The organism is Streptomyces sp. NBC_00316 (assembly GCF_036158715.1).
Lineage (GTDB): Bacteria > Actinomycetota > Actinomycetes > Streptomycetales > Streptomycetaceae > Streptomyces.
Window position 1 is genome coordinate 3,504,061 of sequence record NZ_CP108023.1, and the last position, 56,624, is coordinate 3,560,684.

Sequence of the window (56,624 nt, forward strand, 5' to 3'; positions counted from 1 at the left end):
CGCGAACTCCTCGAACTCGCCGTGCCGCGCCGCCCCGGTCCGCATCCCCAGCGCCACCCGCCGCGACGGTGCGGGCTCCGCGAAGTACCCGGTGGTCAGCGCGTCGTTGCGGGCGGTCTCCACGGTGACGGCGGTGCGCGGCAGCAGTGTCACCCCGAGCCCGCCGGCCACCAGCTGCACCAGTGTGGAGAGCCCGGCCGCTGTCGTGGTGACCGGCGCCCCCTCCGTACGCCCCGCCTCCCGGCAGATGTCCAGTGCCTGGTCGCGCAGGCAGTGCCCCTCGTCGAGCAGCAGCAACGGCAGCTCGCGCAGCGCCTCGCGCGGAATGTCGACGCGCCCGCCCAGCCAGTGGCTGCGTTCCATGACGAGCACGAAGTCCTCGTCGAAGAGCGGAAGTTCGGTCACCTGCGGCATCCCGAGCGGCACGGCGAGCAATAGCAGGTCCAGCCGGCCGGCGGCCAGCCCCTCCAGCAGCGACGAGGTCTGCTCCTCGTGCACCTGGAGGTCGAGATCCGGGTAGCGCTCATGGGCCAGCCGCAGCACGGTCGGCAGCAGATACGGGGCAACGGTGGGGATCACTCCGAGCCTGAGGACACCGGTGAACGGAGCCCGGACCGCCTCGGCCTCCTCCATCAGCTCACCGACGGCCTCCAGCACCACCCGGGCCCGCACCGCCAGCCGCTCCCCGGCCGGCGAGAGCAGCACCTTGCGCGTCGTACGCTCGATGAGCTGGACACCGAGTGTCTCCTCCAGCGCGGACACGGCCCCGGAGAGCGCGGGCTGGCTCATCCCGATTGCTGCCGCCGCATCCCTGAAGTGCAGATGTTCGGCCACGGCCGCGAAGGCACGCAGCTGCGACAGGCTGGGCTGTTTGGGCCGGTTGCCCGGGTTGCTCTGCGCCACTGATAGGCACCTCCGATCATCACGACCGAGTGTAGCTATTTCTTTGATCAATGCACCCTGTGTCAAGGTGGACGTCGTCCAACCCTCAGGAAATCCCGCAAAAGGGAATTCCTACGCTGCAAGGAGAGCGCGTGCTCACTGTCGGTGACAAGTTCCCCCCGTTCGACCTGACTGCTTGCGTTTCGCTGGAGAGCGGCAAGGAGTTCGAGCAGATCAACCACAAGACCTACGAGGGTCAGTGGAAGGTCGTCTTCGCATGGCCGAAGGACTTCACCTTCGTGTGCCCCACCGAGATCGCCGCTTTCGGCAAGCTGAACGACGAGTTCGCCGACCGTGACGCCCAGATCCTCGGCTTCTCCGGCGACTCCGAGTTCGTGCACCACGCCTGGCGCAAGGACCACCCGGACCTGACCGACCTGCCCTTCCCGATGATGGCCGACTCGAAGCACGAGCTCATGCGTGACCTCGGCATCGAGGGCGAGGACGGCTTCGCGCAGCGCGCCGTCTTCATCGTCGACCCGAACAACGAGATCCAGTTCACGATGGTGACCGCCGGTTCCGTGGGCCGTAACCCCAAGGAGGTCCTGCGGGTCCTCGACGCCCTGCAGACCGACGAGCTGTGCCCGTGCAACTGGACCAAGGGCGAGAACACGCTGGACCCGGTCGCGCTCCTCTCGGGCGAGTGAGCTGACACCGACATGGCACTCGACGAACTGAAGGCCGCCGTCCCGGACTTCGCCAAGGACCTGAAGCTGAACCTCGGTTCGGTCATCGGGAACAGCGAGCTTCCGCAGCAGCAGCTCTGGGGCACCGTCCTCGCCTGCGCGATCGCCTCGCGCTCGCCGAAGGTGCTGCGCGAGCTGGAGCCGGAGGCCAAGGCCAACCTCTCTGCCGAGGCGTACACCGCGGCGAAGTCGGCCGCCGCCATCATGGCGATGAACAACGTCTTCTACCGGACCCGGCATCTGCTGTCGGACCCGGAGTACGGGACGCTCCGTGCGGGCCTGCGGATGAACGTCATCGGCAGGCCGGGCGTGGAGAAGGTCGACTTCGAGCTGTGGTCGCTCGCCGTCTCCGCGATCAACGGATGCGGCCAGTGCCTGGACTCCCACGAGCAGGTGCTGCGCAAGGCCGGCGTGGACCGTGAGACCATTCAGGAAGCCGTCAGGATCGCCTCGGTGATCCAGGCGGTCGGCGTGACCCTCGATGCCGAGGCCGTGCTCGCCGAGCAGTAACAGCACCACCCCTGTACGAGAAGGGCCCCGAGGACGACCGACCGTCCACGGGGCCCTTCTTTTCCATCGCTCCGGTCTATTGCGCCGGCGGCTGTTCCCCGTCCTCCCCGTCCTCCTCGCCCTTCTCGGACGGTGCCCCCGGCGCCGGGGGCAGGGGCGGGGCAGGGGGCGGCGCCGGAGCCGGGGTCGGGGCGACGCCGATCGCCGTGGCGCCGCGCGGCTGCGGTGCGTAGCGCAGGGCGGCCTCCTGCCCGTACGCCCGCAGATAGCCGACCACCGTGTTGGTGACCGCGACCAGGGGCACCGCGACGACCGCACCGCCGATGCCCGCCACCATGCCGCCCGCGGCGACCGACAGGACGACGGCGAGCGGGTGGACCCGTACCGCACGGCCGAGGATGAAGGGCTGCAGCACATGGCCCTCGATCTGCTGCACGGCCAGCACCACGACCAGCACCATCAGCGCCGTGAACACGCCTTCGGTGACCAGCGCGACGACGACCGCGAGCGCTCCGGAGACCACCGCACCGACCAGCGGGATGAAGGCGAAGAGGAAGATGAAGACGGCGAGCGGTACCGCCATCGGCACGTCGAGGAACCAGATCCCGAGCCCGATGAAGATCGCATCGATCAGGGCGACCAGTACCGTGCCCCGCACATAGGCGGTCAGTGTCCGCCAGGCGCGCGGCCCGGCGCCCGCGACACCCGGCCGGGCCTGGGCGGGCACCAGCTTGAGCACCCACTGCCAGATGCGCTTCCCGTCGTACAGCAGGAAGAGCGTCGAGAACATCGCCAGCAGTATCCCGGTGAGGACCTCGACCATCACGGTGACGCCCTGGAGTCCGGCGGAGGTGATCTCTTCGGTGTTGGTGCCGATCGTGTCGCTGAGGTTCTTCGCGACGTCGTTGATCTGCTGCTCGGTGACGTGGAAGGGGCTGTCCAGCAGCCATCGCTTCAGCTCGTCGATACCGTCCCGCACCTTGTCGGAGAGGGTGTCGAGGTTGTCCATGACCTGCCAGACCACGAACCAGCCCACGAGGCCCATGATGACGAAGCCGAGGATCGCCGTGACGGCGGTGGCCAGGCCGCGCGGCAGTCCGTGCCGCCTGAGCCGGGTGACGGTGGGCTGCAGCATCGCGGTGACGAGCAGCGCGGCGACGAACGCCAGCACCACCAGCTGTACGGCGCTGATGATCCTCATCAGCACCCAGAGCGTGCCGGCGAGGACGAGGAGCCGCCAGCCGGCCTCGGCCGCGACCCGCATCCCCCAGGGGATCGCCACGACCGGATCGGGCCGCGCGGCGACGAACGGGGCGTACGAAGGCGGCGCGGGCACCCGGCCAGGGGCGGTGGAGGGGTCGTCGGGGGTGGCCACTGCGACCGGCACCGGTACCGGCAATCCGGCCCGGGCGTCCTGGTCCCCCTCGGCCTCCTCTTCGGCCTCGGCCGCGGCGCGGCGTTCCTCCAGGCGCTCGCCCAGCTCGGTCAGTTCGGCGCCCAGTCGGCCGAGCCACCCTGGCAGTTTCGACATATAGGTCCCTCTTCCCCCGAGTTCTCTCCCCACCGCTCCCCCCGGAGTCGTCCGGACGACGGTACACGCGCGAAGCCCCCCACCGTAGGACGGCGGGGGGCTTCGCAAGGTTGAGAACAGGACCCCGGAGGGTGCCGTTTTCTAGTACCAGTGGTTCGCCTGCCAGAAGGACCACGCACCGCACGGGCTGTCGTAGCGGCCGTTCATGTAGCTGAGGCCCCACTTGATCTGGGTGGCCGGGTTGGTCTGCCAGTCGGCTCCGGCGGATGCCATCTTCGAACCGGGCAGCGCCTGGACCAGGCCGTAGGCACCGGAAGACGGGTTGCTCGCACGGTAGTTCCAGCTGGACTCGTGGTCCACGATGTTGCTGAAGCACTGGAACTGGTCTGCGGGCATCATCTGACGTGCCATCGCCTGGACTTCGGCCACGGTGTACGAGCTCTGCGTGGCGAACGCGGAGGCGCTGCGGACCTCGTCACGGCTGGCGCGCTCGGCCTCCTTGGCCTGACGCTCCTTCTCCAGCTTGTCCTCGGCCGCCTGCTTCTTCGACTTGGCGTCCTTGGCTGCCTGGATGCGGGCCGCTTCCTCGGCGGACTTCTTCGCCGCGGCATCGGCTGCGGACGCCTGGGCGTCCGCCTGCTGCGTCAGCGAGGCGGTCTGCACCTGGGCCTGCTGGCCGGCGGGGATGTCGGCGAGAAGCGTCGTGTCGGCTGCGGTCGCCTCGAAGTTGTTGTCGTCGACAGCGGGAGTGCTGCCCGAAGCAACGCCTACGACGGCGCCGACGGTGGTGACCGCGGTGGCTGACGCCACGGCGAACCCCCGGACCGAGATCCGGCTCACACGGTGTCCTTCCAGCATCGCCCGCTTAGGTGACCTCGCGGACGCAATCGTGCCCCTGACACTGGCCTCCCTACTGCATGGGTCACGGGAGGCACGGGCCCGGTGGGCGACTCCCCTGGAGGAGTGCCGCGTGGTACTCGCGGGCGGCATACGGACGGCGTTTGTTGAGTTGTGTGGTGCGTGGCACCTCTGGAGGTGCGGGTGTGCCGTATGCGGGGCCTGACGGAAGCAAGACTCTGCCGGAACGGGCCGTCGTGAAGCAATTCCCGGTTACGTGTGAAAGGTCACACCCCGTTTGGCCCAGGTGTTTCACGGAAATAGCGCCGCAGCATGATGCCGCCCGGCTAAGATCTTTGGCTCGCCGGACGGCATCAATGGTCGCAACCCGTGTCAGATCTGGCCTTCCTCCAGCATTTCGGTCACCAGTGCGGCGATCTGCGAACGCTCGGAACGGGTGAGCGTGACGTGGGCGAAGAGCGGATGACCCTTCAGCTTCTCGACCACGGCGACCACACCGTCGTACCTGCCGACCCTGAGGTTGTCCCGCTGGGCCACGTCATGCGTGAGCACCACCCGGGAATTGGCCCCGATGCGGGACAACACGGTCAACAGGACGTTCCGTTCGAGCGACTGCGCCTCGTCGACGATCACGAAGGCGTCGTGGAGGGAACGGCCCCGGATATGGGTGAGCGGCAGGACCTCCAGCATGCCGCGCCCCAGGACCTCCTCGATCACCTCGCGCCCGGCGACGGCCGACAGCGTGTCGAAGACGGCCTGCGCCCAGGGGCTCATCTTCTCGGCCTCGGTGCCGGGGAGATAGCCGAGCTCCTGCCCGCCGACCGCGTACAGCGGCCGGAAGACCATCACCTTCTGGTGCTGCCTGCGCTCCAGCACGGCTTCGAGACCGGCGCAGAGCGCCAGCGCCGACTTTCCGGTACCGGCCCGGCCGCCCAGCGACACGATGCCGACCTCCTGGTCGAGCAGCAGATCGAGAGCGATGCGCTGCTCGGCGCTGCGGCCATGGATCCCGAACGCCTCCCGGTCGCCGCGGACGAGGCGGACGTTGCCTTCGGCGGTGACCCGGCCGAGCGCCTTGCCGCGCTCGGACTGGAGGACCAGTCCGGTGTGCACGGGGAGTTCGGCGACCTCGGGGACGTACAGCGTCTCCTCACCGAAGAGCAGATCCACCTGCTCTGCGGTGAGCGGGAGTTCGGCCATCCCCGTCCAGCCGGAGTCGGTGATGGCGAGCTCGGCGCGGTACTCCTCCGCGAGGAGCCCGACCGAGGATGCCTTGATGCGCAGCGGCAGGTCCTTGGAGACGACCGTGACGTCGTACCCCTCGGCCTGGAGATTGCGCGCGACCGCGAGAATCCGTGAGTCGTTGTCCCCCAACCGGTAGCCGGCGGGCAGTACGCCGGGGTCGGAATGGTTGAGTTCGACGCGCAGCGTTCCGCCGAGGTCCCCGAGCGGGATCGGGGCATCCAGCCGGCCGTACCGGACCCGGAAGTCGTCCAGCAGGCGCAGGGCCTGCCGGGCGAAGTAGCCGAGCTCCGGATGGTGCCGTTTGGCCTCCAGCTCCGTGACCACGACGATCGGAAGCACGACTTCGTGCTCGTCGAACCGGGCCATGGCGTTCGGATCGGCCAGCAGGACGCTGGTGTCGAGAACATAGGTGCGCCTGTCGGGCATGCGGCGCTTTGTACTGGTCACCACGGAAGGACGTACCCCCTCGGACGAGGTTGGGGTGCGACGGCGTCGCGGAGCATCCCAAAGGGAGAGGACGGACCGGGCTGCGGCCACCTTGCGCGGGCCGAGCGCCGGCCCTCGTCGGCCGCACTGTATGTACGGTCCTTCGTGTGCAACGGGCCTCCCGGGCGAGCGGACTCGATGCCACTCACTTGGACACGACGTCCGCCTGGTTTTTGACCGGACGTCGACCTGAGAGGGGTATTCCCTCGAACACGCGAAGCCATGCAGCCCCGTGCGGGCTGAGCTGGGATTGTGCCCTCGGGCACGTGAGTCCGCGGCACGCCTGCCGTGGCGCCGCCGCGGGCGGAAGTGGTGCCCGGGCCGCACGGGCACGCGCCTCCGGCCCGGGTTGCGGCGTCCCGGGGGCGGGGGCCGGGCATGCGCGTCGCCCCGCGAGGGAGGGGACCCGCGGTGTCAGCCGCCGAAGCGGCGGCCTCGTGCGGCGTAGTCACGCAGCGCGCGCAGGAAGTCGACCTTGCGGAAGGCCGGCCAGAAGACCTCGCAGAAGTAGTACTCGGAGTGCGCACTCTGCCAGAGCATGAACCCGGACAGCCGCTGCTCCCCGCTGGTGCGGATCACCAGGTCCGGATCCGGCTGCCCCCGCGTGTACAGGTGCTCGGAGATCAGGTCCGTGGAGACGATCTCCGCGAGGTCCTCGAAGGACGTCCCCTTCGACGAGTGGTCGAGCAGCAGCGACCGCACCGCGTCCGCGATCTCCTGGCGGCCGCCGTAGCCCACGGCGACATTGACCAGTATTCCGTCGACGCCGACCGTGGCCTGTTCGGCCTCCTTGAGGACGGTCTGGGTGTGCGCGGGCAGCAGGTCCAGCGTGCCGACGTGGTGGACGCGCCACCGGCCGTCCGCCGCCAGGTCGCGCACGGTGTTCTCGATGATGCCGAGGAGCGGGGTCAGCTCGGACACCGGCCGGTCGAAGTTGTCCGTGGAGAGCAGCCAGAGGGTGACGACCTCGACGTCGGTCTCACTGCACCAGCCGAGCAGCTCCTGGATCTTGTCCGCACCTGCCTGGTGCCCCTGCGCGGTGGTGCCGCCGGACGCCTTCGCCCAGCGCCGGTTGCCGTCGAGGATGACACCGATGTGCTTGGGCACCTGGGTGTGATCGAGGCGGGCCTCCACCCGGCGCGCGTAGAGCCCGTACACCAGGTCGCGCAAGTTCACTGAGTTCACCTCTCGGTTCTGTGCGGGCCCGCCCGCCCCATTGCCCGGGGTCCGGGGTCGTCCCCCTGGGGATCACCGCACAAGTCCGCAGAGTCCATCGCTCCGCCGTGCCGTGGCAGTCCCCGACGCCGCCACATTACTGCGCAGTCGCCGCACCGGCCCAACCTGGTCTGTCACAAGTACGTGATAAGGAAGGAAACGTGACTGATTCTTCTTCCTCCTACCGGGCCGCCGGTTCGCGCTACGACTCCATGGAGTACCGCCGCACCGGCCGTAGCGGTCTCAAGCTTCCGGCCGTCTCGCTCGGCCTCTGGCACAACTTCGGTGACGACCGCACGCTGGACTCCCAGCGGGCGATTCTGCGCCGCGCCTTCGACCTGGGTGTGACCCACTTCGACCTGGCGAACAACTACGGGCCGCCGCCCGGCTCCGCCGAGCTCAACTTCGGGAAGCTCTTCCACCAGGACTTCGCCCCGTACCGGGACGAACTGATCATTTCGACCAAGGCCGGCTATGAGATGCACCCCGGCCCGTACGGCGAGTGGGGTTCCCGCAAGTATCTGCTGTCGTCGCTCGACGCCTCGCTGAAGCGGATGCAGCTGGATTACGTCGACATCTTCTACTCGCACCGCTTCGACCCGGACACCCCGCTCGAGGAGACGATGGGGGCGCTGGCCTCCGCCGTGCAGCAGGGCAAGGCGCTGTACGCGGGTGTCTCCTCATACAACGCGGAGCAGACCCGCGAGGCCGCGCGGCTGCTCAGGGACATGGGTGTGCCCGCCCTGATCCACCAGCCGTCCTACTCGATGATCAACCGCTGGACGGAGGACGACGGGCTGCTCGACACACTGGAGACGGTCGGCATGGGCTGCATCTCCTTCGTCCCGCTCGCCCAGGGGCTGCTGACCAACAAGTACCTCAAGGGCATCCCGGAGGGTTCACGCGCCACCCAGGGCAAGTCCCTCGACCCGGACCTGCTCTCCGACGAGGTGGTCCGCCGGCTTAACGGGCTGAACGACATCGCCCGGCGGCGCGGCCAGTCACTCGCCCAGCTGGCACTGAACTGGGTGCTGCGGGACAGCCGTATGACGTCGGCACTGATCGGCGCGTCGAGCGTGCAGCAGCTGGAGGAGAACGTCGCGGCGCTCGCCGGACCGGCACTGACCGCGGAGGAGCTGAAGGAGATCGACACCTTCGCCGTGGACACCGCAGGCACCAACATCTGGGCCGGCCGGGGCTGATTCGTCCGGTCTTCACGGGTCCCACTCGGGGCCCGCACACCCGGCCCACAAAAAACGGGCCGGTCCGTGGGGGGGGATACGGACCGGCCCGAGGGGGGGTTTCCACCATAACCCTTCGTAAGTGATGCTGCGTGCCACGCCACTCCATAATTACTCTCCGGATTCACCGGACTGCGTTCCGAGCACGGATTCCGGGGGCGGGAGAGGCCACGGAGGGAGCAGGGAGAAGACGGACGGCCGAAGGCGTCGCCTTGACGCCGGATCGGCCAAAGGGGTCAGGTGGCCGCTTCCGCGCCGCGGTGGCCGCGGGTGTAGCGGATCGCGACGGTGTCCCCGCCGACGACCACGAATCTCCCGCCCTCGCACCGGATGACGGCCTCGTGCACCTCGCCGCGCTCGTCCCGGCGCTCCTCCGTACGGCTGACCGTCCACCCACCGGCGGGCGGTTCCGGCAGGTGGGGCAGGGCGGCGAACTCCCATTGACCCGCGGGTACGCACCAGTCGGGCAGACGCGGCCAGGTGCCGGGGCCGATGTGCAGGGTCCCGTCGGAGGCGCAGGTCAAGAGCACCGACTGACCGTCGGCCAGCAGGAACTCGACGGCCTCCGGCTCCCCCATCCGCCCCTCCGGCCGGTAGAAGAGGCCGAGGACGCCGACGATCCGTGCCCCTCTGAGCCATTCGGCGTTCCCCTGCCGTGCGCTGCGGAAGGCATCTTCGCCGTCATCGACCCTCATGGCCCTCTCCCTCCCCATGCGTTCACCGCCCAGGGTCGCATCCTTTGGGCGTGCACCGGTGAAGGAGCGTGATGCCGTCGCGTACTACGGCGGCCTGGGGGCCTGCGTACGCGGGCGGTCTCCGCCCACCATGTGTCGGCCCATGGTCGCAGCCGGGCGGCGTCCCTGTCCGGTCGCTGCGCTCCCTCTGCCGGGTACTCGGCGTCGGCGCGCCGGCCGTGATCGGCACCGAGGCCGCCGGTGGGGCCGGGGTGTGACGGACGTCAGGCGCTGACGGCGCCGAACAGGATCCCGAGCAACGCGCCCGCGATCATGAACGGGCCGAACGGGATGCCCGTCTTGCGTCCCGCCCGACGCAGGACCATCAGTCCGAACCCGTACACCGCCCCCAGCACGAAACCCGCAAAGCCTCCGGCGAAGACCACCGCCCACCCGTACCAGCCGAGCGCCACACCCAGCGACAGGGCGAGCTTGACGTCGCCGAAGCCCATCCCGTTCGGGTTGACCAGGAAGAGCAGGAAGTAGAAGCCGCCGAGGGCGAGTCCGCCGAGCAGTGCGGACGGCCACGATCCGCCGTGCTCCGGAAGCAGCGCCGCGCCACCGAGAAGCGCGGCGGCGGCGCCGGCGAGCGGCAGCGTCAACTGGTCGGGCAGCCGGTGGACGCGGCGGTCGATGGTCGCGAGGAGCACGGCCACGGGGGCGAGCAGCAGCCAGACGACGAGCTCGGGGCGGAGCCCGGTGGCCGCGGCGAGGGCGGCGCAGCCGAGGGTGGTGACGACGGGGGCGAGGACGGCGGGGGCGTAACGCGCACCCGTCTCCACGGGACCGCCCGCCGTGCCGGCACTCTCGCCCCGGCCGCTCTCCCCCGGCCCGGCAGGTTCGGCGGCCGGCACCGGACCGGTCGCCGCCTTCGTCTGCGGAGCCGGACGCACCCCTGCGCCCCCGGCACACGCGGAGCACCGGGTGGAGCCGAGCCAGCCGCGGGCCACCCCGCTGAAGGGATGGCCCGCGGGGCAGGTGTCCCGCCATGCGTCCTCCGGCTCGACCGAGAACCGGTAGGCGGCGCGCGGGACCAGCAGTCCGGCCGCGGCGCCCCAGAGCGCGGCGATCGCTATCAGCATGGCGTACACGGAACCGACCCTAGGCGGGCGGCGCGCACGGGTCATGGGCCCGGGGACCCACTGCGTGACGTTCCGGGCCCAGAGACCGTCACCGGCCGCTACCGTCGTGGCCATGGGTCAATGGCGCAATGGCAAGGGGACGTTGACGGTCACCGATCGGGACGGGGGACCGGAGCTCGATGTGCCCGTGCGGATCGCCGCCTCGTACCGGGCGCGGTCCAAAGGGCTTCTCGGGCAGGACGGGGTCGACGGGGCGTTGATGATCACGCCGTGCGGGAGCGTGCACACGTTCCGGATGCGGTTCGCGATCGATGTGGCGTACCTGGACCGGAAGTTCAACGTCGTGGCCGTCCACACGATGAAGCCGGGCCGGCTCGGGATGGTGCGGTTCCGGTCCCGGCACGTGATCGAGGCGGAGGCCGGGGCGATGGAGAAGTGGGGGCTGCGGCCCGGCGCACAGGTGCGGGTCGTTCAGCAGGAGTGAGCGTGCGCGGCCGGGGCGGTCACGGAAGTTTGGCCGTCTGGGCGATGAGCAGTTCCGGCGGGAGCTCCGGAGTCGCCTCGTCCAGGAAGCCGGCCACGTAGAACGTGACGACCGTCGAGCCTCTCCGGACCAGCTGGAAGACCAGCGGCACCTTGTCGCCCTCGATGTTCCCCGTCACCTGGTAGGCGATGCTCTCGTCGCCCACCTTCACCGCGTCCAGCTGCTCGACCTTGCTGTACGTGGACGGGCCGTCGGCGCTCGCCGTCCTGAAGCCGCCGACGCACGCCTGCACCGCGTCCCGGACGTCGCGCAGTACCTGCTGGGCGGCGCCCTTCGGGTGCGAGCCGAGAATTTCGGTCACGACGGTCTGGTCGTCCCGGCCCTCTTCCGACTTGTCCATGACGGTCCGGAAGACCGTCGCGGTGGCAGCCGGCTCGGGTGCGCCGTTGATCACGGCGGCCAGTGGTCGGCAGGCCAGGTCCTCGGACTTCTCGCTGCCGGTCTCCTCGCCGCCCTGCATCGGGGTGACCTCGTAGTCGGCCACCTCGCCCGTCGTCAGCGCGGCCGCGGCCAGCTCGGCCGCGGTGAGGACCCTGCCCGTGCCTGCGGGCAGCGGGGAGGGGGACGGCAGCGCGGACGGGGACCCGGACGGAGTGCCGGTGCGGGACGGATGGGTGGCCGGGTTGCCCTTGTCCTTGCCGCCGGACGCGTCGTCGCCGGACGGGCCGCAGGCGACCGCCGCGAAGCAGAGTGCTGCTGCCGTCGCCACCATGACCGTCCTGCGCGCCTTCATCGGTACCCCGTTCCTGACCATGCCCGGCACGCTAACAACACCGACGCTGCAGGTGCGTGGGCCCACGGACCCAACTCGGGCGCCCCTTCCGGGAATTGGCATTCGGGAACGGCTCGTCGGGCATCGCGTCCCGAGGCCGCGCCCCGGGTCCGCCATTGGGTCCGCAGGCCCAAGACACCGGCATGTCGGGACTTTTAGTGTCGAGACCATGTCTCAGCTGGGGGAGTTGCGTCGCCGGGTCCGGCGGTGGTCACGGGGTTCCGTGCCGCGTACGGATGTCCGGCTGGTGGGTCTGCGTCGCCGTCGACGTGATCGGGGGCAGGGCGCGCTGGAGTATCTCGGCCTCGTTCTCGTGGTCGGGGCGATCGTCGGCGCGCTCGTCGCGACCGGTATCGGTGCGGAGCTCACCGAGAAGATCGGGGTGCAGGTCTGCCGCATCGGGGGCGGCGGGAACTGTGGCGGCGACAGCAACTCAGCGGCTGGGCAGGACGATTCGGGCAGACCCGGCTCCGGAGACCCGGCCTCGGACCGCAACGAGGACGGTACGCCGAAGACGCCCGAGCAGATCGATTACGACAAGGCGCTGAAGGAGCTCCAGGACGCCCGGACGGAGGAGAAGTCCAACACCGACAAGGCGAAGGAAGCCGCGAAGGAACTCGCGAAGATCCTCGCCGACGAACTCGGGATCACCGACGCCCTGGACTGCATCACCAAGGGCGACATGGGCGCCTGCACCGAGACCCTCATCAATGTGCTGCTGAGCCTGATCGGCGGTGCGGTGGGGAAGCTCGGCGCGAAGTACGGGGCCCCGTGGAAGTGGAAGAAGGCGTACAAGCTCATCAAGAGCTTGAAGAAGCACGGCGGCGACCTCTACGACGCGCTCAAGGGCCTCGTCAAGAACCGCAAGAAGGTCAAGGAAGCCGAGAAGAGGCTCGAGGACGCCGGAAAGAAGCTCGACGGCGCGAAGAAGGACCCTCCGAAAAAGGAGGACAAGCCCGACGAGAAGAAGCCGACGACCTGCCCGGTGCTCCACAGCTTCCTCGCCGGCACTCCGGTCCTGCTCGCCGACGGCCGCCGCATCCCGATCGAGAAGGTCTCCGCCGGCGACCGGGTGATCGCCACCGACCCGGTGAGCGGCGCGACCGGTGCCCGTCGCGTGGAGCGGACCCTCATCACGTACGACGACAAGCACTTCACCCGCCTTGCGGTGACGGAGGGCGGCGTACCGGCCCGGCTGACGGCGACGGACACGCATCCCTTCTGGCTGAGCGGCGACCGCCGCTGGGCGGACGCGGGTGACATCGGCCGCGGCGATGAGTTGCGCACGGAGTCCGGCGCCACGCTGACGGTCACCGGCGTCTCCCGGTACACCCGGCGGCAGACCACGTACGACCTGACGGTCGAGGGCATCCACACGTATTACGTGGGCATCGGCACATCGAACGCGCTGGTCCACAACAACGACTGCGAGATGTCGCCCGAGGATGTCGAGGCGGCCAGGAAGCCCGAAGTGGGCGAGGGCGATCCCAAGAAGTTCAAGGACCACTTCCTGCGTCACAAGAAGCTGATCGAGGACGCGCTGGGCACCAAGTACAAGAAGCTGAAGGAGGACGGGCCGCGGTTCCGGGAGGACATCGCGAAGGCCGTCAAGGACGGCACGTTCGAGCTGATCGGCAAGGGCACGTTGAAGAAGGGTGAGCCCGAGGGGCTGATCTATCGTGGCAAGGGCGTGACGATCGTGCTGCGGGAGAACGGCGACTTCTGGACCGCGCTCAAGAGCGGTGAAGGCCTGGACACCGGCATCGAGATCACCAAGAGGGTGCCGAAGAAGTAGTCGCAGAAGCCGGTGCCGGAACCGAAGACGAAGGGGTGGGCGGGGCATGAGCGGGTGGCGGACGGCCGAAGAGGTGCTGCGTGACCACCGCGTCCGCGATGTCCTGGTCCCGGGCTGGATCGACAGGGACGACGACCTGCCCGAGTTCCGGCCGCAGCCGGTGGTCGTATGGCTGCGGCTGGACGGCGGGCAGGGGCTGCTGCGGTTCGCGTCGCAGGGCCAGTACGCGCGGCTGGGCGTCTCGCTCGTGCCGGGCGTCGACTGGGCCGATGTCGAGCTGCTGGCGGAGGCCGAGGACGAGGTGATCGTCGCCTCGTGCGGCGAACAGCTCTTCGGCGACGGCCGTGACGAACTGCGGTGCACACGGCTGCGCGCCTACCGGACGTCCGCCGGCACCGACTGCACCTGTCTGGCCCTCGACTTCGAGGACGGCCGTACGTTGTTCCTCGACCCGACCTGGCCGTTCGGCATCAAGGTCGGCAACGAGGCGGACGAACAGCGCTGGCTGAAGCGGTACGGGAGCGGCGACGCGACCGGCAGCGGCATCGGCGTCGATTCGTCCGTGCTGTAGGGAAGTCGGCCCGGCACCACCGCCCGATCGGCGCCCGGGCCCCCCGGGCCCCCATTCCCCCGTAGTTGGGCCCGACTTTGGGGCCAAGGGCCCAGGTCACCCGGCGCGCCCGGTCGTACGCTCACGCCACACCCCAGGGTTCGTGCAGCGGGGCGCAGGCAGAGCGAGTCAGTGGCGGAGGGGAAGAACCGTGAGCAGAGGCGGCTGGGGAAGTGGAAGCGGGGGCCACATACCGCGTGGGCGCGGCGGGGGTACGTTCTTCCCTCTGACGCGCAGTTGGGCGGTCGGCGCCCTCGTGTACATCTTCGCCGGGATCCTGGTGACCCGTGGGCTCGTCGAGACGCTCGCCACCGACGAGCGTCTCCAGGACTTCGTCTGGCGGCTGGCCCTGCTGCACGTGCCCAGTGTCATCACCACGCTCCTCACCGTCCTGGCCGCCGCACGCGTCCTGCCCGACGAGCAGCGTGAGTCCCGTCCGCTGTATCTGTCCGCCGCCCTGGGTGTCCCCGTCGTCGGGCTTGCGTTCGGCCTCTTCGTCTCCCGCCATGTCGTGGGCGTCGAGGGCGTGTTGATGCCGATCGCGGTCATGGTCACCGGCTCGGCCGTCGGGCTGGCCGTCGACCGGCTGATGGAGGAGGACGAGCCGAAGCCCGCCGCGCCGAACCCGTACACCTGGCGCGACAGCGGCGCCACCGCCATGGAGTACCTGGGGGTGATCGTCGTCGTCGTCACGCTGATCGGCGCGATGGCGATGGCCGGTGTCGGCGGGCAGATCGGCGACCGGATCCGGTGCGCCATCAGCTCGATGGGCGGCGGCAGCGCGGGGTGTTCGACGGGCGGCGGGGATCCGACGGCGAAGCCGAAGACCGATGCCGACTACGAGCCGAAGCTCTGCCAGATCTCCAGCGTCTCCGACACCGTCGGCGACAAGGTGAAGATCGGCTGGTTCGAGTGGGGCAACGAGTACGGCTTCCAGCAGAAGGTCAGCCAGGCCAAGACGGATGTGAACGGGGACGGCAAGGTCGACGAGAACGACAAGCTGGTCTACATGACGTTCACGGACGCGGCCTCCGTGGGCGCCACCGCCAGCACTCCCGGTGTGAAGCTCGGGAAGCTGGGCAAGGCGGATGTCGACGTCGGCGGCGGCGTCAAGATCACCAACGGTGACACCTGGGTCTTCAAGAGCGAGGAGGACGCCAAGAAGATGCGGGACGACATCGAGGAAATGAAGATGTGGGAGACCTCGACGAAGTACAGCGGCGGCTACGGCGGCGGCTGGTACTCGGGCATGAAGTGGGCCGAGAAGAAGGAGGACGTCGAGAAGAAGATCGGCGACAAGAAGATCTCCTACTCGACCATCGGCCTCAACGTGTACGCCGACGGCGGTCTCTCCATCAGCGCGGCCGACGAGGCGCAGCTCGGTGCCAAGCTGGGCGGCAAGGCCAAGTTCTCCCCCGATGTGACCGTCACCAAGGACGACGTGAACGGCAACGAGTCGTACACGTACACCGCCAAGCTCGAGCTGGAGGGCAAGGTCAGCGGTACGGCGGGCCCGCTCACCGGCACGGCCGGCGCGAAGGACACCCGCACCGGGGCGATCACCGTCACCCGTGACCAGAAGACCGGCAAGATCATCCGGATCGACATGACGAAGACGGTCGAGACGGGCTCGACGTCCGACAAGGGCGAGGCCAAGGGCGACAACGGCAAGAAGGACGGCGACAAGCGCGGCGGCAAGGGCAGCGTGACCGACTCGTCCGGCGAGACCGGTATCGAGGTCCAGACGAACTCGATCGTCTTCGGCAAGGACACCGACAAGGCCACCGAGGACAGGCGGGCCATCGCCGAGAAGTGGCTCGACGGCAGCGGCAACAACACGGCACCGTTCGAGTACATGTTCGGCGACAAGTCACTGCAGCAGAAGCCCGACGGGACCGACCCCTTCGACCAGATGATGTTCCAGGACGGACTGTCGAGCACCATGCAGTACCACGGCGAGTCGGACGCCCAGGAGTTCGGCTTCGAGGTCTCGCTCGGCATGAGTCTCGGGTTCTCGATCTCGGACGAGCACAAGAAGGAGACACTCACGGACGCGCAGTTCCTCGGCGCTCCGCAGGGCGACAAGCGCAGCTTCCTCCCGTACAGCTACTGCGCGAACTGAGTGCCCGGTGCGGGGCGTCACGGCGCCCCGCACCGGCCGGCAGCACCCCGCGGCACCCCCGCAGCCTCCGCGCGGCACGACGAAAGGCAATGAACCGCAGTGAACAAGCCCCGGACCCAGCCCCGTACGCTCGGCGCGGCTGTTGCCGCCGCCCTCGCTCTCACCCTGCTCACCGGCTGCGGCGCCACGGACACCGGCGCCGTCCCGGACGGCTGGGGCACGCTCGACACGAAGAGCCTGTCCGTCGGCTACCCGAAGGACAAGGGATACAAGGAGCAGTCCGCGGCCGAGCGCAGCAAGAGCAACGCGGCCGTCGCGCTCAAGGTGGAAAACGGGCTGCGCACCGGCATGGTCTCGGTCCAGCTCGACTTCGCCACGGGTGTCGACGACGCGGGCGAGGCGGCCGCCGCGGCAGGCGCGGGCATCGGCCTCGGCGCGACCCGCAAGGCCACGACCGATGTGCGGCTGGCGGGCGAGGAGAGCGCGCGGGACGCCCGGCGGATCGACTACGAGTTCACCTCGTCCGGCAAGGAGCAGACCCCGGCGAGCGGCACCCGGATGACGGGGGTCGTGGTGGCGGGGGTCGACTCGAAGGACGTACCGTTCGCCATCCGGATCAATGCGGTGAAGGGCTCGCTGAGCGCGAAGGATCTCGACGCGTTCGTCGGCTCGATCACCGTGAAGTAGCGCGCGGAGGACTGGCGTTCATGAATGTTCTGCCCGGCGGCACGGCCACCTTCCTGTTGCTGTTCGGCCTGTTCCTCGGCGCCTTCGCCGTGCGCTCGGCGCTGCGGCTGAGCAGGGTGCTGCGCCTGGTCCGGCACGGGGTGCAGGTCGAGGGCCGGTGTGCGGAGCGCCGGGTCGTCGACCGGGGGGCGGACCGGGAGCGCGGCTACGCGACGGAGTACGTGTTCGCGTTCCGCACCCTCGACGGCCGCGAGGTCGAGTTCGTCGACCATGCGCCGGGCCCGTTCGGCCTCGAGGTCGGGGCACCGGTCCGGGTCACGTACGACCCTGCGGCCCCGGACAAGCACGCCACGGTGGCCGGACCACGGGCCTGGGGTCCGGTGCTGATGCCCGCGGTGTTCGCTGCCGGTCTGACGGTGTTCTCGCTGGGGCTGCTGTACGGGTTCGTGGCGATGCGGGGCTGGGTCTGAGGGCTGGGGTGAGGCACGTGGTCAGCGTGCGGGTCGGGAAGGAACCACCTTCACGCTCCCGTTCCTCTCGCGAATCCACTGCTCGAGGTCGGCACCGCCCAGTTCCTCGGTGCCTTCTTCGGTAAGAACGTCGACCGGGCCGAAGACCGTTCCTGAGAAGCCGTCCAGGACGGTGTTCTCGTCGATCTTGACCTTGAAGGAGTTCTCGTCCGCCACCGCATTCGTCAGATCGGCCCCACAGAGGTTCACGTCCAACAGGGATGCACCCATCAGTCGCGTACCGCGGAAACTCGCCCCCGAGGCATCGACGCCGTAGAGCGAAGCCTTGACGAGATCGGCCCCGTCAAGCGTTGCGCCCCGGAGCGTCGCATTGTCGAAGTTCGCCCGTACCAGCGAGGCGTCGGTCAGGTCAGCTCCGGAGAGATCGGCTCCCTCGAGATCTGCACGGTAGAAATCCGCTCCGGTCAGGCCCGTACCGACCAACCCGGCCTCGGTGAACCACGATTCGGAGAAGTCTCCGCCCGACAGGTCTGCGGCGCTGAAGTCGAGCCCCACGGCGTCGAGCCCTTTGCCGTCCGATTCCTGCAGCCATTCACGCAGTCGTTCGGCGGCGGCTCGGTCGGCAGGGAATGCGCGCGGCGCCCAGCCCCTACGGGTATCAGATGACATCATCTTTTCGTGCTCCCCGTTGCGTTCACGGTGTGACGCATCTCAGGCCATGGCGGGGACGTACGTGACCACGTGCTCTCCCGCAGGGGTCAGGTAGGGAATTCGCCGAGCCAGCTGCGCTGCAGGAGATGCTTGGGCAGATAGGCGGACTCCACTGCCAGCGGGATCTCGCCGTCGTGGGCGAGGCAGGCCAGGGCAAGAGGTCCCAGAGCGATACGGCCATCAGGATCCTTGGCCCGGTCCTCGTCGGCGGTCCAGTACGCCTTGTGCAGTTCGAGCGCCTCCACCAGAGCCTGGCTGAAGCCCTCCTCGTCCTTCCGCACGAAGCGGTGGAACAGGTTGATCGGCGGATACAGCACCCCTTGGAGCAGATCCCGGGGAGTGGCCGAGACTGCTTCGGGATAGGACCCTTCGATCGCGGCCGTCAGCTTCTCCACCAGGCCGGGCCGCTGCAGCCAGTAAGTCTGCAGAGCATCCACCCAGTGGTAGATGTACTCGTCGTACTCCCCCTCGGGCGACCGCAGCCGTTCCAGCGGAATCTGACACAGCTGCGTCATCCTCTTCTGGTCACGGCACACGATCGCCAGCCAGAACGCCGTGAGCCAGTTCCCCGCGTCGGCGAACGAACGCGGTCCGACGGCCGGGAGAGCCCGCGTCTCACGGTTGATGCGGCACTCGACGGTCCCTTCGGTCGCCCCTGTCACCGCGAACAGCGCCGACCCGACCTGCATGGCAGAGACCACCGCCTCCCAGGTCTCCAGCTCCGCGGCCTCCGGATCGACCGTGCAACGCGCCTCCACGTGGAGAAGTGCGGTACGGAACGTGGAGTCGATCATGGTCGGCGACGATTCGAGGCGGGCGACGGAGCCGGCCAGGCTCTCGCCGAGAGCCTCGGCCCAGCGTGCGGAGTTGGGTCCTGCCTCACCATGCCGGGGAACAACAATCGTCACGGTGTGCTCCGTTCAGCGATATCGAACTGCCTCATCTGATAGCCAGCATACGTGCCGGCATTCTTTTCGCCCTTGACAACGACGTAGTCCAGCTTTCCTGCATCAAGTGCGGCGTCCAATTTGTCCGCGAGGAGGAGCTCATCGATATTGGTTTCTCCTCGCTTCCTCATCTCCGCGATGATGTCCAGGAAGTATTCCCTGGTTCCCTGCGAGACACGTCGGCCGCTGGGAAGGTTACGGGCGCCGAGTTCCGTAGTGACGCTGCTCTTCGCCTCGATGACGACATAACCGCCGTCCTTGCGCCGCCAGACCTGGTCGAACTGGTCGTTGCCGTTCGCCGGCCCGTCGAGAGGTTCCCGGACGGCTCCCGGGTGCTGCTCCGCGATGAAGTGATGCTCGGCGGCGGTCTCACCGAAGTCCTCGGCTGCGTCACGCATGACGCTGTGGGACTCCTTGTACGCGCCGACGCTTTCCCCGTGATGCGCCTTCGACTCCACCGTGTCCAGGAGTTCGTGGGCCGTCGCGGTGTCCTGCTTCCAGGCTTCCATGAGCTGGTCGTGGCGGATGGCGAGGTGACGTTTGAGTGCTGCCTCGTCCAACGTCTTGAGCCGTGCGGGGCTCGACACATCGGCCGCGCCCTTCTTGTCCCAGTCGCCCACGTAGTTGGGCTTGAGCGGCTCAGGAGCGTCCTTGACCGCGACCCACGGCTCGTTCGGGGATGCCCTGGTCAGCTGGGGAGGCGTACGCCCGCTCTCGTCGACGAGATTCAGGTTCTTGCGGTTGCCGTTGGACTTGTAGAAGTCCTCGAAGTACCCGGGCTCGTGGTTGGCGCGGTACCGCTGAATCTCCATGATCTGCTCATCCGTGAGCGAACCACGAGGACCGTACGGGTTGTCCCCGTCACCCATGAAATCGGGGCGCTCGTCTTGCGCGGACCCGCCCGGTGCGTCGCTGTCCGGCCGGGCCGCCGCATCCGTTCCGTCCCCGACCGCGTCGTCTCCCGCATGCCCCAGGTCGTCCAGGCCGTTGGGGCCCGGAGTCTCGGGGTGTCCCGGGAGCGCATCGCCGGCGTGGCCGCCGGGCAGGTCGTGGCCGCCGGGGTGGCCGGTGGGACCGTCCACGGCAGGGGGCTCGGTACGGGGCCCGGGGACGCCGTCGCCGACGCGCGTGCCGGACGCGTTGTCGAGGCTGTTGCTCGGGAGGTTGTCGCCGACACCACCGGGGGCGTGGGTGGGGCCACCGCCGGGGAGGTTGTCGCCGGCGTGGCCGGTGGGCATGTGGTCGCCGACGCCGCCTCCGGGGAGGTGGTTGCCCGCGTTGCTGCCGGGGAGGTTGTCACCGATGTTGGTGCCGGGGAGGTTGTCGCCGGTGCGGCCGATGTCGCCGAGGTCGTTGCCGAAGCTGTCGCCGAGTCGGATGACGTGGTCGCCGGCGTTGGCGCCGGCGTGGGCCGCGTTGTCGGCGGTGTGGGCCCCCGCGCCGACCAGCGCCGGTTGCCTGTCCGGTGAGGGGGAGCCGGTGTGCGGGGTGTCCGCTCCCGCCGCGTCCGGGTCGATGTCCGGGGAGGGTTCCGGGCGGGCGTCCTCGGCCTTTTGGACGATGTCGCCCTTCTCGTCGAGGAGGTTGCCCTCGCCGTCGAAGTACTGGGCCGGTGCACCGGGTTCGGTGGGCAGCTTCGTGGCGCCCTCGGGCAGGACCGGGACGTCGTCGGGCAGCTTGAAGTTGCCGTCCGGGAGCTCGACCGCCCCGTCGGGGATCGCCGCCCCCTCGGGGAGATGTACGGCACCGTCGGGCAGCTTGAGCGCACCCTCCGGCAGCACGATCGCATCATCGGGCAGCGTGGGGATCTCGACGTTGCCGATGCCCTTGAGGCCCTTGGTGATGTCGCCGATCTTGGACAGGCCGGCGCCCGCGCCCTTGGCTATGTAGGTCATCGGGTCGATGACCTTGCCCGCCTTCCCGGCCACGGACAGGACCTTCGCGACCGCGCCGGCCTTCCCGGCGCCGGACACGCCGGCACCGGCGCCGCCGGTGAAGACCGTGGTCAGGACGTTGAACGTGACCGCTCCCGCGGCCCGTCCCGGGTTCTTGCCCCACTCGTCCCACGCGACCAGCGCCTTGCCGGTCTCCTTCATCGCGGTGCGCGAGTCCCGCAGCCAGGACGGCAGCTTGTCGTCCGGCAGCGTCCAGAACAACGCTCCCGCACCGGGAATCGACGTGATCACCAGACCGGTCGCGAGCTGCGCGAGACCCTTCCAGGCCTGGCCCATCGCATCCCAGCCACCGAACCCGACCAGGGTGCCCAGACCCTTGATCGTGCCCCAGATCCCGTCGACGATCAGCCCGTCCCAGACGAACGACTTGACCCAGTGCCCCACTTCCCAGACATGGTGCTTCTCCTCCATGGGGTCACCCCAGGGAAGTTTCGCGTTCTTGAGGTCCTCGGCGTTGAACCCGTACTGGTCCTTACGCTCCGACCCGTCGCCCGCGACCATCTGCGTCCCGCCGAACAACGCGGTGATCTTGTTGTGGCAGGTGCGCTCAGCAGCCCAGAACGCGGCAACCGTGGTGGTGACATCGTCGCGGAGCTGATTGTGCTCCTCGATCCTGTCCTCGTCGTACTCCCAGTCGTCGTCGTCCTTGACCTTGTTCACGAACGTCGTCGCATCCGCCTTGAGCTGCGCGAGCTTCGTGACCAGCGGACGCACTTCGGTCGCATAGTCCGACAGAGCGGTGGAGACCTTCTCCAGGTCGTCGGCGAAACCGTCGGACCGGTCCTGGACCGGCTTCGTCGACGCGAAGAGCCGCTCCGCCTCCGGCGCCTGGTAATACGCCGACAACCCCTGGAACTGGGTATGCACATCCGATCCGGTGCCCCGGATGTGCCCGGCATCCGTCTTCAGACTGCCGTAATCCTTCTCCAACTGGCCCAGATCACCGGTGAACTGCGGTATCGCTTCCGGCTTGATCACTTGGTCTGCACCCCGGGCTTCGTCAGATCCAGATCCGGGACACCAAGAGCCTTGCGCTGCGACTCCGCAGCCATCTCCAGGTCACCGTTCAGGTACGCGGTCGTCGCATCCACCGCACCGGTCAGCGACTTCCCCGCCCGCGCCGCGATGAACTTCAGGTCCGACGTCGCGTGTTCGGCGTACTGCGACAGCGCGAGAGCGACGAGACCACCACCGGCCTTCTCACCGCCCTCACCACCGCCCTCCGCAGTGATCGTGCCCGCACTCGTCGCCGCCGACGTCAGATGCTCCCCGTACGCCTTCGCATACGTCTCGATCTTCCCCGCCGTCTCACCCGTCGTCTTCAGCACACCCTGAATACCCTGCGGCTTCAGATCCCACCCGGTCACCAGCACACCCCCGTGCCCCACTAGCCACCACGAACAGCCGAACAAAACGATTCCGCACCCACCACGGCTCCGAAGCCCAACACCCCGGGCCATCCGTTCCGGTGAAACCTCAGCCGATGTTGTCGACTGCGGCCTTCGCGCGCGTGATCGTGTGCTGCGCGGTGCCGTCGTTCTTCTCCAGCGTCGTCTTCAGCAGCTGGATGATGTTCCTGACCTCCTGCGAGGCCCGGTTCCACCGCAATTCCTTGCCGTGGTACTCGTCCGCGACACCGTCCGCCGTGAAGTCCGCCATCGCGGCCTTCACCTGCGCGTCACGCGCCGCGATCACTTCTTCCAGACGCCCGATCACGACCTGGATGTTGCCCTGCACATCCGCCGACGCACCCGTGTCGTACGCACGACGATCACTGCCACCAGCCATCAACAAACACTCCCCGTGAAATCCGTGAAATCCGTGGAACCCATGAAACCGCTGGGCGGTCAGCGTCCGCCGAAGCGGGCCGCGTCGAAGTTGGCGGCGCCCATCTGCTGCCGCGCGTTGTCGCCCTGCTCCTGGTCACCGGAACCGAACGCCGAGTCCATACCCGACTGGCCGCCCAGCAGCGACGCCAGCGAACCGTTCAACGCCGCCGTGATCTCGTCCGACCGGTTCTTGAACGAGTCGAACGCGACCCGCCCCGCACCGTGGAACTTCCCCTCCAACGGCGCCGCCGCCTGCACCAGCTGACGGATCAACGTGCCCAAGTCATCACTCGAACCACGCGACTTCGACGTCAGCGTCGACAGAACCTGCGCCCCCATGTCGAACTTCATGTGCATCCCCCTGCCAGACCAAGTGATCCCATCTGATCCAGATCTATCAACATCGGGTCGCCGATAGCAACGTGAGAAGTCTCGCTGTGACAGACGTGTGACGGCTGATGCATGGGTTGAGGACTACCGCATTCGAACACCGAGGTGCATCGAGCCGGCCGTGTCCCCCGTGTCCGCCGTCGTGCTGTGCCTGAGCGAGCCACGAGCACAAAATCATTCGACATCGCGGAGGCGGGCGGTGAGCGTTGACGGCATGCAACAGGAGGAGATCTGGGACGGCGATGCCGCCCGACGCTATGACACGCCCGGCACGGGCATGTTCGCGCCCGAGGTCCTGGGGCCGACCGTGGACCGCCTCGCTGCACTCGCAGGTGACGGGGCGGCGCTCGAGTTCGCCGTCGGGACCGGCCGGGTGGCCGTCCCGCTCGCCGGGCGAGGAGTCCCCGTCACGGGCATCGAGTTGTCGCTTCCGATGATCGGTCGACTGCGAACCAAGGCGGACGAAGCGACGATCCCCGTGGTCGTCGGCGACATGGCGACCTCCGTGGCCCCTGGGGAGTACGCACTCGTCTACCTCGTCTACAACACCATCTCCAATCTGCTCACCCAGGCCGAGCAGGTCGAGTGCTTCCGCAACGCCGCCCGCCACCTCACGCCCGGTGGCCGGTTCGTGATCGAGCTCTGGGTGCCCGAGCTGCGAAAGCTCCCACCGGGCCAGACGGCCACCGTCTGGCAGTCCGAGCCCGGCTACATCGGTCTCGACACCTACGACGTGCTGCGCCAGCACGTCGTGTCGCACCATTTCTCGTTCGACGAGACCCACCGGGCCCAGCTGTTCCGCAGCCCGCACCGCTACATCTGGCCGGCCGAACTCGACCTGATGGCACAGCTGGCCGGATTCGAGCTGGAGACCAGGCACGCGGACTGGACCGGTACCGAATTCACCGCCGAGTCCCGTTCTCACGTCTCCGTCTACCGCATCCCGCCGAGCCGCTGAGGGCTGTCCCGTCATCCCCGGTGGATCAGCGCGCGGCGTCGGATGTGGTGCGTCGCAAGGCGGCGGAGCGTCCTCGTACGGGGCGTATTCGGGCGTTCCGACGACGCAGCGAGGTGCCACGGATGTCGTCGTGCGCCCGCCGGGGATGACGGGACAGCCCTTGGCTTCGTGGTCCGGCAGGGCGGCGCGCCGGGTACCGGGCACAGTCCCGGGCATGACCGGACGGTCCGGCCCCGGCGTCGCCCCGGCCGACGCCGGTGAAAGCCCGGACGGCTCAGGCCACCGGCACCGCGGGCGTGGCGAAGAGTGAGGCGTCCCCGCCCTGGACGAGGTCCCGGATACCCGCGCTCGCCTCGTGCGGTACGCCCAGCGAAACGGCGCTCGCCCCGGAGAGGCGGGTGTACTGCTCGGGCGTGAGGACGACGTCGAGGGCGCCCAGATAGTCGTCGAGCTGGCTCAGCTTGCGCGGACCGATGATCGGGACGTACGGGGTCGCCGCGCGTGCGGCCCGCTCGTTGATCCAGGCGACCGAGACCTGGGCCGGGGTCGCGCCGGTCTCCTCGGCGACGGCGAGGACGGTGTCCACGACCGCGGTCTTCTGTTCGCTGCTCTCGGTGTGCACCAGGGTCTTCAGGTCGCTGAGCCGTCCTTCCGCGCTGCCTCGGTACTTGCCGGTCAGCAGCCCTCCGCCGAGCGGGGACCACAGGGCGGCGCCGAGTCCGAGGCTCTCGGCCATCGGCAGCAGCTCACGGTCGGCGGTCCGCTCGACCAGGCTGTACTCGACCTGGATTCCGGCGACGGGCGCCCAGTTCTTCAGGTCCGCCAGCGTGGCGGCGCGGGAGACGCGCCAGGCGGGGAAGTTGGACAGCGCCGCGTGCAGGATCTTGCCCTGGCTGACGAGGTCGTCGAGGCCGCGCAGGATCTCGTCGATCGGCGTCAGGTCGTCGGGGAAGTGCACCCAGAGCAGGTCGATGTAGTCGGTGCCGAGACGCTGCAGGCTCGTCTCCACCGAGTGGCGCATGTTCTTCCGGCTGTTGCCGGACCATGACACACCCGGCTGCGGGAACGCGGCGTTGGTGAACTTCGTGGCCACGACGAAGTCCTCCCGGTCCGGACCGAGGAACTGCCCCAGCAGCTTCTCCGACTCGCCGAACTGGTAGTTGTCCGCCGTATCGAGGAAGTTGCCGCCGGCCTCGGCGAAGCGGTCGAACATGCGGCGCGCCTCGTCGGGCTCGGCCCCGGCGCCCCAGCCGGTACCGAAATTGCCGGTGCCGAGCGCGTACTGGGAGACGCGCAGTCCGGTGCGGCGGCCGAAGGTCGTGTAACGCATGGAGTTCTCCTTGGAAATCGAGTGCTTCCGCAGGTCTGTTCCTGCGCTCCGAAGCGGGATCGGCGGTCGGTGACCGCCCAGCGGGGCGGATCCATGGCCGGACCGTTGCCGGCGCGCCGTCGGCGCCGGGCCGGTCGGAGGTGTTCCCCGGCGGGAGGTCCGTCGTGGACGGTGTCACTCCACCCGAAGGAAACCGATCGGTTTACTTATGTCGGCCACGCTAGACCAGTCCGGGCGCAAAGTAAAACGATCGGTATCCTTGAGGCATGACCGAACCCACTTCCACGGGCCGACGGCGCGGCCGGGGCGCCCGCGAACGGATCCTGACCGCGGCAACCGAGCTGTTCACGGCCCAGGGCATCAACGCAACCGGAATGGAGCAGCTGACATCGGTCGCCGGTGTGTCCAAGCGCACCCTGTACACACATTTCGAGAGCAAGGACGTTCTCGTCCACGCCTATCTGCAGCAGCTCGAGGACGGCCTGCTGCCGGCGATCGAGGCGGGTCCCGATCCGCGGGGGCAGCTGCTTGCCGTTTTCGCCCCCGGTCCGCAGGACCACGCCGCTCCGATCCGGGGCTGCCCGTTCCTCAACGCCGCCGTCGAGGTGCCCGATCCGGCGCACCCCGTCCACCGGCTTGCGGCCGCCTACAAGACGGAGTTCTCACGCCGTCTCGCGACCCTCGCACGCCGGGCCGGGGCGCGGGACCCCGAAGCCCTCGGCGAGCAGCTGGCCCTGCTCTTCGACGGTGCTGTCGCCCGTGGAACCGCGCTCAACAGCAACCGTCCCGGGGAGTCGGCCCGCTCCCTCGCCATGCTGCTGATCGACACCGCCGTCGGCGCCGCGGGACAGGAGCGGACTCCCGGTACGGACGAACCGGCAGCCGGCCGATGACGGCCCGGGCCGTCTAACCGATCGCGTCGAGCCGGGGCACGATGCGCGCGACGAGCTGTTCGGTGAAGCTGACCGGGTGCCGGTCCGGCAGCACCTGGACGGCGGTGATGCCGAGCTCGGCGTACGCCTCGACATCGGCGAGGAAGGCGTCGGTCTCGTCCAGGACCGGCCTGCTGAACATCAGGGTCTTCTCGATGGTGTCGTAGTCACGCCCGGCATCCGCGCAGTGCGCGCGCAGCACGTCGAGCTTGTGGGCCACCTCGTCCACATCGGTGGCGAAGAGGTTGCACGCATCCGCGTACTTGGCGACCAGCCGCAGCGTCTTCTTCTCGCCCCCGCCGCCGATCATGATCGGCGGCCGTTCCCCGATCGGCTCCGGCACGCACAGCGTCTCGGCCAGCCGGTAGTGCCGCCCCTCGTACGGGCCGTTCTCCTCGCTCCACATCTGCCGGCAGATCTGCAGCGTCTCCTCCAGCCTCTCGAACCGCTCCGCGACCGGGACGACGGGCACACCGAGCCCGTGCTGTTCCCGCTCGTACCAGGAGGCACCGATACCGAGCACGGCCCGGCCGCCGGAGAGCACGTCGAGGCTGGTGACGATCTTCGCCAGCAGGCCCGGATGGCGGTACATCACGCCCGTGACCATGAGGCCGAGCGTCATCCGCTGGGTCAGCGCCGCCACGTATCCGAGGGTCGTGTATCCCTCCAGCATCGGCTCGTCGGCAGCGCTCTGAGGGGTTTCCATCTGGAAGTAGTGGTCCATCACGGTGAACGACGCGACCCCGCCCTGGTCGGCGATGCGCACCGATTCGGCGAGTGTGGGCGCGATCAGCGCGGGATCGGCGGGTTGCGCGTAGTTCCAGTAGTGCAGGCCGAGCTTCACGTCCACTCCTCCGTGCCGGAACCTCTTCGGCGACCCTGTGCAGTCACTCGTCCACGTTACGTGCGGACGGACGCGCAGGCGCGGGCCGTACGCCCGGCCGGGTGCCAGTGCCTCGGGCCGGGTGCGGCGCACGGTCTGCAGACCGTCCCCGTGCTGCCTCGCCGGAAGCGGCAGCAGCGTCGGCGTGCTCGCCTGCATGCGGTAACCCGGCGCGCGCGACGGACCTCCTCCCGCAAAGCTGTTGGGGGTACGCACTCCCGCCGTCCCCACGGCGAACGACGAAGAAGGTCTCCCTGTGCGTTTGTACCGAATGGCGCTGTGGGTCACGGTCCCCTTGGCCGTGGCCCTCCTGGCGGCACCTGCCGGGGCGACAATGGCCGGAACCATCGTCGGGACGACGAAGAAGCCTGCTTCGGTGCGGCGAGCCGAAACAGTGGCGGACCCGGCCGCCGATTCCACGTGGCTGCTCCCCGTCCTCGGGGCGGTGCCGCTGACATTCCTCCATGCAGCGCATCGGCCCGTCATCGTGTCGCGCGCGCAGTGGCAGGCCGACGAGACCAAGCGCGACCCGCGTGCCCATTACGCGGGAGGGGTGACCGCGATCTTCATCCACCACACCGACACCCCCAACGACTACGAGTGCGCCGACGTCCCGCGCACCCTGCGCAATCTCTATACGGGCCAGACCCGTGACCGGGACTGGGGAGACATCGGCTACAACTTCCTCGTCGACAAATGCGGCACCATCTACGAGGGCCGCGCCGGTGGTGTCGACCGCCCCGTCGTCGGCGCCCACACCGTCGGGTTCAACCGCGGCACGGCAGGGATCGCGGCAATCGGCACCTTCGGACGAGGGGCGCCGGTACCGGCTGCCATGGAACACGCGATCGCGGCCCTCGCCGCCTGGAAACTCGGCCTGCGTGGTGTCGACCCCCGCGGCAGGGTGCGGCTCACCTCCACCAACGACAAGAGCCGTTACCCCAAGGGCACTTCGGCCGATTTCTTTGCCATCTCGGGCCACCGCGACGCCTACACCACCGACTGCCCCGGGGAGGCGCTGTCCGCCGCGCTCCCCGCGATCCGGGACATCGCCGCCGATCTCCAGGGCCGGTCGGCGGGAGCGCCCCCCGACGTCGGCGCCCCCCTGACCTGGGAGACCCTTCACCGCCACGGCAACCCCACGGGTTAGCCCACCCGGAGCGGGCGGACTCCATGGCGGTACGAACGACTCCGGCGGCGCATAGGCCCCGGCGCCGCACCCCTCACCCGTTCGGGACGCCCGGCGGTGCGAACGGGTCCCTCCGTGTGCGTGGACTTCGGAGTGTGCGCAGGCTGAAAGGTGCTGCAGCCGGTGATCCACGATGAGGAACGATGATCGTATCGGTGGTGTCGATGCCGGAGGGGACCGTCGCTCGCACGCACGTGTCGGAGGCACGCGAGCGCCTCGCGGCGTCCCGTTTCCTGCTCGTGGACATCGAACTGCCCGTGGAGGCATCGCCCGACGAACAGCCGGTCGCCCATCAGCTCGGCCTGGAGGCGGAGGACTTGGCATGGCTCGGCAGGGAGGGCGAATCCGCGCGAGCCGAGTTCCTCGGCGACAGCGCCGGGTTCGTCGTACCCGTCGTCGAAGCCGGCGAGATCACGCATGTCCATGCCTTCGTGACCGAGCGGTACCTGGTCGCAGCTCACCGAGGGCCGATCGGACCGATCGGGAGCCTTATCGCCCGGTTGCCGCACGAAAGGCCCTCCGACACCGTGGCCACGCTGTTCCTGCTGCTGGAAGAGGCGCTGGGGACCTTTCGCCGATCCGCCGTGCAGGCTCTGCTGGAGGTGGAGGACCTCGAGGACGAGATGTTCCAGCGACGGCACCCCCGGCAGGTCCTCCGCCTGACACGTCTGCGACGGCGCGCCGCCCTCCTGCACCACTCGCTCCTGCCCTACCTGGAGGCGACGGACGAGACCATCACGCGGAGGATGATGAGCGGCACTTTTCCGGAGGAGCGGCAGAGGCTCGCCCGCTCGTACCAACGCGCCGCGAGGTCGGTGCTCGCGGACATCGCGTCCCTCCAGGACGCCTCCCGGCGAGCCTTCGGCAGTTACTCGTCCCTCGTGGCCGGCGAGCAGAACGGCGTGATCAACCGGCTGGCCATCGTGTCGACGATCTTCCTGCCGCTGTCATTCCTGACCGGGTTCTTCGGCATGAACTTCACTTACATGACCGACGAGTTGGAAAGCAAGGTCGTGTTCTGGCTGCTCGCCGTGGGGTTGCAGGCGATCGTGCTGTTCATCGCCCTCTACGTACTGCACCGCACACGCCTCTGGCGGAAACTGCGCGACGACGGTCCCGACGAACAGTGAGCGGGCCTGCCTCCCCGGCGCGGCGCGACGACCGGGACATCTCGCCGCCGGACCCCGGTAATTCCATCGGACACACCACAAAGGGTCCGGCAGCGAACTGACGGGCCCTTTGTATGAGATTGAGGTCAGCGAGGTCCACGCCCCTCGCCTTGACCTTGGCCTTGTCCTTGACCTTGGCCCTGACCTTGGCCTCGGCCCTGACCCCGTCCTTGGCCCTGTCCCGGATTCTGTCCCGTCCCTGTGGCCGGAACACCCGATCGAAGCTGCGCCAGCACCGCCGAGCAGCCGGGGAAGGCTGCCACCGCGTTGTTGAATGCGGTGGTGTAGTCCGCCCGGAATGTCGCGGTCTTGTCGGCGTTCCTCTTGAACAGGTCGGCCTTCTGCCTGCACGACGCGTCGCCGTCGTTCTCGCCTGCTGCGAGCGCCTGTTCCCTGTCTGCGGCGGGGTTCGGAGTCTGCGGACCCGGTCCGGTGGGAGTGGTGGGAGTGGTGGGAGTGGTGGGCGGCCTGACCAAATTCAGGCACCCTACCTGGTTTGCGGCATCTATGGCTGTGACGGCCTCATCGCTTTTGACTACCGCCACCGCGCTGCCGGACCCGCCGGCACTCGTAGTGGCCGTGGCGATCACGCGTTTCCCGCTGACGATGCTGACGGTGGTGTTAGGCGCAAAGCCGTTGACGCCTATAAACGTGGTGTCGAACGGACCTTCTTGTCCTTGAACCGTACAAGAGGCCGCCGGAACGAGCGAGGGCAGTGAAGCGGCCTCCGACGCTGCGCCCTTGCTGGGAGTTGCAGCGGCCGCCGCGGCGGAGATTCCTGGCCCCAGTGCGAGTGACGCACCCAGAGGGACGCCGACCAGGGCGAGAATGCGCTTCTTTCCTTGCATGGGATTCCCCTTTGTGGTGGGTCCGTGCAAGAAAAAGCGTTGCATGAGGCCTGACGGGCAACAAGAGACCACTTATCGTAGGAGTGGCAGTGTCAGGTTCCTCCCGTGCGGTTGCGGATTCGGGGACGACACATTTCCGTCCGAGATGCATTTACGGCCTGATTGAGGGTTCTGCCCGCGCTCATGTGCCGAGGCCGACCGGTGGGACGACAATCTCCGCGCGCTCTGGTCGGGTCTCGTGCCGCGTCGCCGGATGGGGGCTTGGGAGCGGCGGGCAGCCCGGTCCGTAACGCAACGCCACCCTGCATCCGACCCGACCACGCGATGACCCAGCACAATCCCGTCCCGTACACCAAACTGTCCCGCGGGCCCGGATTCCTCGTGTTCCGGCTCGGCAGGAACACCCCGCGCGGGCCTCTCACCACTCGCCGTCGACGAACGCCATGAACAGGTGCCTCATCCATGCTGAAATGCGAGAACGTGTCATGACATCACCGACGCTGGTCGTCGTGAGCGGTGGCCCCGGGACGGGGAAGACGACCCTCGCCCACACCCTCGCTCAGGAACTCGGCTGCCCCGCGATCATCCGCGACGAGATCAAGCAGGGCCTGGTCATGTCCACCCCCGGCCACCGAAGCGGGGGCAACGATCCGCTCAACCTCCCCACGCTGGAAGCGTTCTTCGACGTGCTCAAGGTACTTCTCCAGGCCAGGGTGACCCTCGTGGCCGAGGCCGCCTTCCAGGACCGGGTGTGGCGGCCCCGCCTGGAACCGCTCGCCGACCTGGCGCAGATCCGCGTCGTCCGCTGCTCGGCGCCCGCCGCCGTCGCCCACGATCGCATCGTCCATCGCGCCCAGCACACCGCCCACAGGGCCGCGCACGGTGATCAGGCACTCCTCGACGCGATCGCTGCGGGAGAACATGCGCTCGATTCCTTCGTACCGATCTCCCTCGACGTCCCCACCCTGGTCGTCGACACCTTGGACGGCTACAGCCCCAGCCTTCCGGACATCGCCTCCTTTGTTCGCGCGCCCGCGCCCGACGGGGCAGCCGGCCCGGACGGACGGGCGTAAGAAGGAGACCCACGACCCCGGCCGACGGACATCCAGGACGGCCGCCGTTCCGGCGAGGTCCGGTCTTCGCGCTCGGTGATCACTTGCTTGGGCCGAAGGCGTTGCCACCGCGGCGCGGAGCTCGGGGGCACAGCCTCGCCGGCCCCCTGGGTCCCACGGTGTCGCCGCAGCTCAGGGGCGCGCGTAGCCCTGTATCACTCGGCGCTGCCGGGGTTCTGGACGTCGGAGGCCGCAGCGTCGGCGGCTTCCGGGCGGTCCACGGCCACCCGCAGCGTCACGGCAGCCGCGACTCCCGCCACCGGGCCCCAGATCAGGGCGGCCGGGACGCCGCCCCCCACACTCCCGGACAGGTACACCAGCCCCCAGTGCAGGCCCGAACCCGCACCGTCCACCGCCACCCGCAGCAGCTGGCTCGCCAGTAGCCCGAGGACGGTCGCGCAGACTGCGCCGACCGCCATCGCCGGGACAGTGGCGCGGGTGAACAGTCCGGACAGCCGCCGCAGTGCCCACCACACCACGGCCAGCAAAAGCACGTCCGCGGCGCGGTACAGGAGCCAGTCGCCGAGCGTCGCACCCGCCGGGCTCGCCCAGGCGCCGAGCAGCAGCCACTGGCGCAGGAGTTCGCCGGGCTCGGCGAACAGCTCGCCGTGCAGGGAGACCGTCTGGATGGCGGCGGCGACCGGCTGGTACGAGAGGACCACCAGGGACAGTGCGACCACGGCGGTCCCGGCGGTAGCGGCCAGCCGGGCGGCGCGCGCCGGAACGACCGCCTGCGGCAGCGGACCGGCACCCCCCGCGATGATCCGCGCCGCGAGCACCGTCCCCGCAGCCGCGGCCAGCGCGCTCACCGCCACGGTCTGCCGCCCGGAGGAGATCACACTCGCCAGCTGGGGCAGGAAGCGGTAACTGCCGTGCCCCTGCGCAGCGATCAGCCACGGCGCGGAGACGGTCACCGCCAGGGTCCCGGCCACCAGGCCCCAGGCCCACACCGCAAGCAACGTGGCCCGCATCCGGCCGTGCACCGGCGGCAGTCTGCGAACCAGGAGCAGCGCGCCGAGGACGAAGAAGACGAAGACCGTGCCGAACCGAATCTGCAGAGCGGTTGCGTACAGCGCGAGGTAGCGGCTGCCGTCGGTCCCGGCCGTGTCCCCGATCCCGCCGGACGACCCGGCGCCGAACTGAACCGAGGCCGGAGGATCGTACGACCAGGGGGTGAGCCAGTGTTCGAGCTCGGCAGCGGCCCGGCCGCCGATCACGTCGGTGGTGCCCGGCAGGTGCAGTGCCTGCGCGCTCGCCCCCGCCCACCACAGAAGCACCGTGAGTAGCAGCCCTCCCACCACTGCCGCTATCGCCGCGCGCCGGTATGTCATGTGCCCCCGCCTAGATCGCGCATCCCGTGAATCCCGTGGCCAGGTGGAGATTACGGGGCGCCGATCACATGCGGATCACGGTTGTACGTTGGGCTTGGCATGACAAAGGTGACGATGGCGCCGACGCGAGGACGACCGGGCAGCCGGCGATCCTGCGCGGCGCCCATCAGGCCGACAGCCCGGCGAAGGCCCTCGTCACCTGGGCAGCTGAACCCAGGACTTGGTGCCCTCGTGCGGCTGCAGCGCGTCGCAGACGCCCCACTCCCCGCCCCAGTCGTGCACGACAGCCGCGAGCAGCCAGAGAGCACTCCGGCGCCGCTCCTCGCAGACGGTGACGGCAACCGGTTCGGAGTGGCGTGGATGCCGGTCCCAGACGACCAGCCGGAGCGCGTTGTCGCGGTGCCGGGCGGAAACGTACAGCTCTTGACCAGGAGTCATCGCGCTTGTGACGCCGATGAGTTCGCCCACGGCCAACGCCGCCGGCCAGGCGTACGGGGTGAGCCCGTAGGCGTGCAGCGAGGCCGTGACGGCGTTGCGCCCGATGGCCGCGCTGCGCGGGTCGCCGGGCAACGTGAGGCTGAGCGCGAGGCCACGATCGACGCGGCGCCTGGGGCGCGGATACGCATACGGGTCGGGCGCGCGCTCCTCGACGGCTGCCGGACAGAGCGCGGCACGCGGAGATTTCGGCATGACTGACTCCCCTTGTACGGGTGGCGAGTTGACGGTCTTCCTCATTCGCGTCGGTGCGCACAAGTGGCTCTGGCGCTGCGGGTTCGGCAGTGGCCCGTCTCCCTGGCGCGGCCCCGCCGCTCCCAGGGCAGGAGGTTGCGGGCAGGACCGCGCGATGCACTTCTTGCCGACCGCAACGTGAGCAGTGCGTAACCGAATGTAGCGCAGCAGGGATACATGTGTCGCAGAGTTGGAGGCAATTGCCTCCAACTCGCTGGACTGGACATCCCGTCCACCGGCAGACTGTGCCCACCATCGGCGGAAGAAGGGGCCCATGCCGAGCAGTTCGACTCCGACAGAGCGTCAGAAGCGGCTCGGCGCCGAGCTACGGAAAATGCGTCTCGCCGCCGAGGCGACCACCGCGTACGCAGCCGCTCTGCTGGGCGTCGACCGGACGAAGATCTCCAACATGGAGGTCGGCGTGCGCCCTGTCACTCCGGCACGCGTGCGCACACTGGCCTGCAACTACGCTCGTGCCGACGACCGCTACGTCGACGCGCTCGCAGAGATGGCCGAGCAGCGCGAGCGCGGATGGTGGGAGCAGTACCGGGGCACCCTCCCGCCAGGCCTCCTGGACATCGCCGAACTGGAATGGCACGCAACTCGCATCCGCACGGCGCAGACCGTTCACCTCCCCGGCCTGCTCCACACCGACGGTTACGCCCGGGCAGTGTTCGGCGCCGTACTGCCCGCACTGTCGCGTCTGGAGATCGAGTTGCGGGTAGCCCACCGGATGGAGAGACAACAGGTACTCGACCGAGAATCTCCGATCGAGTACGTGGGCTACATCCACGAAGCCGCCCTGCACATGCAGTTCGGCGGTCGGAAGGTCGCTCGGGAGCAGTTGCGCCACCTGTGCGACGTGTCCGAACACGAGCACATCGACCTCCGGGTGATTCCAGTCGACCGCGGGGCATTCCCAGGCGCCGGGCATGCGCTCCTCTACGCGCACGGTGCCGTCCCCCAGCTCGACACCGTGCAGCTCGACTCAGCGCACGGCCCCGAATTCATGCACGCCGACGCACAGCTCACCAAGTACCGCGCCCACCTGGAGTGGATGGATGGCACCTCTCTGACCAATACGGAATCGCGAGACTTCATCCACGCCATCTCACGTCAACTCTAAGGAAGTTCGGCATGTCCGAGATCGATTGGGAAGAGCCCTTCTGCGGAGAAGGAAACAACTGCTTCAGGTTCGGCACGGACACGAGCGGCAACAGCTTCATCGCAGTCCTCGGCCAGGAGGATCGTTACCTCACCGACAGCCGCGAGGCGCTTCAGCAGATGATCCGCGACATCAAGGCCGGCAAGGCCGACCACCTGCTGTAGCTCCGAACCCCGACGCCGCAGCCGGGTCGCCTCTGGCGGTACCGCCGCCGCGCTTCCCGCCCGGTGCGTCGGCCCGCGCCTCCCGGATCCTCTCCAGGAGGCGCGGGCCGGCCCAGTCCGCATGCCTCATCTCTCTTTGCCCGGAGGTCACTGCTGGGTGATGCCCGGCAGCACAAAGCCCGGAGGCAGGGCCGGCAGGCCCGGAGGCACGCCCGGCGGCACGAAGCCCGGCAGCAGAGAGCCCGGAGGAGGTATTCCCGGCACCCCACTCGGCGGGGGCTGGGCAACCTTGCAGTTCACGAAGACGAAGTTCTGGTCCTCGTTGACAGCAAGAACGGTGTAGTCGACGTTCTTCTGGAAGCGTGTCAGCCGGAAGTTTCCGTTGGCGTCGACGTTCAGGCGCTCTGTGGACTCGCCGTCGTTGAGGTTCCGCGGAGCCGTGAAGCCTTCGCCGGTGATGGTGACGGACATCCCGTTCGCCGCGGGTGTGACCGTGCAACTGGCAGTGGGTGCCGCGCCGGCGCTCGGCGCGAAGGCGATCGCGCCGGACAGTGCGAGCGAGGACACGAAGAAGGAAACCACGGCACGTCGAGTGTGAAGATGCATGAAGGTGCTCCCATCGGAGAGGCGCGAAGAGGCGGCCGCAAAGCCGTCGCCACTCATCGCCGCGGGCACAGCGCGGCGGCCCGCGCAGCGGGCGGTGCACGCCGTCCTGCGTTCCGGCCGTCGCGTCATACTGGCGGCAGGACCGGAGGCCGGAAGGTGCCCGCCTTTTCATGCTCCCCCGCCCTCCCCGGGGTGTCGACCCGGGGCCGCACGGGCCGGTGGGATGCGTCAGTGCCGACGGTCGAGGCGGCCTGGAAAGGACCGGATCACATCCGGAAGGCCCTGGGCGGCACCGGAGGACACAGCGCTGGGCCGGCGGCGAGCTCTCCGTCCAGGAAATGCGCGGCGGTGAACGCGGCGCACAACACCGATGACGTGCACCGGTCGCAGCCGAGCGCTCGGCGTGGCCCCGCACGGCTCGGTGTCGCCACGTCGAGCGCATCGCGGCACACTGAGAACGGGCGTCGATCCGGCGCCGCGTGCTCCTCAGGACGGGGGTCACCACTCCGACTGCGGGATCACCGAAGACTTGGGGCGGTCACCCGCTGTGAGGACGGGTGAGTGCTCCGACGGCCGACGGAGGTGCTTGGGTCGTGCGGGGCGACACGCTCATGATCATCGACGGTTCGGGGGTGATCACGGAGTGGAGTCGCGAGGCCGATCGCTTGCTCGGCCTCCCCGCATCCGACGTGCTGGGTCTTCCGGCGACCGGGTTCCTCACGGTCGGCGAGGGCGATCACGGCGGGAGAGAGCTGAGACTTCGGTCCCGGGAGGGCCGCACCGCAGCGCGTGAGCTGTGGGTGCAGCCGGTACTGAGGGACGGCGCCGTGGCCTGGGAAATCGGACGACAGCCGGCGGAGCCCGCTGAGGGCTCCCGCACGAACAGCATCGGTGCCAGCCTCATCGAGACCCTGTTCACCCAGTCGCCCAACGGCTTGCACATCCTCGACCCGGACCTCCGGGTCGTCCGCGTCAACACGGCCGCACTCGCCCTGTACGAAGTATCGCCCGACAGCGTGCTGGGCCGGCCCGTCACGGAGGCGTACCCGCTCTCGGGCCCTGCGGACGTGGAAAGCATGCTCCGCCGCGTCCTGGAGCAGGGCCGGCCGTCGCTCGGCTACTTGGTACACGCTCACCTTCCCGTCGATCAGGGCCGGGTACGAGTGTTCTCCGTATCCACTTTCCGGCTCCAGGACCCCCAAGGCGCGGTCCTCGGGCTCGCGCTCTCCACGGTCGATGTCACCGACCGGGAGCGGGCGCGCGCCCGATCCGCCGTCCTCGCCGGTGTACGGGAAAGCGTCGGCCAGACCCTCGATGTGGTCACCACGTGCCAGGAAGCGGCGGACGCCCTGGTGCCCGCGTACGCCGACATCGCCGCGGTCGAAGTGGTGGATGAAGTGGTACGGGGTGAGGACCCCCCGATCGGTCCGCTCAGCCGGGACGTGCCCCTTCGGCGCGCCGCCTTCCGCAGCTGTGTCGCAGAGCCCGTGCAACCGCTCGGCGACGTGCGCACCGCTCCGTACGGGACCCCGTTCAGGCGAGCCCTGTCCGACCTGCGTCCCCGGCTCCTGGACCTGGCCGCCGAAAGTACGTGGCTGGCGGCGGACCCGGCACGGGCCGAGGCCATCCGCGCGACGGGAGCGCATTCGCTGATCACGGCGCCACTGACGCTCCGTGGCACGGTGCTGGGGCTGATGAGCCTGTACCGCCGCGGTGAGACGGAGCCCTACGGCGAGGACGACATCGGCCTCGCTCTCGAACTGGCCGCCCACACCGCGCTGTGCATCGACAACGCCCGGCGCTTCACCCGCGAGCGGACGATCGCCGCCACGACCCAGCGCCGGCTCCTGCCCCAATGCCCTGTTTCGCAGCCCACCGTCGACACAGCGTGGCTCCGCCTCCCCGCGGACCGGGGTGCGAGCTGGTTCGACACCATCGCCCTGCCGGGTGCTCGCACAGCACTGGTCACCGGCCACGCGGCCGGACAGGGAATCTCCGCCGCCACCACCATGGGGCAACTGCGCACCGCCATCCACGCGCTCGCCGCACTCGACCTGGAGCCCGACGAACTCCTCGCCAGACTGCACGACACCACCTGCCGCCTTGCCGGGGAACGTGCGTCGCTGCCAGCCGCCGATCCGCTGCACAGCGAGGCACTGACGGCAAGCTGCGTCTACGGGGTCTACGACCCCATCACCCGCACCTGCACCCTCGCCCGTGCGGGACACCCCGCACCGATCGCCGTCGACGCGGACGGCACGACCCGCATCTGCGACGTCCCCGCAAGCCCCCTGCTGGGCAGCACCGAGCAGGTACCCAGGGCGTGCGTGAGCCTCCACATCGCCGAGGGCAGCATCCTCGCCTTCTACACCGCAACCCTGCTCCCGGAGGCGGAGACGGATCCCGGCTCGCTCCGTAGTGTCCTGAGCCGGTCCGACCGCTCCCTGCAGTCCCTGTGCGACGACGTCGTCTACGCGCTGGGGGACGATCCCGTACGGGGCGACGCCGCGCTTCTTCTGGCCCGTACCTCCGGTATCGACCCCGGCCACGTGGCCACCTGGAAACTCACCCCCGACGCGTCGGCGGCCGGCGAGGCGCGAGCCCTTGCCCGGAGCCGGCTCACCGACTGGCAACTGGACGAGGAAACCATCTTCACCACGGAGATGATCGCCAGTGAACTGGCCACCAACGCAGTGCACTACGGAGCCCCGCCCATGCAACTGCGCCTCGTCATGGAGCGCACACTCACCTGCGAACTGACGGATGCCGGCAACTCCGCACCCCATCTGCGGCATGCACACGTCGCGGACGAAGGAGGGCGCGGGCTGTTCATCGTCTCCCAACTCGCCCACCACTGGGGCACCCGCTACGGCGCTCACGGCAAGACCATCTGGGCCGAACAGATCCTCTCGCCCCGTTGATGGGCCCGATGAAGCGAGCAAGCACGGTCGTTCGGTCACTGTCGGATGCAGGTGAAGGGGCCAGCTCTGCGGTAGGCAGGATGCTGGCCAACCTGCAGCACGGCAACGCGCATCTGGTCCTGGAGCGCGTGGCGCTGAGGCTACTGGCCGCTTCCGACATGCCAGGCCCACAGCTCCGATGCGCCCGAACCAGCGGCCGGCCATGCCGTGGAGGCTACGCGTTTCGTGCGTCGGCGTACTTGTCCAGTTCGCGCATCGCCTCGGCGTGGGCGCTCATCCGGATACTCACACTGCCGCTCGTGAAGAGCGCCACACCAACGACCGACACCGGTACGGACAGCCCGAGCACAGCCAGGACTTCAGGCCAGTCTCGTTCGTTCTGACACCAATCCCCCCTTTGCAGACCGTCGTTGGCCGTACCACGTTCGGTCAACAACCGTGACTCGCACTCCGCGGGGTACCGGTCGTCGGCCTCCTCATCGACCTTGTATGGCGTGAGCAGCAACAGGGCACACCATGTCCACTGGAGCGTCGCCACAGCCAACAGACCGATACCCCAGGCGCGTATTCGCCCGGCCCTGTCGCGGAAGTCGAGGTCGTACTCACGTGATCGCATGGCGGACGAATCTAGCAGCGGGTTCTCGCAGCGTGGCGGTGCTCGCCAGGCTCATCCCTGAGTCCGTCAGTCAGGCGGCCCGCTTCACGTGACGGACCAGCCACATCAGCAGCGCGTCCAGGTCAGCGGCGGCCGAGAGCACTCGGTCGACCGCCTCGGGAGTATGCAGCCACTCCTCGCAGCCGAGGAGACGGGCGGCGATCAGAGAACGGTGGCGCAGCAGGCTCGTACGGGAGTGGTCTGTCGGATAGCCGCGCGGGGGGCGTTTCATCACGTCCCCGGAGATGTCGTAGCCCTTCTTCCGCACGTCCTCGACGATGGCGGACAGTTCGCGGCCGCTCCCCTCGGAGGCCACGGCTTTGCGGAACATGTCCACCTGGCCGGGATCGGGGTACCACCAGGCGCCCTGGATCCGCAGGCCGTCCAGGGAGAACCGGAGACCGATCTCGACCTTGCGGCCGAGCCGGATCACCGCGCCCTGGTGCTGCCACCACCAGGAGTCGGTGCGGTAGTGCCAGACGGAGAAGTCCTCGTACCGGGGGTCGGTGTCCGCGACCTCGTTGAGCAGGGCGATCATCGGCTGCCGGACCAGGCGTTCGCGGTCCGCGCGGTAGCGCTCGCGGGTCGCGTGGGTCGGTTCGCCCTGGAGCTGCCACAACACGTCCATGGCCTGCTCCGGCCAACCGGTGAACTGTCCGCGCATGGGCGCAGAATAGCTCACCCATGATGCGCGCGCGGAGAGTGAGACGGGCAAGGAGGCGTAGCCCCAGACACGGTGGGAGGTGTTGCGGCGAGGCTCGCCAGTCAGTTCGATGTGCCGTGCGCGGTGGGCGAGTTCGTCGAGGAACACGGAGAGTGCAGTCGATATGAAGCGGGCGGTGAGATTGTGCAGCCGAACTTGGGATCCCACAGGGGCGGACACTCACAGACGCAGCGAATTCCCCCACCACACACCCCCAGCCACACAGCAACTTCCTGTGCAGCCACGGTGCCAGCGAACGCGGGCGGGATGGATCACTGTCATCGCCCCCCGAATGGGTGACGCTCCGACCTGCGAGTCTCACGGCGGCGGCATAAGTGCCGCCGCCGTGCAGTTCTCGCTGAGATTATGCAGCGAGTTTTGAGACCCTGCATACGGGGCCCGTGCGGGCGGTGTCAGGAAGTGTTGCCGCGCGGGAAGGAGACCTCCACGCGCCGGTTCTTCTTCCGGCCTTCCTCCGTGCTGTTGTCAGCAATCGGGTATTGCTCGCCGTAGCCGCGAATCTCGAAGGTGACGGACGAACCGAGCTCCTTGGAAAGAACGGCGTTCACGGATTCGGCACGCTGCTTGGACAGCACGTCACCGTGCGCAGCGGAGCCAAGGTCGTCAGTGAAGCCGAAAACGCGCACCTTGGTCGCCTTCTGCTTCTTGATCTCATCAGCAATGGCGGAAATGCGGGCACTGGCCGCGCTGCTCAGTTTTGCGCTGTCCTTGCCGAAGAGAACCTCGGCCTGGAGGGCGAACTTGACCGTGGAGTTCGTATCCTCGCGCCGCTCCTCACCACCCATGTCCTCGACCACGGACTTGATGTTGAGGACCTTCTCGGGCGCGAGCGTACCGCCTTCAGGCATCTTGAGGTCCGGATCGTTGGCGTCCACCTTGACGGGAGGCGCCGCCGATTCTTCTGTGCCCGGCGGAGTGCTCGGGGTCTCGTCCGCTCGCGCGAGACCAGCCGTGGCCAGGTTCGCACCGGCGAGCACAACGACAGCGGTGAAGGCGGTCACAGTAAGACGACCCAGAACGTGGCTCCGGTGAGTTTCTGTCATGTCGGCACTCACCCAGAGATCTTGATGGCGACGGAGTCGAAGGTCGGAATCGACAGGTCGACCTGGTCCGTGCCCTCGGGTGGAGCCGGGAACTGCATGAAGACGGGCACGGACTCGCCCGCCTCGATCTTCGAGATCCCTGTTGTACAGAGGCAACGACCATCAGTGTCCCGAAGCACGTAGTAACGCTTCTTCCCTTGCTGATCCACGAGTGTGCCGCCACTGACCGCGTCTCCGGATCCGAGCAGGATCTCCTTCTCGTTGCCCCGCCACCTACTCACACGGCTAAACGTGTCGGTACCGGTGTTCTTCATCTGCCCAGTGACCGTCACGAAGCCCCCTGAATCGCGAACGACAGAGGTGACGGTGTACTCAATTGACTCCGCTCCCTTAAGAACGGCGAGCTTAGCGTTCGGGTCCACCTTGTCCCCGGCGGCAGTATCCTGCTGCGCCCCCTTGTCCTCTTCGGAGGGCTTGGAAGGTGCGGAGGACGGCGAAGAAGTGTCCTTCGCCTGTCCGCCGTCATCGCTGCCGCAAGCAGTGACGGCGAGGGCCAGTGCCGCCGTCATGGAGACCGCCGCCACCACCCTTCGGGTCCTCGCAGTGCGCCGAATCCTCATGGGTTCTGATTCCTTTACTCGTCGTTCGCTGTCAGTCGTCGACCAAGTGGACGGCGAAGATGGCCTTGCTCAGAGCCGCCCATGCACCCTGATCGAAGTCAGTCGGGTCGATCGAAAAGCCATCCCGGCCATCGCACCTGAAGTTCACCGGGTCACCTGGATCACCCTTGAACCTGTAGCCGCATCGGAACTCGATGACTGCAGTCGCATCCGCGGTGCCGTACTTGGTTTCCGTGCCGGGGATCACCGTGTCGCCGACCGGGTAACGGGTCCGGATGCTGACATGCATCCTGTCCCGCAGGTAGCCGTACTCCGGGGTGCACGATGCGATGTCGGAGCGGTTACTGGATGCCAACCGCTGAGCCTGCGCGCAGGGAGACACCGGGTTGAACATGTAGCCCTGCAGGAACTCGTTGAGCCCGCCCGGCGTCATGAGCGCGGCTACGAACGGGGGGCCCAGGGTGTCACGCGCGTCCTGAGCCGCAGCGAGCGCGGCAGCGTCTGCTGCGCCCTGGGCTTCGTTGCGCGTGGCCGATGCCTTGCCGACAGCAAAGAAGGCGAACGCGAGGAAGAGCAGGCCCGCCACCATCACTACATAGATGGGGAAGGCCTGCCCTGCATCGCCGCGAGGTTTCGCGGTCATCAGCCAGCCTTGATCTTGTCGATCTGCTCGCTGATCTTGTCCTTGATGTCCCCGCCGATACCCGAGGCCGCGATGCCACCGATGATGGCCACGACCACCAGGATGATGCCCAGGTACTCGAAGGCCGTCTGACCCTTCGAGCGCTCGCGGTCGGTCATCCGGGAGATGACCGTGTTCCGCCAGCCGCGGACGGCGATCTGGGTGGCGACTGCGGTCTTGAGCATGGTGTTGTTCATGGTGAACCCCTCCGATATCGGCCGACCGTGGGACGGCCGACGCGTAAGTCTCTGTGGTGCCGCCTTCGTTACCGGCTTCCTCCTGGCCGGTGCCGTTGGCGACATGAGAAACATACGGCGGCACACCCTGCTCACCGGAGGGCCCCAGGGCCCATTCCCGGGCCCAAAGGGAGAGTTGGGCCCTCCAGGCCCCATGCTGGGCCCGCGGGCCCACACCCATGACGAAGTGCTCATTCCCGCGCTCCGCCATGACTACCTGCCCCCCATCGCGCCGGCCCCCGAAGGGGGCGCCGTGCCGAGCCAGCGGGCGATCGCCTCACTGCGGCTTGCGCTGTGCAACTTGGTGAAGATGCGGTTGATGTGGTTCTTGACCGTCTTCTCGCTGATGAAGCAGGTGGCGGCAATCTGCTGATTACTCATACCGGACGCGATCAGCTCCATGACTTCCACCTCCCTTGAACTCAGCCCGTACTGCTGCCTGTTGGGAGGCGTAACCGACCCCCCAGCTGTTGAAGACTGTGCCACAACTGGTTGCATTTGCGAAAGACCCTGCACGGGCTGGGCCGGTCGCGTCGCAGGTCGCGGCATTTCAGGGACCGCCGGATGTGCAGGCGCACCGTATGGCGGTACCTGTCCGTCGTAGCCGGGCCCCTGATACGCAACGCCCTTGGTCAGCGCGGTTCCCAGCCCTTCCGGGAGTGGTTCGCCCTGCGGGCCGGGGCCCTGACGCATATGGGCGAGGAGGGCGTTCGCCGCGGTCGCGGTGAAGTGGGCCCGACCGCTCTTGGTGTCCCGTACGGCCTGCACGAGTTGGTCGGCGGTGAACTCCCCGTGCACCAGATAGCCACCCGCGCCCAGGCGCAGCGCCTCGTGCACGATCTCGCTCTCGCGGCTGTACGTCAGCATCATCACGGGTGCAACCTGCACCAGGTGCGGCAATGCGGAGATGCCGTCGACGCCGGGCATGCGGACGTCGAGCAGGACGACGTCCGGGCGGTGCTGTACGGCCATGTCGTAGGCCTGGCGGCCGTCCGCGGCCTCCGCCACGACTTCGATGTCCTCACGGCCGGAGAGCAGCACCCCCAGGCCGGCCCGGACGACCGGGTTGTCATCGGCGACGACGACCCTCAGCGGGGCGGGAACCGCCACGGGAGGGGCCTCCGGGAAGGGTGGCAGGACCTCGGATGCCGCGGGTTGCGGGGGAACGGGGAACCCGGAGGAGCTGAGTTCCGAGTTGAGCGGGGTGGCGTGCGAGGACGTGTGCTGGGAGGCGTGGTGCTGTGCGGCCCAGTTCTGGCCCGACGCACGGGAGAAGTCGTCCGGCATCTGCGACCTCCTCTCAGGATCTTTGGGGAGTGTGGGTGAGCGGGTCAGTTCAGTTGTTGTGCGGACGGACCGGTGACGAGTGCGGCTGTCGGGAGTTCCAGCCGTACTTCGGTTCCCTTGGCCGCCTTGCCCTTGCCGATGCGGATACGGGCGCCGATGGAAGCGGCGCGTTCGACCATCCCGACGAGGCCGAAGTGGCCCGCACGCTTGAGATCGTCGAGCGTGGTGCCCGCGGGCAGGCCGCGCCCGTCGTCGTACACGCTGACGCGCAGGACATCGCCCTTCACGCCGGCCAGCACGATGAGATAGGTCGGGTGGGCGTGGCGATGGGCGTTCTCCATCGCTTCGGAGGCGACGGTGAGCAGCTGGCGGGCGACCACCTGGGGCACGAGCGGGACTGGGGCCTCGTTGAGCATCCGGAAGGTGGCTGTGAGGCCATGGCGGCGAGTGAAGTCGTCTGCCCTGGCGCGGAGTTCGGACACAACGTCCACACCGCCGTCGAGTCCGGAATCGCGGCGCAGGTCGGAGAGCAGTTCCCGTGATTCCGCCGCTGCCCGGCGGGCGGAGCGGGCGACCAGTTCGGCCTGGTGCTTGACGGTGAGCGGGTCCATCCGGTCGGACGAACTGGCCAGTCCGTCGGCGGCCAGAGCCAGACCGTGCAGGGTCTTGGCCACCGAGTCGTGCATCTCCCGGGCGAGCCGGGTGCGCTCGCCCTCCACGGCCTCGTTGACGGCCAGCCGGGCCCTGGTCTCGGTGAGGGCCTGGCTGGCCGTGCCGAACCGGAGAAGGAGATTGCGAAGGGTGACTCCGACGGCGCCCGCGATCACGCAGAAACCGGGGAGGAGGAGCGCGGTGGCGTCCCTTGCGTCCAGCTTCGAATCGGTGGCGTACACGCCGAAGACGATCAGTGTCTGGAGCGCGGCGAAGACGGCCGCACCGCGCCAGCCGTAGACCAGACCCGCCAGCAGCGGAGTACACACGGTGACGTACGCGAGCGTGGACTCGGGTGTGGCCGTAACCAGCAGCAGGGCACCGAACACCGCGTCTATGCCGAGCAGCCAGGGGTGGCGCAGCAGGACGGGACCGAAGCGTTCCCAGTCCCGGAAGAGGACGTACGAGCCCATGAAGGTGACGAGGACGGCCGAGCCGATCAGCCAGGTGGCCAGGCCCGGCGCCGTGCGGCCGATGGCGAACGGGGTGGCCATGGCGATCATCGCGAGCCGGAAGCCGAAGACCTGACGGCACATGGCCTGAAGCGCGTTGAGCTGGATCGCGAACGCCGGGCGCGCCCCGGGGCCGGCCATCGCCTGGCCTACTTCTGCGGTCAGTCCGATCTGGGAACTGCCGAGTGGGAACGACATGAGCCTGTCACCTCCTTCTGCTCGTCGTGGTCGTCATCTTGGTCATCCGGGGTCATCCGCCCGTCAAGAAGCTGAAGTCGACGTTGGCTCCGTAGACGAAGCCGACGGTCAGCAGGACAAGGGTTCCCGGGAGCAGAAAGGTCGTGACCGCGAAGGTGGCCTTCGGGACGGCCCTGGCCGCTTTCCGGCGGGCGTTCTGCGCGTCCGTGCGCCGCATGTCGTTGGCGATCTGGATCAGCGTGTCGACGATCGGGGCACCCAGCTCCTCGCCCTGCTGGAGTGTGGTCACGAACATCGCGACCTGCTCAGAGTCGTTGCGCTTGCGCAGTTCCTCGAAGGCCTGGCGCCGGCTGACGCCCATGTCCATCTGGCGCAGGGTGATACGGAGTTCGTCGGCCCACGGGCCCTCGTACTTGTCGGCGACGCGCCCCAGTGCCTGGCGGAAGCCCAGGCCCGCCGAGACGACGACGGCCAGGACGTCGAGGAAGTCGGGGAGCGTCCGCTCGATGTGGTCCTTGCGGACCCGGACCGCCGACCAGATGCCGACCTCGACCCAGAACAGACCGAAGGCGATCAAGAGCAGGGAGAGGAAGAGCTGGCCGCGCAGGATCATCGTGAACGCCCCGAGCAGGCCGAGGGCGCCGTAGACGAAGCGGCGGGCGGCGTAGCGGTCGATCGTCAGACCGCCGGGGTTGCCCGCCATGTCGATCTGGCGGCGCTTCTTGTTGACCGCCTTGGGGCCCATCATCCTCAGCACCATCGGGGCCCAGCGCATGCCGAGCCGGTCGATGCCGGAACCCATGGCGTTGGTGCGGGTGGCGCCGACCTCCAGGGCGATGGCGAGGTCACCGGGAAGCTTGGCGTCGGCGCGGTACATACGGATGCCGGCAATCGCTCCGAACACCGCGAGACCGACCACGAGCGCGAGCAACAGGTCCATGTCCGCTCCTCCCCTCAGACGTCGATACGGGACATGCGGCGGATCACGATGAATCCGATCGCGTACAGGACGAGGGAGACGATCACGGCTACCTGACCGATGAGGGCGCCGGTCATCCGGTCGAGTGCACCGGGCATCACCGCGTTCATCAGGAGCATGGCGCCGAAGCCGAACACCGGGACGGCGTAGGCGGTGACGGTCACCTGTGACAGCTGTGTCTTGACCTCACGCCGGGTCTCCTTGCGCTCCTCCAGCGTCTCCGTGAGGTTGCGCAGCGAGCTGACGACCGTACCGCCAGCCCGGTTGGACAGGACCAGGGTCGTCACCAGGACGACGAGCTCACGGGACGGCAGCCGGTCGGTCAGTTCGGACATCGCGTCGTCGAGCGATTCACCGACGGCGAGGCGACGGGCGACGCGGGCCAGTTCCTCCCCGGCCGGGTCCTCCATCTCGTCCGCCGCCATACCGATGGCGGTACGCAGCGCGAGGCCGGCCTGGGTGGCATTGGCGAGGATCCGGGAGAGCTCGGGCAGCTGGTTGATGAAGCGTTCGGTGCGCTTGGTCCGCTGCCAGTTCAGGAAGGCGTTGGTGCCCCACAGGCCGATGAGCGCCGCGACCGGGCCGAAGAAATTGGCGAGGACCGACGAGGCCGCCATCCAGAGTCCGGCCATGGCGACGATCGCGTAGACGAAGAACTCGCCCGGGGTGATTTCCAGACCCGTGGCGGCGAGCTTCAGCTCCAGCTTGCGGCCCAGACCCGTCCTGCGCAGCCTGCGGTCGACGCCCTGGAAGCGGCGCTGTCGCCCGGCTGCCGGTATCTGGCCGGTGTGCGAAAGCCGTTCGACGAGGGCGTCCCGGTCGGCCTTCCCGCCGGTGTAGGCGTGCAGGCCCATGACGCCCGTCACCCCGAAGACGAGGGTGACGCCGATCGTGAGCAGAGGGAGATTGTTCATCGCGCGGTACCTACTTGGCCTCTCGGGTGGCGAGCTGTTCGACGGATGCGGCGACTCCGAAGGCCTGCGGGATGGGCTGGCTGGCCATGTAGAGCTTGTCCGCGATCTTGCGCGGGAGCGGGAGGTACTGGAACTTGCCGTGGATCCGCCCGTCGGCGGCCATCGGCTGGGCGTTGAACCGGGCGACGGTCACGATGCGGTACGCGTCGCGGCCGTGCGAGTCCAGCACGGCGATCTCGGTGACCTTGCGGGAACCGTCGGCGTGCCGGGTGAGCTGGACGATGACGTCCACGGCGCTGTTGATCTGGTCGTGCAGCGCCTCGAACGGGATCTTGATCTCGGACATCGAGGCCAGGGTCTGCAGACGCATGAGCGCGTCCTCGGCGCTGTTGGCGTGGACGGTGGCGAGCGAGCCGTCGTGACCGGTGGACATCGCCTGGAGCATGTCGAGCGACTCGCCGCCACGGACCTCACCGACGACGATCCGGTCCGGGCGCATACGCAGGGAGTTGCGGACCAGGTCACGGATGGTGATCTGGCCCTTCCCCTCGACGTTCGCCGGGCGGGACTCCAGGCGGATCACATGGTTCTGCTGGAGCTGGAGCTCTGCGGAGTCCTCGATGGTGACGATGCGCTCATGGTTCGGAATCAGTCCGGACAGCGCGTTGAGCAGCGTCGTCTTCCCCGTGCCCGTGGCACCGGAGACGATGATGTTGAGCTTGGCCTGGACGAGCCCGGAGAGCAGGATCAGCATCTGGTCGTCGAGCGAGCCGATGCTGATCATCTCCTGAAGCGTGAAGGCGCGTGGGAACCGCCGGATGGTGAGGGTCGCGCCCGACAGCGACAGCGGCGGGATGATCACGTTGACACGCTCACCACTGGGCAGTCGGGCGTCGACCATCGGATTCGACTCGTCCACACGGCGGTTGACCGTCGACACGATGCGCTCGATGGTCTGCATCAGCTGCTCGTGCGAACCGAACCGCATCGGGAGCTGCTCGACCCTGCCGCTGCGCTCCACGAAGATCTGGTCCGGTCCGTTCACCATGATTTCGGTGATGGACGCGTCCTCGAGGAGCGGTTCCAGGATGCCGAGACCGAGGGCCTCGTCGACAACCCGCCGGATCAGCTGGGTGCGCTCGACGGTCGAGAGGACCGGGCCCTCACGGCTGATGATGTGGCTGAGGACGCGCTCCAGGCGGGCCCGCCGGTCGGCGGCGGCCAGCGAGGACATCTCCGCGAGGTCGATCTCCTCGAGCAGCTTGGCGCGGTAGGAGGCCACCATGTGACTGTCCTCCCGCCCCCCGCTGTTCTTCTCGGGGGCGGTGATGCGGGCCCGCAGGCTCATTCCGTAACTCCCTTGATCCGACGTGCAGATGGTGCTCCGACCGCGCGATGCGGAACTCGGTCATTCCCGGGGGAATGTGGCGCTTCGCTCGGCGTATCCCCAGGTGAGTCCAGGGACGACGGACGGGATCTTGACGCGGGCGGTGTAGGTCACCTCATCGATGCCGTAGCTCGGGGTGAACTGTGCGTCGTCAAGTTCGTCCGAGAGCCAGTCGCTCATCGCCTCCCGGCCCGCCAGTTCGGGCGGCAGGGGCGGCACCTGGTGGCTGGCCGTGCGAGCGGCCGCGCGGGCACCCGTGCCGGCCTGGTTGGCCGTGTACGCGGCCACACCCAGCTGGATCGCCAGAAGACCCACCAGAAGCAGCAGCGGGATGAAACCCATGTACTCGATGGCGACCTGGCCGCGGTCGCGGCGGTCCGTGCCTGTGCGCTTCGACATCGCTCAGCCCTCCGTCGGCGACGCGGCGTTGCCCTCGACGGAAAACGGCCAGTTGAGTACGCCGGGCACGAGCACCGGCACCTGCAGAGTGACCTTGGCCCTGTAGAGCGCGAGCCCTGCGTCGCACTCCGTGCTCGCCGAGCCCTCCCAGGCATCCGGCAGGTCCTCTTTGGCCGCACGCTGGCAGGCCAGCGTCGGAAGGTACTCCGCGCCGGTGCCCGCCCGCGCCGCCTCGTCCGCGGCATTGCCCGCCAGGCTGAACGTGTAGCCGATCAGCGCGCACTGCCAGAGTGCGATCAGTAACAGGATGATCAGCGGCGTGACGCCCACGAACTCGATCGCGGTCTGGCCGCGATCCCGCTCACGGCAGGAATCACCGTCACGCCTCCTCCGTATCCTCAGGCCTCTCGTCTCGGTGGCTGCCATTGGTCAACGCGTCCCCTCGGTCGTCCCACGGCCCCCGGAGTCGCTGCCGCGCCATCGGCGCGGGCGTCCGATCGAGCCTCGGTCGTTCTTGAACTTGCCTGCGTTCTTCCCGCCGCCCTTCTCCCCGCCGCCCGGAACCTCGACGATCCCCAGCTCCCCGGCCAGGCCCCAGAGCGCCTGCTTCACCACGCTCCTGGCGTCGAGTTCATGCATCCGGCCGGCGTCGACGGCGCCCTGGAGTTCCTTGAAGTTCGCGGGAACGGCCGTGTTCGCCATCCGGGTCCCGGTGATCTTCTCGATCAGCGGGGGCTGGATCTCGGTGTTGCGGATGTACCGGTTGACGAGGGTGAGCGTCTCCTCCGCCTTGCGGATCTGGAGCCGCTCCCACATGCGTACGGTGCGCTTCGCGCCGCGCACCGCGATCACGTCCGGGGTGGTGACCAGCAGCGCCGTATCGGCCATCTCGATGGCCGCCGCGGCGGCGCCCTGCAGCTGGCTGCCGCAGTCGATGACCACCACCTCGTACCGCGAGCGCAGGGCGCTGACGATCTGGCGGGCCGACCGGTCGCTGACCTCCTCGCCGCGCTCGCCCTCGCCGGGCGCCAGCAGCAGGGCGAGGCCGGTGCTGTGGCTGAACACGGCGTCGGACAGGACGCGGGGCGAGATGTCGGTGATCGCCGCCAGGTCGACGATGGACCGACGGAACTGCACGTCGAGGTACGAGGCTATGTCGCCGGACTGGAGGTCCATGTCGACCAGCGCGACGGAATGTCCCGACGCCTGGGAGGCCAGGGCGAGCTGGACCGCCGTCACGGTGGACCCCACACCGCCCTTGGCGCCGCTGACGGTGATGACGGTGCCGCCTGGGCCGGTGAAGACATCGCCTCCGGCACTCAGGTGGCGGCGTACCCCGACCGACCACTGGGCGGCGGACTGGACCCGGTTGGCGAGTTCCTCGTAACTCACCGGCAGGGTGACCAGGCCGCGCGCGCCCGATTCCATCGCGGCGGAGAACAGGCCGGGACTGGCGTCGGCGGTGATCAGCACGACCCCGATGGCGGGGAAGCGCAGGGAGACCTCCCGGATCAGCTCCAGAGCCGGCACCGGACCGATCCGCTCATGGACCAGCACGACCTCGGGCAGCTCGTCGAGCGACTCGCCGGCGAGCCGGGCGAGCGTGTCGATGAGCTGCGTCGAGTCGCCGACCGGTGCGGCCGGCTCCGCGTCGGGAAGCTGGCTGAGCAGGGTGGTGACGGATCTGGCCGCGTCGGTGTCACCGACGGCCGGGAGGATCCTGGTGGTCATTCGACCCTCACTTGTCCTTGTCGAGCGTGTAGGTGCGGTCGCCCGGACGGATGGTGCTGTCGCTGCCGGAGGCCAGGAGTGCGAGGCGTACGTGCTCCGCGAAGGACTCGGCGTAGGCGATGCGCTGGGTGTCGAGCGTGTTGAGCGCGAAGGTGATCGGGACGGCCTCGGTCCCCAGGTTCGACTTGGCGTCGCGGCCCGGCTCCAGCGCGGTCAGCTTGCCGACGTCCAGCACCTTGGCGTTGGAGACGATGACCTTCGACTGGGACGGGGCGCCGTCCTGCTCGCCGGCGAACGTGGCGTAGATGTTGACCGTCGAGCCCGGGGTGATCTTGCCGGCGACACCGGTGGCAGCGTCGATCATGATGGCAATCTCCTGCTCACCTGGCTGCAGTTCGGGACTCTTCTGGATCATGTCCGACTGGAGCAGCGAGCCCTTGCGCAGCTGGGTGACGGCGATCTTCCCGTTGATCTCGGAGAGGTCGGTCACGGCATTGGTCGACAGCCAGCGCTTCGGCATCTTGATCTTCTCGAACTGCCCGGCGGTCAGCCCCGTGTAGGGGGCGATGTCGCTCTTCAACCGGTAGGCCGACACCTCGGGACCGACCTTCGAGTTGACGTCGCTGATCACCGAGAGCACGCCGGCGAAGGCGCCGAAGGCGCACAGGACCGACAGGAGCAGGAGTATCACGCCGCGGCGCTGGCGGGAGTTCATGGGCCGGACAACCTCGTTCGTATCGGATGCGTGGGGCAGCGGACAGAAGGATGCGCGGTGGCTGAGTGGGCGGACGTGTCGAAGAGTGCGTCTGTCTCGGGTGTCTGTACCTGCGTCATGGCGTCCGCACCTGCTCGTGGTGACGTGGCGCGGAGGCCGGTCACGACCGGGGTGGCGCAGTCGCTCCGTGGTTCAGGACACTTCCTGACTGCATTCGGTTCTCGGGCGGAGGAAGAGGCGAGGAACAGAACCCGCACCGATCACCGATGAGTTCCATTCCGCACCAGTGGCAGTTCTCGCGTCTTACGGAGGCAACCAGTTGGTACAGAACGGAGATGTCCGGAAGATAGGCGGCAAATTCCACCAGTTTTCCGGTTCCCCACCATCGGGAGGAGTCGGAGGGCAGAGTGGCCTCCTGAATGGCCTGGACCTTCCAGGAGGGGGCCAGGGTTCTCTGCACCCATTCCGACTGCAACTGCCCTTTGGCGATCAGCAGATGTGTTCCGAACTCCGGTCCCGTCGGGGGCTCCGCGGCCGGACCGACCTTGGTGAGCTGCGGGTTCGGTCCCGCGACCACGGCGAACTGCGAGCCCGGCACCCATGATTTGGCATGCGTCTTGAGGCTGACCGGGACCCGGTCCAGCTTGGTGACGGAGTTCAGCAGGGCGCCCGCGTGGATGTAGTGCGGCAGCAGCCGGGCGGCCGAGGCGACCACTCCCGGGCTGAAGTCGCAGATCGACAACTGGCGCAGCTGTCTCACCAGTACGGCAAGGCCCAGCGGAGGGAGATCCACCTTGAGCAGAGCGATGCGGTCGCTCTCCAGGACCGATCTGACGGAGTGCAGTCTGCGCTCGTGGGCCACGGGCAGGCCGGCCGAGTAGACGGCGACGACATAGCCGTGCTGCTCCAGCATCACATGCATGTCGCTGATCGCCAGATCCATCGTCTGGTCTTCCGGAGCCTGCAGCAAGGCCGCCGTCGGTGTCTGCTGATCGGTCGCTGGCAGCACAAGATCAGCACTGGTCACTGCTATAGCGGTCGGCACGCTGGTCCCCGTTCGGCTCCGGCCGCCGTCGCGCTGACGGTGGCCGCAATCGCTCCTGCTCCGTGCTTCTGCCCTTGCACTTTATCCACGTCCCACCAGCCAGAGAACACCTTTCGTGGACCAGTACAGGAACAGCCGTGCAACACCCACGCAACTGGCTTGTGGCCGCCGGGTACGAAATCGGACGAAAACGAGAGTGGTTAACTTCTGTACCACTGCGCAGAGTTACCGATACGCGTTCCGATTTCCTTCGGCGGGAATTCGTTCACCCACGTCAGAATGGATCTTGGGGTGTTGCTACCCCATTCCGCCCGGACGAAATCCGTCACCGAGCGATCACTTCGGCCGCCCCGCCATGCCGCGCGCCCGCCACACCCCGGAGGGGTGGCATCCAGGCCCACGAAGATCACCCGAGCGCGGCCGGAACCCCCTCCGGACCCCTTCGCCGGAAGCTCTCGTCGCCAGAGGTCTTGACAACTTGAATGGTCTGGACCAACTTATCGGCCAACGGTGGCCACCGTTCCTCAACTCACCCCCACGCCCCGCACGTTCACTCCCGTGTCGCACCTCCGACACCCGCCTGCATCCCCGATGCATCCCCCTGCATCCCCAACTCCCCCACGGAGGCAAGCAAGTGGAACGCACACCCGGCACCCGGCACCGCAGACGTCCCGTCCGCACGATCCTCGGCTCCGCCATGGCCGTCGTCGCCGCCGGAGCGCTCACCGTCACCGGCCTCGTCAGCACCGCCGAGGCCGCCGACGTCAACGTCGCCAAGAACGCGGGCTTCGAGTCCGGACTCACCAACTGGACCTGTTCCAACGGCAGCGGCACCACTGTCTCCTCCCCCGTGCACGGGGGAGCCGCGGCCCTGAAGGCGACCCCGGCCGGCCAGGACAACGCTCAGTGCACGCAGGCCGTGGCCGTGAAGCCGAACTCCACGTACGCGCTCAGCGGCTGGGTGCAGGGTGGATACACGTACATCGGCGCGACCGGCACCGGAACGACGGACGTGTCGACCTGGACGCCCGACGCAAGCAGCTGGACCAAGCTCTCCACCAGCTTCACGACCGGACCGAACACCACCTCGGTGACCGTCTATCTCCACGGCTGGTACGGGCAGGCCCCCTACTTCGCCGACGACATCTCCGTGACCGGCCCCGACGGCGGAGGCGGCACCGACCCCGCACCCACGATCCCCGCCACTCCGGCCGGACTCGCGGTGGGGTCCGTGACCTCGTCCTCCGTGGCCCTGTCCTGGAACGCGGTGTCGGGCGCGACGGGCTACAACCTCTACCAGAACGGCACCAAGGTGCAGTCGGTGAGCGGGGCCTCGGCCACCGCGACGGGACTGGCCGCCTCGACCTCGTACTCCTTCCAGGTGTCCGCGACCAACGCGGCCGGTGAGTCCGCCAAGTCCTCGGCGGTGACCGGTACCACGTCGGCCACGGGCGGCGGGGGCGGCGGGACCGTGCCCAAGCACGCGGTGACCGGCTACTGGCAGAACTTCAACAACGGCGCCACGGTCCAGAAGATCAGCGATGTGCCGGCCAACTACGACATCATCGCGGTCTCCTTCGCCGACGCGACGGGGACGCCGGGCGGTGTCACCTTCAACCTCGACTCGGCCGGGCTCGGCGGCTACACCGTCGACCAGTTCAAGGCCGACATCAGGGCGAAGCAGGCGGCCGGCAAGTCCGTGATCATCTCGATCGGCGGCCAGAACGGCACCGTCTCGATCAACGACTCGACCTCCGCCACGAACTTCGCCAACTCCGTCTACTCGATGATGCAGACGTACGGCTTCGACGGCGTCGACATCGACCTGGAGAACGGCCTCAACTCCACGTACATGACCCAGGCGCTCAGGTCCCTCTCGTCGAAGGCGGGCTCCAAGCTCGTCATCACGATGGCGCCGCAGACCATCGACATGCAGTCGACGTCGAACGAGTACTTCAAGACGGCGCTCAACATCAAGGACATCCTGACCGTCGTCAACATGCAGTACTACAACAGCGGTTCGATGCTCGGCTGCGACGGCAAGGTCTACTCGCAGGGCTCGGTGGACTTCCTCACCGCGCTCGCCTGCATCCAGCTGCAGGGCGGTCTCGCACCGGCCCAGGTCGGGCTCGGTGTACCCGCATCGACCAGCGGCGCGGGCAGCGGCTATGTCTCGCCGACGATCGTGAACAACGCCCTGGACTGCCTCGCCCGTGGCACGAACTGCGGATCGTTCAAACCGTCCACGACGTACCCGTCGCTGCGCGGCGCGATGACCTGGTCGACGAACTGGGACGCCAAGTCGGGCAACGCGTGGTCGAACGCGGTGGGCCCGCACGTCCACGGCCTGCCGTAGCCGGCGCGGGGGTGTACGGGTGCCCGGTGCGGCGCCCGTGCACCCTCCGTCCCACACCCCATACATCCTGACCAGCAGCGCCGCCGCTCCCCCGGCGGCGCTGCTGCGTGCGAGCTATGGTGCCCTATACTTAGTCCATCGCTTAGTCCACCCCTGGATCCCGAGTGTGAGGCAGCCGTGGAAGCAGCCCGCCAGTACAACGTGCACGAGGCCAAGACCCACTTCTCACGCATCCTCGAACAGGTCGCCACCGGCGAGGAAGTCGTGATCAGCAAGGCCGGCGAACCGGTGGCCAAGGTGGTTCCGCTGCGTCCCAAGGTCAGGCGGACGGGGCGCGGCTCCTTGAAGGGTCGGATCCACCTCGCCGCCGACTTCGACGAGCTGCCCGACGAGATCGCCCGTGCCTTCGGGATGCAGTGATGCGGCTACTTCTCGACACGCATGTGATCCTCTGGTGGCTCGACGACTCCTCCGAGCTCTCCGGGGAAGTCAAGGACCTGCTCGATACAGAACCGTCCGTGTACGTCAGCGCGGTCTCTGCCTGGGAGATCACCATCAAGCAGTCACTCGGCAAACTGGACGGACCGGAGGATCTGGCGGAACGGGTCCGGGACAGCCAGTTCACGCAGCTGCCGATCACCGCCGGGCATGGAGTGCGGGCGGGCAGGCTGCCGGCCCATCACCGGGATCCGTTCGACCGGATACTGGTCGCGCAGGCCCAGACCGAAGGAATGACGATCGTCACCCGTGACAAGTGGATCCCGCACTACGATGTCGCGGTCATGGACGTCTAGTGCTGTGACCGGAAGGGTTTGCCGGGAGGCTCGCGGCGTCCGGTGCGGTGCATCGCAAGGCGGAGCATCGCCCGCGTACGGGATGTACTCAGGTGATGCGACAACGCGGCGAGGTGCCGCGCCGGGCGGCGCGAGCCGGTGAACCTTTCCGGTCAGTCACAGCACTAGTCCCTTGCGAGCCGCCGCCCGACGCGGCTCCCGACGTCTGTGAGGGCTGCCCCGTAGCCCTGACGGGACAGCCCTCGGCCTCGCGCCGTACGTGCGTGGGGCCAGGGCGTCTCGTTTGGATCATGCTGGGCTCGCGGGGGGCACGCACATCCGCCGCGTTGTCGTCAGTCTTCCCCGAGCTCTCGGCTTCGCTCGAGCAGGGGAGACCCCATGCGCTCCGCGTCGGCTCCTTCCTCCGCATTGCAGCTGCACGCACCACGGTGTCATCAGCCGCTCCGCGGCGGGCCGCTCCCTGATCCAGCCTGATCCGAACGAAAGACCCTAGATCACCAGACTCAGCAGCGCCGCCACCACGAAGCCCGCCACCGACAGGACCGTTTCCAGGACCGTCCAGGACTTCAGGGTGTCGCGCTCGGTGATGCCGAAGTACTTCGACACCATCCAGAAGCCGCCGTCGTTGACGTGCGAGGCGAAGATCGAGCCCGCCGAGATCGCCATGATGATCAGTGCCAGGTGCGCCTGGGACATGTCCTGGCCCTCGACCAGCGGTACGACGATGCCCGCCGTGGTGACGATCGCGACCGTCGCCGAACCCTGGGCGACGCGCAGGACGACGGAGATCAGCCAGGCCAGCAGGATGACCGGCAACCCGACGTCGTTGAACGTGTCGGCGAGGGCGCCCGCGATGCCGCTGGCCTTCAGGACGGCGCCGAAGATGCCGCCCGCGCCGACCACCAGCAGGATGTTGCCGACCGGCTTCAGCGAGGAAGTGGACACCGATTCCAGGGACTTGCGGGACCAGCCGCGCCGGATGCCCAGCAGGTAGTAC

56 protein-coding genes (2 of these 56 only partly in view) are annotated in these 56,624 nt (G+C 68.4%); 20 read left to right on the forward strand and 36 right to left on the reverse strand.

Translation table 11 applies throughout. The features are described from left to right. On the reverse strand, positions 1–903 hold the 5' portion of the coding sequence (locus tag OG878_RS15390) for a hydrogen peroxide-inducible genes activator (protein ID WP_328887327.1). Its footprint begins 66 nt before the window's first position; only the first 903 of its 969 coding nucleotides appear in the window; it begins with the start codon at positions 901–903; its stop codon lies beyond the left edge, outside the window. 131 nt (positions 904–1,034) lie between these two features. Between OG878_RS15390 and OG878_RS15395 the strand changes: the two genes are divergently transcribed. Together OG878_RS15395 and OG878_RS15400 are read left to right on the forward strand one after the other, a co-directional pair. Continuing rightward, positions 1,035–1,589, forward strand: coding sequence for a peroxiredoxin (locus tag OG878_RS15395; RefSeq protein WP_277328108.1), 555 nt, complete (start codon positions 1,035–1,037; stop codon positions 1,587–1,589). Positions 1,590–1,601: 12 nt separating this feature from the next. Beyond that, entirely contained in the window at positions 1,602–2,138 is a 537-nt protein-coding gene (locus OG878_RS15400; RefSeq protein ID WP_328887328.1) for an alkyl hydroperoxide reductase, read from the forward strand. A 76-nt stretch (positions 2,139–2,214) separates the two neighbouring features. Here OG878_RS15400 and OG878_RS15405 read toward each other — a convergent pair whose 3' ends face one another. The 4 genes from OG878_RS15405 to OG878_RS15420 all read right to left on the reverse strand — a co-directional run bounded on the left by OG878_RS15405 (position 2,215) and on the right by OG878_RS15420 (position 7,434). Continuing rightward, the gene (locus tag OG878_RS15405) at positions 2,215–3,669 is read right to left on the reverse strand and encodes an AI-2E family transporter (RefSeq protein WP_328887329.1); all 1,455 of its coding nucleotides are present in this window, start codon (positions 3,667–3,669) and stop codon (positions 2,215–2,217) included. A 141-nt stretch (positions 3,670–3,810) separates the two neighbouring features. Then, a complete protein-coding gene (locus tag OG878_RS15410; protein ID WP_328887330.1) occupies positions 3,811–4,509 on the reverse strand; it encodes a transglycosylase SLT domain-containing protein in 699 nt (232 codons plus the stop codon). 390 nt (positions 4,510–4,899) lie between these two features. After that, complete coding sequence (locus OG878_RS15415) at positions 4,900–6,222, reverse strand: PhoH family protein (RefSeq protein WP_277328104.1); 1,323 nt, start codon at positions 6,220–6,222, stop codon at positions 4,900–4,902. 450 nt (positions 6,223–6,672) lie between these two features. Then, on the reverse strand, positions 6,673–7,434 hold the full coding sequence (locus tag OG878_RS15420; RefSeq protein ID WP_328887331.1) for an isoprenyl transferase: 762 nt from the start codon (positions 7,432–7,434) through the stop codon (positions 6,673–6,675). A gap of 200 nt (positions 7,435–7,634) precedes the next feature. On the opposite strand from OG878_RS15420, the gene mgrA reads away from it, so the two are divergent. Then, the gene (mgrA, locus tag OG878_RS15425; protein ID WP_328887332.1) at positions 7,635–8,675 is read left to right on the forward strand and encodes an L-glyceraldehyde 3-phosphate reductase; all 1,041 of its coding nucleotides are present in this window, start codon (positions 7,635–7,637) and stop codon (positions 8,673–8,675) included. Positions 8,676–8,950: 275 nt separating this feature from the next. Here mgrA and OG878_RS15430 read toward each other — a convergent pair whose 3' ends face one another. Beyond that, positions 8,951–9,409 carry a hypothetical protein gene (locus OG878_RS15430; protein WP_328887333.1) on the reverse strand — a complete coding sequence of 153 codons (459 nt, stop codon included), beginning with the start codon at positions 9,407–9,409 and terminating at the stop codon, positions 8,951–8,953. A 263-nt stretch (positions 9,410–9,672) separates the two neighbouring features. Then, on the reverse strand, positions 9,673–10,539 hold the full coding sequence (locus tag OG878_RS15435; RefSeq protein ID WP_328887334.1) for an A24 family peptidase: 867 nt from the start codon (positions 10,537–10,539) through the stop codon (positions 9,673–9,675). Positions 10,540–10,642: 103 nt separating this feature from the next. Here OG878_RS15435 and OG878_RS15440 point away from each other — a divergent pair, with 103 nt between their 5' ends. After that, positions 10,643–11,014: a DUF192 domain-containing protein gene (locus tag OG878_RS15440; RefSeq protein WP_328887335.1), complete on the forward strand. Its 372-nt coding sequence runs from the start codon at positions 10,643–10,645 to the stop codon at positions 11,012–11,014. A 19-nt stretch (positions 11,015–11,033) separates the two neighbouring features. Here OG878_RS15440 and OG878_RS15445 read toward each other — a convergent pair whose 3' ends face one another. Further along, complete coding sequence (locus tag OG878_RS15445) at positions 11,034–11,828, reverse strand: sensor domain-containing protein (protein ID WP_328887336.1); 795 nt, start codon at positions 11,826–11,828, stop codon at positions 11,034–11,036. Between the two features lie 187 nt (positions 11,829–12,015). On the opposite strand from OG878_RS15445, the gene OG878_RS15450 reads away from it, so the two are divergent. The 5 genes from OG878_RS15450 to OG878_RS15470 all read left to right on the forward strand — a co-directional run bounded on the left by OG878_RS15450 (position 12,016) and on the right by OG878_RS15470 (position 17,530). Continuing rightward, on the forward strand, positions 12,016–13,641 hold the full coding sequence (locus OG878_RS15450; protein ID WP_328887337.1) for a polymorphic toxin-type HINT domain-containing protein: 1,626 nt from the start codon (positions 12,016–12,018) through the stop codon (positions 13,639–13,641). Positions 13,642–13,687: 46 nt separating this feature from the next. Further along, positions 13,688–14,212 (forward strand): hypothetical protein, encoded by a 525-nt coding sequence (locus tag OG878_RS15455; protein WP_328887338.1) that lies wholly within the window; start codon positions 13,688–13,690, stop codon positions 14,210–14,212. Between the two features lie 190 nt (positions 14,213–14,402). Further along, entirely contained in the window at positions 14,403–16,373 is a 1,971-nt protein-coding gene (locus tag OG878_RS15460; protein WP_328887339.1) for a hypothetical protein, read from the forward strand. Positions 16,374–16,472: 99 nt separating this feature from the next. Then, positions 16,473–17,060 (forward strand): hypothetical protein, encoded by a 588-nt coding sequence (locus OG878_RS15465; RefSeq protein WP_328887340.1) that lies wholly within the window; start codon positions 16,473–16,475, stop codon positions 17,058–17,060. 20 nt (positions 17,061–17,080) lie between these two features. Next, the gene (locus OG878_RS15470) at positions 17,081–17,530 is read left to right on the forward strand and encodes a DUF3592 domain-containing protein (protein WP_328887341.1); all 450 of its coding nucleotides are present in this window, start codon (positions 17,081–17,083) and stop codon (positions 17,528–17,530) included. A 21-nt stretch (positions 17,531–17,551) separates the two neighbouring features. On the opposite strand, the gene OG878_RS15475 is transcribed toward OG878_RS15470, so the two are convergent. The 6 genes from OG878_RS15475 to OG878_RS15500 form a co-directional block, all read right to left on the reverse strand. Next, positions 17,552–18,202 carry a pentapeptide repeat-containing protein gene (locus OG878_RS15475; RefSeq protein ID WP_328887342.1) on the reverse strand — a complete coding sequence of 217 codons (651 nt, stop codon included), beginning with the start codon at positions 18,200–18,202 and terminating at the stop codon, positions 17,552–17,554. 86 nt (positions 18,203–18,288) lie between these two features. Next, positions 18,289–19,149 (reverse strand): immunity 49 family protein, encoded by an 861-nt coding sequence (locus OG878_RS15480; protein WP_328887343.1) that lies wholly within the window; start codon positions 19,147–19,149, stop codon positions 18,289–18,291. Beyond that, on the reverse strand, positions 19,146–22,121 hold the full coding sequence (locus OG878_RS15485; RefSeq protein WP_328887344.1) for a hypothetical protein: 2,976 nt from the start codon (positions 22,119–22,121) through the stop codon (positions 19,146–19,148). The genes OG878_RS15480 and OG878_RS15485 overlap by 4 nt, the downstream gene beginning before the upstream one ends. Further along, entirely contained in the window at positions 22,118–22,510 is a 393-nt protein-coding gene (locus tag OG878_RS15490) for a DUF6507 family protein (RefSeq protein ID WP_277327598.1), read from the reverse strand. The genes OG878_RS15485 and OG878_RS15490 overlap by 4 nt, the downstream gene beginning before the upstream one ends. A 109-nt stretch (positions 22,511–22,619) precedes the next feature. Continuing rightward, complete coding sequence (locus OG878_RS15495; RefSeq protein ID WP_328887345.1) at positions 22,620–22,931, reverse strand: pore-forming ESAT-6 family protein; 312 nt, start codon at positions 22,929–22,931, stop codon at positions 22,620–22,622. Between the two features lie 59 nt (positions 22,932–22,990). After that, complete coding sequence (locus tag OG878_RS15500; RefSeq protein WP_277327600.1) at positions 22,991–23,323, reverse strand: hypothetical protein; 333 nt, start codon at positions 23,321–23,323, stop codon at positions 22,991–22,993. A 253-nt stretch (positions 23,324–23,576) separates the two neighbouring features. Between OG878_RS15500 and OG878_RS15505 the strand changes: the two genes are divergently transcribed. Further along, positions 23,577–24,320, forward strand: a complete 744-nt coding sequence (locus OG878_RS15505; protein ID WP_328887346.1) for a class I SAM-dependent methyltransferase — start codon at positions 23,577–23,579, stop codon at positions 24,318–24,320. A gap of 274 nt (positions 24,321–24,594) precedes the next feature. On the opposite strand, the gene OG878_RS15510 is transcribed toward OG878_RS15505, so the two are convergent. Next, a complete protein-coding gene (locus OG878_RS15510) occupies positions 24,595–25,650 on the reverse strand; it encodes an aldo/keto reductase (protein ID WP_328887347.1) in 1,056 nt (351 codons plus the stop codon). 266 nt (positions 25,651–25,916) lie between these two features. Here OG878_RS15510 and OG878_RS15515 point away from each other — a divergent pair, with 266 nt between their 5' ends. Next, a complete protein-coding gene (locus tag OG878_RS15515; protein ID WP_328887348.1) occupies positions 25,917–26,543 on the forward strand; it encodes a TetR/AcrR family transcriptional regulator in 627 nt (208 codons plus the stop codon). Between the two features lie 13 nt (positions 26,544–26,556). Here the strand turns inward: OG878_RS15515 and OG878_RS15520 are convergent, their stop codons facing one another. Beyond that, positions 26,557–27,426, reverse strand: a complete 870-nt coding sequence (locus OG878_RS15520; RefSeq protein WP_443049117.1) for an LLM class F420-dependent oxidoreductase — start codon at positions 27,424–27,426, stop codon at positions 26,557–26,559. A gap of 295 nt (positions 27,427–27,721) precedes the next feature. Here OG878_RS15520 and OG878_RS15525 point away from each other — a divergent pair, with 295 nt between their 5' ends. From OG878_RS15525 to OG878_RS15535, 3 genes are all read left to right on the forward strand, one after another. Further along, a complete protein-coding gene (locus OG878_RS15525) occupies positions 27,722–28,615 on the forward strand; it encodes a peptidoglycan recognition protein family protein (protein ID WP_328887349.1) in 894 nt (297 codons plus the stop codon). Between the two features lie 182 nt (positions 28,616–28,797). Then, positions 28,798–29,784 (forward strand): magnesium transporter CorA family protein, encoded by a 987-nt coding sequence (locus tag OG878_RS15530; protein WP_328887350.1) that lies wholly within the window; start codon positions 28,798–28,800, stop codon positions 29,782–29,784. A 1,372-nt stretch (positions 29,785–31,156) separates the two neighbouring features. Beyond that, positions 31,157–31,744, forward strand: coding sequence for an AAA family ATPase (locus tag OG878_RS15535; protein WP_328887351.1), 588 nt, complete (start codon positions 31,157–31,159; stop codon positions 31,742–31,744). A 194-nt stretch (positions 31,745–31,938) separates the two neighbouring features. On the opposite strand, the gene OG878_RS15540 is transcribed toward OG878_RS15535, so the two are convergent. Together OG878_RS15540 and OG878_RS15545 are read right to left on the reverse strand one after the other, a co-directional pair. Next, entirely contained in the window at positions 31,939–33,114 is a 1,176-nt protein-coding gene (locus tag OG878_RS15540; RefSeq protein ID WP_328887352.1) for a hypothetical protein, read from the reverse strand. A 195-nt stretch (positions 33,115–33,309) separates the two neighbouring features. Next, positions 33,310–33,804, reverse strand: a complete 495-nt coding sequence (locus OG878_RS15545) for an ATP-binding protein (protein ID WP_328887353.1) — start codon at positions 33,802–33,804, stop codon at positions 33,310–33,312. A gap of 313 nt (positions 33,805–34,117) precedes the next feature. Here OG878_RS15545 and OG878_RS15550 point away from each other — a divergent pair, with 313 nt between their 5' ends. Both OG878_RS15550 and OG878_RS15555 read left to right on the forward strand, forming a co-directional pair. Continuing rightward, positions 34,118–34,969, forward strand: coding sequence for a DUF5753 domain-containing protein (locus tag OG878_RS15550; RefSeq protein ID WP_328887354.1), 852 nt, complete (start codon positions 34,118–34,120; stop codon positions 34,967–34,969). An 11-nt stretch (positions 34,970–34,980) separates the two neighbouring features. Then, positions 34,981–35,172 (forward strand): hypothetical protein, encoded by a 192-nt coding sequence (locus tag OG878_RS15555; RefSeq protein ID WP_328887355.1) that lies wholly within the window; start codon positions 34,981–34,983, stop codon positions 35,170–35,172. A gap of 147 nt (positions 35,173–35,319) precedes the next feature. Here the strand turns inward: OG878_RS15555 and OG878_RS15560 are convergent, their stop codons facing one another. After that, positions 35,320–35,847 carry a hypothetical protein gene (locus tag OG878_RS15560; protein WP_328887356.1) on the reverse strand — a complete coding sequence of 176 codons (528 nt, stop codon included), beginning with the start codon at positions 35,845–35,847 and terminating at the stop codon, positions 35,320–35,322. Between the two features lie 524 nt (positions 35,848–36,371). On the opposite strand from OG878_RS15560, the gene OG878_RS15565 reads away from it, so the two are divergent. Beyond that, positions 36,372–38,699 carry a SpoIIE family protein phosphatase gene (locus OG878_RS15565; RefSeq protein WP_328887357.1) on the forward strand — a complete coding sequence of 776 codons (2,328 nt, stop codon included), beginning with the start codon at positions 36,372–36,374 and terminating at the stop codon, positions 38,697–38,699. 214 nt (positions 38,700–38,913) lie between these two features. Here OG878_RS15565 and OG878_RS15570 read toward each other — a convergent pair whose 3' ends face one another. The 16 genes from OG878_RS15570 to OG878_RS15645 form a co-directional block, all read right to left on the reverse strand. Continuing rightward, positions 38,914–39,315 (reverse strand): hypothetical protein, encoded by a 402-nt coding sequence (locus OG878_RS15570; RefSeq protein WP_328887358.1) that lies wholly within the window; start codon positions 39,313–39,315, stop codon positions 38,914–38,916. Between the two features lie 70 nt (positions 39,316–39,385). Beyond that, positions 39,386–40,018 (reverse strand): DUF2461 family protein, encoded by a 633-nt coding sequence (locus OG878_RS15575; protein WP_328887359.1) that lies wholly within the window; start codon positions 40,016–40,018, stop codon positions 39,386–39,388. Positions 40,019–40,470: 452 nt separating this feature from the next. Next, positions 40,471–41,121, reverse strand: coding sequence for an OmpA family protein (locus tag OG878_RS15580; RefSeq protein WP_328891255.1), 651 nt, complete (start codon positions 41,119–41,121; stop codon positions 40,471–40,473). An 8-nt stretch (positions 41,122–41,129) separates the two neighbouring features. Further along, positions 41,130–41,708, reverse strand: coding sequence for a hypothetical protein (locus OG878_RS15585; RefSeq protein ID WP_328887360.1), 579 nt, complete (start codon positions 41,706–41,708; stop codon positions 41,130–41,132). 64 nt (positions 41,709–41,772) lie between these two features. Beyond that, positions 41,773–42,384 (reverse strand): pilus assembly protein TadG-related protein, encoded by a 612-nt coding sequence (locus tag OG878_RS15590; RefSeq protein ID WP_328887361.1) that lies wholly within the window; start codon positions 42,382–42,384, stop codon positions 41,773–41,775. Next, positions 42,384–42,620 (reverse strand): hypothetical protein, encoded by a 237-nt coding sequence (locus OG878_RS15595; protein ID WP_328887362.1) that lies wholly within the window; start codon positions 42,618–42,620, stop codon positions 42,384–42,386. The genes OG878_RS15590 and OG878_RS15595 overlap by 1 nt, the downstream gene beginning before the upstream one ends. 252 nt (positions 42,621–42,872) lie before the next feature. Further along, the gene (locus OG878_RS15600) at positions 42,873–43,946 is read right to left on the reverse strand and encodes a response regulator transcription factor (RefSeq protein WP_328887363.1); all 1,074 of its coding nucleotides are present in this window, start codon (positions 43,944–43,946) and stop codon (positions 42,873–42,875) included. Positions 43,947–43,990: 44 nt separating this feature from the next. Further along, positions 43,991–45,307 carry a sensor histidine kinase gene (locus OG878_RS15605; RefSeq protein ID WP_328887364.1) on the reverse strand — a complete coding sequence of 439 codons (1,317 nt, stop codon included), beginning with the start codon at positions 45,305–45,307 and terminating at the stop codon, positions 43,991–43,993. A gap of 52 nt (positions 45,308–45,359) precedes the next feature. Further along, on the reverse strand, positions 45,360–46,247 hold the full coding sequence (locus OG878_RS15610) for a DUF5936 domain-containing protein (RefSeq protein WP_328887365.1): 888 nt from the start codon (positions 46,245–46,247) through the stop codon (positions 45,360–45,362). A gap of 14 nt (positions 46,248–46,261) precedes the next feature. Beyond that, complete coding sequence (locus OG878_RS15615; protein WP_328887366.1) at positions 46,262–47,200, reverse strand: type II secretion system F family protein; 939 nt, start codon at positions 47,198–47,200, stop codon at positions 46,262–46,264. Between the two features lie 10 nt (positions 47,201–47,210). Further along, positions 47,211–48,548 carry a CpaF family protein gene (locus tag OG878_RS15620; RefSeq protein WP_277328064.1) on the reverse strand — a complete coding sequence of 446 codons (1,338 nt, stop codon included), beginning with the start codon at positions 48,546–48,548 and terminating at the stop codon, positions 47,211–47,213. Between the two features lie 60 nt (positions 48,549–48,608). Beyond that, positions 48,609–48,986, reverse strand: a complete 378-nt coding sequence (locus OG878_RS15625) for a TadE/TadG family type IV pilus assembly protein (protein WP_328887367.1) — start codon at positions 48,984–48,986, stop codon at positions 48,609–48,611. A gap of 3 nt (positions 48,987–48,989) precedes the next feature. After that, positions 48,990–49,412: a TadE/TadG family type IV pilus assembly protein gene (locus tag OG878_RS15630; RefSeq protein ID WP_328887368.1), complete on the reverse strand. Its 423-nt coding sequence runs from the start codon at positions 49,410–49,412 to the stop codon at positions 48,990–48,992. A 3-nt stretch (positions 49,413–49,415) separates the two neighbouring features. Continuing rightward, positions 49,416–50,717: an AAA family ATPase gene (locus OG878_RS15635; RefSeq protein WP_328887369.1), complete on the reverse strand. Its 1,302-nt coding sequence runs from the start codon at positions 50,715–50,717 to the stop codon at positions 49,416–49,418. A 7-nt stretch (positions 50,718–50,724) separates the two neighbouring features. Continuing rightward, positions 50,725–51,432: a Flp pilus assembly protein CpaB gene (cpaB, locus tag OG878_RS15640; RefSeq protein WP_328887370.1), complete on the reverse strand. Its 708-nt coding sequence runs from the start codon at positions 51,430–51,432 to the stop codon at positions 50,725–50,727. A 160-nt stretch (positions 51,433–51,592) separates the two neighbouring features. Next, complete coding sequence (locus tag OG878_RS15645; protein ID WP_328887371.1) at positions 51,593–52,441, reverse strand: hypothetical protein; 849 nt, start codon at positions 52,439–52,441, stop codon at positions 51,593–51,595. Between the two features lie 670 nt (positions 52,442–53,111). Here OG878_RS15645 and OG878_RS15650 point away from each other — a divergent pair. The 3 genes from OG878_RS15650 (at position 53,112) to OG878_RS15660 (ending at position 55,627) form a co-directional block, all read left to right on the forward strand. Continuing rightward, positions 53,112–54,833 (forward strand): chitinase, encoded by a 1,722-nt coding sequence (locus OG878_RS15650; RefSeq protein WP_328887372.1) that lies wholly within the window; start codon positions 53,112–53,114, stop codon positions 54,831–54,833. A gap of 177 nt (positions 54,834–55,010) precedes the next feature. Then, on the forward strand, positions 55,011–55,253 hold the full coding sequence (locus OG878_RS15655) for a type II toxin-antitoxin system Phd/YefM family antitoxin (RefSeq protein ID WP_328887373.1): 243 nt from the start codon (positions 55,011–55,013) through the stop codon (positions 55,251–55,253). Beyond that, a complete protein-coding gene (locus OG878_RS15660; RefSeq protein ID WP_328887374.1) occupies positions 55,253–55,627 on the forward strand; it encodes a type II toxin-antitoxin system VapC family toxin in 375 nt (124 codons plus the stop codon). The genes OG878_RS15655 and OG878_RS15660 overlap by 1 nt, the downstream gene beginning before the upstream one ends. Before the next feature lie 489 nt (positions 55,628–56,116). Here OG878_RS15660 and OG878_RS15665 read toward each other — a convergent pair whose 3' ends face one another. After that, on the reverse strand, positions 56,117–56,624 hold the final stretch of the coding sequence (locus OG878_RS15665) for a GntP family permease (protein ID WP_328887375.1). 968 nt of this gene lie beyond the right edge of the window; 508 of the gene's 1,476 nt are visible here — the last part of the coding sequence; its start codon lies off the right edge, out of view; its stop codon occupies positions 56,117–56,119.

Excerpts from the sequence above, each read along its gene's own strand:
- OG878_RS15400 (WP_328887328.1), top strand. The coding sequence starts at position 1,602 with ATGGCACTCGACGAACTGAAGGCCGCCGTCCCGGACTTCGCCAAGGAC.
- OG878_RS15405 (WP_328887329.1), bottom strand. The coding sequence starts at position 3,669 with ATGTCGAAACTGCCAGGGTGGCTCGGCCGACTGGGCGCCGAACTGACC.
- OG878_RS15430 (WP_328887333.1), bottom strand. The coding sequence starts at position 9,409 with ATGAGGGTCGATGACGGCGAAGATGCCTTCCGCAGCGCACGGCAGGGG.
- OG878_RS15440 (WP_328887335.1), top strand. The coding sequence starts at position 10,643 with ATGGGTCAATGGCGCAATGGCAAGGGGACGTTGACGGTCACCGATCGG.
- OG878_RS15445 (WP_328887336.1), bottom strand. The coding sequence starts at position 11,828 with ATGGTCAGGAACGGGGTACCGATGAAGGCGCGCAGGACGGTCATGGTG.
- OG878_RS15450 (WP_328887337.1), top strand. The coding sequence starts at position 12,016 with ATGTCTCAGCTGGGGGAGTTGCGTCGCCGGGTCCGGCGGTGGTCACGG.
- OG878_RS15455 (WP_328887338.1), top strand. The coding sequence starts at position 13,688 with ATGAGCGGGTGGCGGACGGCCGAAGAGGTGCTGCGTGACCACCGCGTC.
- OG878_RS15470 (WP_328887341.1), top strand. The coding sequence starts at position 17,081 with ATGAATGTTCTGCCCGGCGGCACGGCCACCTTCCTGTTGCTGTTCGGC.
- OG878_RS15475 (WP_328887342.1), bottom strand. The coding sequence starts at position 18,202 with ATGATGTCATCTGATACCCGTAGGGGCTGGGCGCCGCGCGCATTCCCT.
- OG878_RS15495 (WP_328887345.1), bottom strand. The coding sequence starts at position 22,931 with ATGGCTGGTGGCAGTGATCGTCGTGCGTACGACACGGGTGCGTCGGCG.
- OG878_RS15500 (WP_277327600.1), bottom strand. The coding sequence starts at position 23,323 with ATGAAGTTCGACATGGGGGCGCAGGTTCTGTCGACGCTGACGTCGAAG.
- OG878_RS15505 (WP_328887346.1), top strand. The coding sequence starts at position 23,577 with ATGCAACAGGAGGAGATCTGGGACGGCGATGCCGCCCGACGCTATGAC.
- OG878_RS15510 (WP_328887347.1), bottom strand. The coding sequence starts at position 25,650 with ATGCGTTACACGACCTTCGGCCGCCGCACCGGACTGCGCGTCTCCCAG.
- OG878_RS15515 (WP_328887348.1), top strand. The coding sequence starts at position 25,917 with ATGACCGAACCCACTTCCACGGGCCGACGGCGCGGCCGGGGCGCCCGC.
- OG878_RS15530 (WP_328887350.1), top strand. The coding sequence starts at position 28,798 with ATGATCGTATCGGTGGTGTCGATGCCGGAGGGGACCGTCGCTCGCACG.
- OG878_RS15535 (WP_328887351.1), top strand. The coding sequence starts at position 31,157 with ATGACATCACCGACGCTGGTCGTCGTGAGCGGTGGCCCCGGGACGGGG.
- OG878_RS15540 (WP_328887352.1), bottom strand. The coding sequence starts at position 33,114 with ATGACATACCGGCGCGCGGCGATAGCGGCAGTGGTGGGAGGGCTGCTA.
- OG878_RS15545 (WP_328887353.1), bottom strand. The coding sequence starts at position 33,804 with ATGCCGAAATCTCCGCGTGCCGCGCTCTGTCCGGCAGCCGTCGAGGAG.
- OG878_RS15550 (WP_328887354.1), top strand. The coding sequence starts at position 34,118 with ATGCCGAGCAGTTCGACTCCGACAGAGCGTCAGAAGCGGCTCGGCGCC.
- OG878_RS15555 (WP_328887355.1), top strand. The coding sequence starts at position 34,981 with ATGTCCGAGATCGATTGGGAAGAGCCCTTCTGCGGAGAAGGAAACAAC.
- OG878_RS15570 (WP_328887358.1), bottom strand. The coding sequence starts at position 39,315 with ATGCGATCACGTGAGTACGACCTCGACTTCCGCGACAGGGCCGGGCGA.
- OG878_RS15575 (WP_328887359.1), bottom strand. The coding sequence starts at position 40,018 with ATGCGCGGACAGTTCACCGGTTGGCCGGAGCAGGCCATGGACGTGTTG.
- OG878_RS15580 (WP_328891255.1), bottom strand. The coding sequence starts at position 41,121 with ATGACAGAAACTCACCGGAGCCACGTTCTGGGTCGTCTTACTGTGACC.
- OG878_RS15590 (WP_328887361.1), bottom strand. The coding sequence starts at position 42,384 with ATGACCGCGAAACCTCGCGGCGATGCAGGGCAGGCCTTCCCCATCTAT.
- OG878_RS15595 (WP_328887362.1), bottom strand. The coding sequence starts at position 42,620 with ATGAACAACACCATGCTCAAGACCGCAGTCGCCACCCAGATCGCCGTC.
- OG878_RS15600 (WP_328887363.1), bottom strand. The coding sequence starts at position 43,946 with ATGCCGGACGACTTCTCCCGTGCGTCGGGCCAGAACTGGGCCGCACAG.
- OG878_RS15605 (WP_328887364.1), bottom strand. The coding sequence starts at position 45,307 with ATGTCGTTCCCACTCGGCAGTTCCCAGATCGGACTGACCGCAGAAGTA.
- OG878_RS15610 (WP_328887365.1), bottom strand. The coding sequence starts at position 46,247 with ATGGACCTGTTGCTCGCGCTCGTGGTCGGTCTCGCGGTGTTCGGAGCG.
- OG878_RS15615 (WP_328887366.1), bottom strand. The coding sequence starts at position 47,200 with ATGAACAATCTCCCTCTGCTCACGATCGGCGTCACCCTCGTCTTCGGG.
- OG878_RS15620 (WP_277328064.1), bottom strand. The coding sequence starts at position 48,548 with ATGAGCCTGCGGGCCCGCATCACCGCCCCCGAGAAGAACAGCGGGGGG.
- OG878_RS15625 (WP_328887367.1), bottom strand. The coding sequence starts at position 48,986 with ATGTCGAAGCGCACAGGCACGGACCGCCGCGACCGCGGCCAGGTCGCC.
- OG878_RS15630 (WP_328887368.1), bottom strand. The coding sequence starts at position 49,412 with ATGGCAGCCACCGAGACGAGAGGCCTGAGGATACGGAGGAGGCGTGAC.
- OG878_RS15635 (WP_328887369.1), bottom strand. The coding sequence starts at position 50,717 with ATGACCACCAGGATCCTCCCGGCCGTCGGTGACACCGACGCGGCCAGA.
- cpaB (WP_328887370.1), bottom strand. The coding sequence starts at position 51,432 with ATGAACTCCCGCCAGCGCCGCGGCGTGATACTCCTGCTCCTGTCGGTC.
- OG878_RS15660 (WP_328887374.1), top strand. The coding sequence starts at position 55,253 with ATGCGGCTACTTCTCGACACGCATGTGATCCTCTGGTGGCTCGACGAC.